Here is a 57,671-nt window from a genome sequence, read left to right on the forward strand (position 1 = left end):
TCAAAATGATTAATTACTTGATTATGCTGGACGAAGACGCACCCAATTTGGATAATGCGGTCGCCATCTGTCACACTGGTTCCGGTGGTCTCAATATCCACCACCGCATAAACCGTGTCTTTATCCATAATATGCTCACCAATTTCTGCACAATTGCGATAATAACTGGAACTTATGATACACCACTTAGCGGGCCAACGCTACGGTAAAAGCCGACCGGGCGACCGATCCATCCTCAGTCGCTTAACTGCGGCTAACAAGCCCTAAACTTTATAGAAAACGTTAATTTTTACGAGATTTTAAGATTTTAACGGGCAAAACTAGCGCAACGCTACCCAGTAGAGTATGATATTCTGGTAGATAAATTCGACAAAGAAAGTGAGCGATCGACCTTGGGGAAAACGGCAAGTGGCAGTAGTAATGCCAAAATCATTCTTATCGGGGATCATAGTGTGGTGTATGGTCAACCAGCCATCGCCCTCCCGCTCCCTTCAGTCACCACCCACGTCACTATGACGGCAACGGATCAAGAACAACTTCTCACGAGTCGTTATTATGACGGCCCTATCGCTCAAATGCATCAGAATTTAGCCGGCGTAGCCACCCTGATTAAAACTCTGCTACGTCGTTTTGACGCGGTTAACACGCCATTTCACATGACGATTACCAGTGATCTGCCGGCAGAGCGCGGCATGGGCTCTTCGGCAGCAGCGGCCGTAGCCATTACCCGAGCCATGTACGCTTTTTTTGACCGCTTTTTAAATCGTGAACAATTGTTAGCCAGTGCCGCCATTGAAGAAGCCATCACGCATGGTAAACCCAGTGGTATTGACGCGGCTACTGCCAGCTCAAATGCACCAATCTGGTTCATCCCCCATCAAGAAAGCTTGCAAATTCCATTTGCTTTAACCGGCTACTTGGTGATTGCTGACAGCGGCATCAAAGGACAAACTGGCAAGGCCGTAGCAGCGGTGGCCCGGCGAAAAACCGCTTTCCCTCAAGAAACTCAAACACAGATTAACCGATTGGGTGACTTGACATATCAGGCACGCCAGGCATTAGCAACGCCTAACATTCATCAACTCGGGCAAATCTTAACCGAAGCACAGCAGCAATTACGAGCGTTAGGTGTTAGTTCACGCGAACTTGATCACCTAACGCAGGTTGCTACCGATAATGGCGCCTTAGGGGCCAAATTAACCGGCGGCGGCATGGGCGGTTGCTTAATTGCTCTATGCTCGGACTTACCAACCACGCAACGCGTTCAACAGGCCCTCTTAGACGCTGGTGCTACGCAAACGTGGATTGAAACTTTCAACCTTGAGGAGGCACATTCATGACAGCGGTCACCGCACGGGCACACACCAACATTGCGCTGGTCAAATATTGGGGTAAAGCCGATCCAAACTTGATGCTGCCCCAAACCAGTAGCTTATCACTAACCCTTGACCAATTTTACACGGATACCACCGTTGAATTTGATTCACGTTTAACCCGCGATATGGTCCAGATCAATGACCAATTACTGGCAACTCCTGCCAGCCAAAAGGTCGTTGACTTCTTAAACATCGTGCGCGAACAAAGTGGCCAATCGGCTTTCGCACATGTAACCACCGTTAATCACGTGCCGACTGCAGCAGGTTTGGCCTCTTCGGCCTCGGCTTTTGCGGCTCTGGCTGGAGCAGCTAGTCGTGCTGCCGGGTTAGAGCTCACGCCAAGGGCGTTATCACGATTGGCTCGACGCGGCTCTGGTTCTGCCACGCGCTCCATTTACGGTGGTTTTGTTGAATGGCAAGCCGGTAGCGATGATCGCACCTCTCTGGCCATTCCCTTGCAGGAAACGGTTGACTGGCCAATCGCTGTTGTGGCCCTCGTATTGGATCCCCATCACAAGCGAATTAGCTCACGTCAAGGAATGCAATCCAGTGTCACCACATCTCCCTACTACCCAGCGTGGAAGACCGTTGTTGCTCAGGATTTAGCCACCATCAAACCAGCTATATTACATCAAGACTTCTCAACAATGGGCGAAGTTTTGGAAAGTAACGCCATGCGAATGCATGCGTTAACATTAAGTGCGCAGCCCCCTTACAGTTACTTCAATGGAGACACGTTAAGGGCCATGGACACGGTCCGAGTCTTACGGCAAGCGGGACAAGAATGTTACTATACCTTAGACGCTGGCCCTAACCTGAAAGTCTTTTGCCAGACGCCGGACCTGCCCGCCATCACGCAGAAATTTGCCGAACAATTCGGTACTGAACACGTGATCGTTGCTCATCCCGGACAAGGGTTACGCTTTCTTTCATAAATAAAGGCATTATTTAATAGTCATAATAGTTGTTACAAGAAGGGACCTGATTATTTGATTTCCGCGCAAGCACCCGGAAAATTATACATTGCTGGTGAGTACGCTGTGGTTGAACCGGGATATCCGGCCATCATTGTCGCACTTAATCAATTTGTGACCGTTACAATCGAGGCTAGTCGAGACTACGGTCGCATTGCATCGAAACAATACCAAGAAAATTCGCTCTATTGGCAACGGCAAGGAACGGAACTGGTTTTTGATAATCGCGATAACCCGTTCCACTACATTCTGTCGGCCATTCATCTGACTGAGCAGTACGCCCAAACACTGGGCAAGCCTCTCAGCATTTATCACTTGAATGTTAATAGCGAGTTAGATAGTGCTGACGGTAAGAAATACGGCTTAGGTTCCTCAGCCGCCGTCACCGTGGCAACCGTCAAGGCCCTGTGCCAATTCTACGACATCCCTATGAGTCAGGATCGTTTATTCAAGCTAGCGGCTATCGCTCACTTAGACGTCCAAGGTAACGGCTCGCTTGGAGATATTGCTGCTTCCGTATATGGCGGTTGGATTGCCTACCAAGCATTTGATCGCGATTGGTTGGCTTCGGCGCGGCGGGAACTTTCTTTAGAACAATTGCTAGACACTCAATGGCCCGGGTTACAAATCGAATTGCTCACGCCACCTGAACCCCTACGACTAATGATTGGTTGGACCGGAACACCGGCGTCCACCTCCCATCTCGTTGATAAAATCGCGCTGTTCAAGGCAACGCGTCGCAAAGACTATCACACATTTCTTCGGGAGAGTCGTGAGTGCCTACAACGCATGATCGATGGTTTCCATCATCAAGACCTCAACGCAATTCAAACCGAAATTGCGGTCAATCGGCAATTACTGAATCATTTAGCTCACCTGAGCCATGTAACCATTGAAACAACTTTGTTAAAGACCATGTGTGACATTGCTGAGCATGTCGGTGGTGCGGCCAAGTCTTCTGGTGCCGGTGGTGGTGACTGCGGGATTGTCATTATTAACGCCGCTAAGGATTTGGCTCACCTGTTAACTGAATGGGAAGCTCGCGGAATTGAACCACTAAAACTTAACGTCCATCACGTTATCGAATAAGGAGATTATCCCTATGGACCTATCACGTCATGCCCATCGCAAAGATGAACATCTATCCTTAGCAGAAAAGTTTTACACGCCAACGGCCGCTAGTCAATTTGACCAATTACGGTTTATTCACCAGAGCTTGCCTGAAATCAGCCTCACTGACGTTGATTTTTCCACTCAGCTTGGCCCGTTATCTCTAAAGGTACCACTCATGATTGAGGCCATGACGGGCGGTAGCCCACGAACGGGCGTTGTTAACGCCCAATTGGGACGAATTGCTGCAGCGACTGGCATGGCGGTCGCTAGTGGTTCACAGAGCATCGCCCTTAAAGATGAACAGGCCATTCCAACCTTTACTTCCCTGCGTGAAAACAACCCCGACGGCCTGGTTTTTGCGAACATTGGCGCTGGTCACGATGTACGGGCAGCCAAACGCGCTGTCCAGATGCTGGCGGCTAATGCTCTGGAAATCCACGTCAATACGGCGCAAGAGTTGGTCATGCCTGAGGGCGATCGCGACTTTCACTGGCTGGATAATATTGGAAACATCGTTGCGGCACTAGACGTTCCCGTTATTGTAAAGGAAGTTGGGTTCGGCATGGCGCAAGAGACTCTCCAAAAACTCCAACACATTGGCGTCAAACTAGTCGACCTGGGTGGCCGGGGCGGGACTAACTTCGTTGATATCGAAAATTTCCGCCGTCATCAAAAAGAACTCAACTACCTTGATACCTGGGGACAGTCGACGGTCGAATCTTTACTTGAAGCTCGCCAACAACCTGACTTACAGGTCATTGCTACCGGCGGCGTTCGTCAACCCCTGGATGCTGCCAAGGCGTTGGCTTTGGGGGCACGGGTTGTCGGCAGTGCTGGCCAGATTCTACACAGTCTAATCAAGACCGATGAGGCCACCACCACGGCTATGCTGTTAGACTGGCAAGTCGGTTTGCAAACGATCATGACCTTACTGGGCACTACCGACTTAACGCAGCTTCGGCAACAACGACTCCTGTTGTCACCAGAACTAATCAACTACTGCCAACAGCGTCAATTAACTTATTAAACAAAAGGCGTGTTCCCCAAGACCTGGGAGCACGCTTTTATTGATTTCATTTAATGATCGTAGACGGTGAATCGTAGCCCTTTAGGGAAAAAGTTTTTAACGGTATTACCGACAACTTTGCCAAAGCCAACTGGTTGACCCGCACAAACTAGCAAATACCAACCTTTCTCCGGTGCCGTGGTTAAAGTAAAGGTGTCACCATGGACCCATGCTCGCCACTGATCCGCCGTAATGGTTAGTGAACGACTAACGACTTGCGGATCACTCGCTAAGGCCAAAGCGTAAGCCGGCTCAAATCGATTCTTCTTGAAGACACCCAGATGCAAGCCCGGACGGAAAACATGAGCGTGTTTCAAATCCGGCAGTGTTACTGGTAAAGCAAAGAGTTGATCTTTGACTGTCACTAAGTTGGTAAACGTCGCTTGACCGAGAACCTGACCAGCGAAGTCTTGCCATAACTTTTGTTGGTCCCGCGTCAATGTTTGACCCAAGGTAGCCGACCCGCGAAGCTCATGGGCGTCACCGGTGTCACGCTCTAGTTTTGCCACAAAATGCCCCTCACCTTGCATGAGATGGGGGAACAACCGGGCGGCCTTAGCGAGTTCGGGATTGCCATCAGCCCATTCTGGTCGCGCATCAACCACGCAACCGACCTTTTGGATCGGTACCAAGTGAAATTCAGGGAAGTTTTGGAGTACCCACGCCATCATTTGCTCATCTTCTTCGGGCGCAAAAGTACAGGTGGAATAGATCAATTGTCCACCGGGCTTAACCATCTTCAACGCTTCTGTCAAAATATCACGTTGACGTGCGGCACAGTCATTCACATAATCTAATGACCAATACGTCATGGCCGCTGGATCTTTTCGAAACATGCCCTCACCAGAACAAGGTGCATCAACTAGTACCTTATCAAAATAATCCGGGAATACCGGACTCAGTTGTTCCGGCGCATCATTAAAGATGACTGCATTGGGCACACCAAACCGTTCAACATTTTCGGCCAATACCTTAACCCGTTTGCGATTAATTTCATTCGTGACGAGCAATCCGGTTCCTTGCAGATAGCTGGCTAAATGCGTCGTTTTTCCGCCAGGCGCCGCGCATAAGTCTAGCACCCGTTCACCAACTTTAGGTGCCGCCGTTGCGCCTACAAACATGGCACTTGGTTCCTGACTGTAGACTGCCCCGCTTTGATGCATCAGACTACGGCCACTTACTGAACCAAAATGACCTAAGGGCTCATAAGCAACCGTTGGTGTCTCTGTCAATGTCGTTGGTAAGTCATGGTGAGTTGGATTGACGCGATAGCCACTTAGACTGGGAGTGTCAAAGCTTGCTAAAAATGCGGCAGCCTCCGTTCCCAGTAGGCGTTGATATTTCGTAACAAAGTCATCAGGTAAATTCACCATTATTCCTCCATCTTGTTAGATACAATTATATACTTGCAATATGCATAATCCCATAAAACGTGTTTTTCTCTTTGCCTATTATACCCGTTTCTTAAAGCCGACACTAGCCCAAAATGGTAGTAACTTTTCAATACTTGTGGTACATTTAAAAGGCTAGTTTACATTTGATTCGACTTAAATACACTAAGAACTGTGAGGTGTTCTCTTTGGAACGAAAACTAATTGCGATTGATTTGGATGGCACCACATTAAACGCTGCTGCTGAGATTGCTCCCCGCACCAAAGCTGTTTTGAAAGAAGCCCGGGCGGCCGGACATATCGTCAGTATCGTCACGGGACGGCCAAATCGGATTTCCGCCAACATCTATGATGAACTGGGGCTAGACAGTCCCATGATCAATTTTAATGGCAGTTTGGGATACCTACCCCATCAGGATTGGGCCGATGAATACCAGTATACTTTCAACAAAGAAGTGGCCTTTGATCTCTTAACCCACCGTGAAGAACTGGGCATTAACATGATTGCTGCTGAAGGTAAAAACCTCTTTTTAGCTGTCCGCGATCAGCCGGTCGAAGTTGGCTTTTTCCCTTCCGTCTTGCAAGCTAACCAAATTCTTAACCAAAAGACCCTTCAGGAAAACCCAACTAGTTTGACGGTTGCCGTTGACCGTAGCCATCAAGAACACCTATTGAGTTATTTGCAGCACAACTTTGCCGACGAAATCGATGCAGCGCCGTGGGGTGGCCCTAACTCCGTGGTTGAACTCGGGGTAAAGGGGGTTCAAAAAGCAACCGGCGTTGAGTTTCTGGCAAACCATTACCACATTGCGCGTAAGGACATCATTGCTTTCGGGGATGAACATAACGATACTGCGATGATTGATTATGCCGGTTGGGGAGTTGCGATGCAAAATGCGACCCCTGCCATCAAGGCACTGGCTAATGACATTACGCCTTTGGACAATGATCATGACGGTTTGGCAACTTACCTACAGGATTATCTAAAATTAGCCGAATAAAAGGACGTCGACAGTTTCCCACTATCTGGAAAACAGTCAGCGTCCTTTTAATCCATCTAGGAGCGTGTTGCTTGTTGCAAGTAATCAATAAACAATTGCTGATACAGTTGCGTGAAATCTAAAAACATTTGCTTATTAACATATTCATCAACCTGATGAGCGGTATCGCTCCCGGGACCAAAAATAATAAATGGAAATTCGTGGCCCTTTTGTTTCAACAAGTTAGAGGCATCTGTAACAGCTGGTAAGGCTAATTTGGGAATAGCCGTCCCGGCATAGTCAGCCCCAATTTTAACAGCTAACTGGCTCAATAACGTCTCCTTGGGTTCTTCCACTGGCCACTGAGACATATACACATCCGTGGATACTTGAGCCCCTTGCTGATTTTGCTGATCGACCAATTCTTTAAGTGTGGCGACAACCTGATCATTATTAAATTCGGGAATTGTCCGCACATTCATTTCTGCCGTGGCCATCTCTGGAATTGAATTAACTTGATTTCCGCCTTGGAAAACCGTTGTATTAAAGGCTAAATCACCAAGCAGCTCATTATGGCGATCGCTATTCCGAAAGACCTGGTTCGCTTGATTCAAAATCACTAGCAAGGGGTCAATAGCGTTAACGCCCATTTCCGGCATTGAACTATGTGCCGCCTTGCCTTGAGAGGTTAATCGAATGTCCATTGACCCCTTGTGTGCGTAAAAGACGCGATAGCCGGATGGTTCACCAATCAGCAAAGCATCTACATCATCCATGGCACCTTGTTCTAGAAATGCCTGTGATCCCGTTTCGCCAACTTCTTCTGCAATAGTCGCCATCAGTCTAATTCGACCCGTCTTGGGCTGCCCCGCTGCTTGCAACTCAATCATCGCGATAACTAAGGCCGCTAATCCAGACTTCATATCACTGGCACCGCGACCATACAAGTTGCCGGATCGTTCTCTGAGCTTAAAAGGATCACTCTGCCATTGTGTGACATCGCCAGGAGATACCACATCCATGTGCCCAGAAATACCTAAAACGGGTGTGCCATGGCCAATCTCTGCGATCAGATTAGCTCGTCCAGAACTGACCGGCACAATTCTCGCATCAATATCATGATCCGTCAGTACCCGCTTAAGGTACTGCGCCACCAATTCCTCATGGTCATTCACTGATTGAATGGCGATCAAATCTGCCAACAGTTGAACTTTCTGTTCATCTGTAAAAACTGTCATCACACTGATTCCTCCTTTTTACAAAAAAAGTATACCGCAACTATCATGCAAAATCAGCTATTTTGTTATGATAAATCATTACTAACGGAGTGATTACGTGATAACCGTACAAGACTACTATGAACCAACTCAACCAACGTTACTCTTTTCCCTACATCCGGAACCCGCACAAGCGATCGAAGCCGGCACTAAACGTATCGAGTATCGGCGTCGTTTTTACCATCAAGAGCCATTTCAGGCGTTCGTTCATGTAACCGGTACTCACGGCGGTATTGGCCTATTTCTTCAAATTAGCCAGCCGCTAGTGGCAGCTCCCAACCGTTTACTAGCCAATCTGACCGCTACTGATGCTACCGCCATTCGCAACTATCTCGGCAATGTTTCCCAGGCTGTTGCACTGCCGATCCGGACTGTGATTGCCATTCCACGACTTACACTCGCTGACTTGCGTCAAGTGGATCCCCAGTTTACAGCCCCACGTGCATACCGGTTTCTCGATAAACCGGCGCAACACCCCTTGCGCCAATTTCTCTTACAACAACCAGGTATCAAAAAACCATGATCTCAAACGATCATGGTTTTTGCACTAATCATTAGCGTGCACGTCAAAGGCCCGTAATAACATATCCGCAACACCTGGTGCATCAGGATCATGTTGCCCATGCCCTTGATCTAACGCAGCTAATTGCGCCATTTCAGTTGGTGTTAAGTCAAAATCAAAAATATCTAAATTACTCTTAATTCGCGCTTCATGCACTGACTTAGGAAAGACAATAATCCCTAATTGATTTTCATACCGCAGAATCACTTGCCCAGCGTCTTTGCCGTACTTGACTGCTAGTTGTTGGATGACGGGTTCATTTAGGAGAGACTGATTTCCTTGTCCTAATGGCGCCCATGCCTCAAGCTTCACATCATGCGGTGCCAACAACTGACGCAATTCGGTCTGTTGAAAGTACGGGTTGAATTCAACCTGATTAACAGCGGGAATCGTGGTGAACTCTGGAACAAACTGTTGCCACAACTTAGGTGTCATATTTGACACCCCAATTGAGCGAATCTTTCCCGCCTTTTGAGCCGTTTCCATGGCCCGCCAAGCACCAGGAACATCACCATATGGTTGGTGAATTAAATATAAATCAAGGTAATCTAACCCCAATTTTTGGAGCGATACGTCAATTGCACGTTGGGCTGGTTCGAACCCAAAATCCTGTAACCACAGTTTACTAGTTACCCAAATCTCATCACGTGGAATGCCACTGTCCCGTACCGCCTGTCCAACCTCAGCTTCATTGAAATAAGCAACGGCTGTGTCTAAATGGCGATAGCCCGCTGCCAAAGCCGCTTTAACGGCTTGATACGTTGAGCCGTCGTTGGGAATTTGAAAAGTACCGAAACCAACTGCTGGAATTTGGTTCCCATCGTTTAATTGAATCGTTGGTGTTGTCATTGTTAATCAACATCCTTTCGTAATTGCTTAAGACTTGACCCAAAAATTTGCTCAATCGTGGCAGGATCGCGGTGGTCAAAAAATTGGCTCTCACCACGATCTAATCCCGCTAACGTTGCCATTTCTGCCGCAGTTAATTCAAAATCAAAGACTGCTAAATTTTCGGCCATCCGTTCTTGGTGAACAGACTTAGGAATGACCGTAATTCCTCGCTGTAATAACCATCGCAAAATAACTTGACCAGTTGTCTTCCCATGTGCTTGGGCAATCGTGCTAATCGTCGGATCTGTAAAAATTCCGTGCTGTCCTTCTGCAAATGGTGCCCAAGCTTCAACTCGCACATGATCGGCTTGGTTAGCGGCCACTTCTTGTGGCTGTTGATACCATGGATTAACCTCAATTTGATTAACCGCTGGTTGGACGGTCATCGTCAGCTCCAAATTTTTAAGTTGATCCGCATAGAAGTTCGACACCCCAATCGCCCGAATCTTCCCCGCATGGTAAGCTTCCTCCATTGCTCGCCAAGCGCCCATGACATCGCCATACGGCTGATGTAACAAGTAGAGGTCCAAATAGTCTAATCCTAAACGTTGCAGGGAAGCATCAATTCCCTTCTTAGCTCGTTCATAGGTGAATTCTGAAATCCACAATTTAGAGGTCACAAACAAGTCACTACGCGCCACACCACTCTGCTGAATCGCTCGGCCAACTGCCGTTTCATTTTGATAAGCCGTAGCAGTGTCAATCAACCGATACCCGGTTTGAATTGCCTGGGTAACAGCCCTTTCACACTCAGCTAAATCCGGCACTTGAAAAACGCCAAACCCCAATTGGGGCATCGTCACGCCATTATTTAACACAATTGTTGGTACGGACACATGATCAAATCCTTTCTTGTTACCTGATTGGCCCCTATGATAGAACAAACTGAGACGGTTGAAAATTACTTCTTAAACATGCTAGTATACCATTAACGCATACTACGGAGGAGTGGAACTCGGATGTTAGATAATCACTTGCTGGAGGAATTGGCAACCTTTGCTCAAACTAAGACATTGGCAGAAACCGCAACTAAACTCAATATCACGCAACCAACCGTGACTCGGGGCATGCAAAAATTAGAAGAGCAACTCGGCGTTAAGCTTTTTGAGCGCCATCCCAATCGACTCACTCTAAACGCCACGGGGAAACTCGCTGCAGCCGAAGCTACCCGATTACTGGCAGCCCAGCGTGAGGCTGTCACTCGGATTCGCAATTTTGACTCATCACACCAAACCTTTCCCATTGCTACCACCTTACCCGGTCCGTTACTTTACTTGCAACACACCCAAGGGCACTTACCAACTACAACGCACTTGCCAACCACATTGCTGGCACCGGAGCGAGTCACAACGGCTCTCACGTCACAACAAGCCATTGTGGTATTAACCAATCAGCCGCTCGACACGCCATTAATCACGAGCCAATCAATCGGTATTGAGCGTTTAGCCGTCAATCTGAATCAATTCATGTATCAGGCTAATCAGGCAACCGTTAGTTTTGCTGAGCTTCAAGGATTAAATTTTATTGTGTTACGTGATATTGGCCCGTGGCGAGACATCATTCAGCAGGCCATCCCTAACGCCCAATTCTTCTACCAGGAACAGCGAGCCGCATTACTCGCCTTGACTAAATCTGCTAATTTGCCGTTCTTCACCACAAATTTATCTATATTTGACCCCACTTTTACCACAAATCAGGTCACAGAACAACGCGTTTGCTTACCGATCAATGATGTTGCGGCCCAAATGACCGTCTATGCCACCTACTTGCGCACTGAAAAAACACGAGTCCAGCCACTGATTACCCAACTTTCAACCCATTGGCCCAACTAAGCTGTCACGGGTATGCCTGCAAAAAAATAATTATTTTTCAATTTTCACTTGCTTTCGAGTGGACTCGAAGGCGTACACTAAGGTTAAGCTGGTTGAATGTGGGCTATCACCACTTCTCAACCCAACAAGGAGGAAATACATGATGAAATCCACTATGTTTATGGAACCCGGCAAAGTTGCCATCGAAGACATCGAAAAACCGCAAGTTCAGGCACCTGATGATGTGATTATTCACGTCGTTCGCACCTGTGTTTGTGGGTCAGATCTGTGGGCTTATCGCGGCTTAGAAGATAAGCCACATCATTCTGAGAACACTGGTCACGAAGCCATCGGGATCGTCGAAGCGGTTGGGTCTGACATCACAACTGTCGTTCCTGGTGACTTTGTGATTGCGCCATTTACTCATGGTTGTGGTCACTGTGCCGCTTGTCGTGCCGGTTTTGACGGCGATTGCCAAAACCACACGGACAACTTCAGTAATGGTGTTCAAGCCGAATACATTCGTTTCCAACACGGCGAATGGGCCTTAGTCAAGATTCCTGGCCAACCATCTGACTACAGTGAAGATATGTTGGCCTCCCTGTTAACTCTCGCCGATGTTATGGCGACCGGTTATCACGCCGCTCGTGTCGCTAACGTGAAAACGGGTGATACCGTTGTCGTCGTTGGTGATGGTGCCGTGGGTCTTTGTGGGGTTATTGCCGCACAAATGCGCGGTGCTAAGCGTATTATTATTATGAGTCGGCATGAAGATCGGCAAAAGCTAGCCCGTGAATTCGGCGCAACTGATGTCATCGCCGAACGGGGCGATGACGCGATCGCCAAAGTTAAGGCCTTAACCAATGGTGCTGGCGCTGACGCCGTCTTAGAATGTGTCGGCACGGAACTATCCAATGTTACCGCCATGCAGGCTGGTCGTCCTGGCGCCATCGTTGGCCGGGTAGGCTTACCCCATGAACCCAAGATGGATATGACCGCATCATTCTACAACAACACTATCATCGCTGGGGGCCCTGCTTCTGTCACGACCTACGATAAGCAAGTCTTATTGAAGGCTGTCTTAGACGGTGATATTCACCCAGGCAAGGTCTTCACCAAGCAATTTAGCTTAGACGATATTGACGCTGGCTACCAAGCCATGACCAATCGTGAAGCAATCAAATCATTGATTGTCGTTGACTAATTAGACAGTCATTCAGATAAAAACACCAACTAAGCCTATTACCTAGTTGGTGTTTTTTGTGTTCAGATTTAGCTGTTAAATCAGCGGCATTAATCCGCTAAGCTTCCCCGCCGAATGCGGCCTTGATTTAAAAACCAATGCCGTAATGGCGATCCGTTTAAGCGGCTGTAAGGAATAGGCTGCTGTTGTTGCGCCTGTATGGCGGCGTTGAGATAATTTCGTAAGATCCACGGGTCTTCAATCCGACTAACCTGCAACTCCAATACCGCGTCCACGTAATCTGGTGTGGTTTGGAGGTCTGCCGCAACCTGGTCAACCGTTAAGCCACTTAATTTAAAGTTAGCCTGTAGTTCTTTTCGCGTTGCTTGTTCTTCTGAAATCGTTAATGACATTGTTAGGACTCCCTTGATAATCGCTGTAAGATCAGCTTCAACGTCTCAGAAAGTTGCGTCTGCTGGTCGACAGGAACTGCCTGCATCATTTGGCGATTGACCGTGGTGAATGCAGCCGCAATCTGTTGCGCCACCTGCTCACCGGCAGTCGTAACGTGCAACTGTTTTTCTCGATCATTGTCAGCTGCCACCTGGCGTACCACCAATTGCTGCGTTAACAACCGCTTAATCAGATTTGATGTACTCGCCGCTTGGCGCCCCAGGTAACTGCCAACTGCTCGCTGATTAGTCCCCGGGTGCTGATCAATATAATTCAGTGCTCGGGCCTGCTCATTGTTCAAATTTAACTGCTTTAGTTGCTGATTCAACGCCTGTGTTTCTGCTTGGGCCAGTTGGTAAATCAGCCCCATCAAGTTTTGCTGCGTTTGCACTACCACCACCTACTTCCTTAGACGTAGGTCCAGTTTATCACAAACAGTTTTAAATACAACTGTTTTGTTTAAAACTTAATTTAAAGGTGCCAAATACGGATTGGGTAAGCCATTGGCAATTTTTTCCGCTTGGGCCACCGCCTGTTCTTGGGCAACTAAAGCCGCCGCATCCGGATCATCATAAATATTGAGTTTAAAATCAATTTCCTTCAAATTATCCTGGATGAGAGCTAATCGGGCTAAAATAGCTTCACGGTGAGCGTGCAATAGACGCTGTCGTTGTGGCACACTGGTGGGGCCTTGCATCACGTAACCAATGTATTGGCGAATATCAGCAATGGTCATCCCGGTATTCTTTAAACAGGTAATCGTGTGGAGCAAATGCAAGTCGCCCTCAGTAAATGCCCGATAACCCGACTGATTACGGGCAACGAATGGCAGTAAGCCTTGCTTATCATAGAATCGAAGCGTATAGATGGATAATCCCGTCTTGTCCGCTACTTGTTTGATCGTATACGTCAAAAAAATTGACCTCCTAGCTTGCCCTAGAGTGTGGTCTAGGGTTTATGCTGTCTACATTAACTAATTTCATCGCGCCATGCAAGCGCTAAAGGAGATCACTATGTCAAATGAAAAGGTCCTAGTTACTGGGGGCAATGGCTTTCTGGCCCTCCATATTATTCAACATTTACTTATCCAAAACTATCCCGTTCGGGCGACCTTACGTCGCTTAGACAAGGCTAAAACCGTTCGCCAAGCACTCACTAATGTTCAAACGCCCCATTTGGACCGATTAGAATTCGTTCAGGCCGACTTAACTACCGACGCCGACTGGCCAGCCGCTATGACTGGTATCACGTATGTGATGAGTGTGGCTGCCCCGGTCTTCGTTAACGGCGCGACTGTCACAGATGCCGTTGCCAACACCGCCGAAGCCGGTACGCTACGAATTCTCAAGGCCGCCGCGGCCGCTGGCGTCAAGCGGCTTGTCATGACTGCTAACTTTGGTGCAGTCGGGTTTAGTAGTCTTGATCCGACCCATGTGATTACGGAGGACGACTGGACGGATCCCCAACAATCAGGACTTTCGGCTTATGAGCAATCAAAACTACTCGCGGAAAAGGCGGCTTGGAACTACGTCACCGACCACAATCACCCCTTTGAGTTGGTCACGGTCAATGCCGGCGCGATATTGGGACCCGCATTAGACGATCATGTGAGTGGGAGCTTTGGTCTCGTAAAACGCCTGCTGACGGGCCAGGCTACGCCTAATTTAACCGTTAGTGTCGTTGACGTTCGCGATGTTGCCGATATCCATATCCGGGCAATGACCACCCCAGCCGCTGCCAATCAACGTTTCTTGGCAGTAGAAGATCATCCTATTTCTATGAAAGAAATTCGGACGTTGGTTAGAACCCGTTTTCCTGAATTAGCGGACCGACTACCTAAGCACTTTTTACCCAATATTGTCATTAATGTCTTAGCCCCCTTTAGCTCTGCCATTAAAGAAGGTCATCTCATGTTGCATTTGAGCCATCACGTTAGCAATCAGAAGGCCCGAACGGTATTGGGATGGACCCCATTAAGTAGTGCAAAAACGGCTGTAACCGAAGCCGTTAAACAACTCAAACCAACGTTATAACGGCACCAGTGTTGGAAATTAAAAATCAGTCCTTTCCAAAATGTGGAAGGACTGATTTTTGTTATTTAACCGATCGTCATTATTTCTATGCTTCAATCACCACAACATACTTTCCCCAGCCCTGGCGGCTCTCAATTTCCGCGTGGGCCTGAGCCCCACCTCACGGAGAGTAAACACCTTCGTCGGGTGAATGTCGACGTGTTTTTCCGTCACGAGGTCCACTAACTCCTGCAACAATTGTGGTTCCACCTCACCAGAAGAAAACGACGTCAAATACCGATTATTGGGAATATCGCCAATCGGTTCAAATGCATCGAAAGCCCACTGACCACCCAATTCACCAGTTGAGCTGACAATGCCACCGGGCGTTAAATGTTGTAGAGAGTCCTTGGCCGTCTTAGGACCGATTAAGTCTAAAATCTTATCAAAGGTTGCTGCGGCTGGCAGATGCGTTAATTCACCCGTCAAAACTTGATCAGCCCCTTGTTCTTGTAACGTCGCCGCCTTATCAGCATGACGGGTCGTACTAGTGACGCGAATGCCGGGTTGCAACGCATGGGCCAACTTGGCAGCCATCATGCCCACGCCACTTGATCCCCCACGAATCAATACGTGATCTTGTGGCTGCAATCGTAAGCCGCGTAGTGCCCCATACGCCGTATATCCCGTTTCGGGTAATGCCGCCAATTCAGCCCAGCTGAGATCCGTCGTAATCGGATATAGCTGCTCATTAGGCAGAAGCACATACTCCGCATAACTACCGTCAAACGCCCGGCCCATCTCGCCCATAATTGAGATGACCGTTTGACCAGTGGTGAACTGATCGGGCGCTGTGGTAGCAGCTACCTCGCCAACGACTTCAATTCCCAAAATCCGAGGAAACTCGACACTCGGCGACAGGCCCTGACGCGTAAAGACTTCTGAATGATTAATCCCAAAACCGTGAACCCGAACTAAGCTCCAACCAGGCTTTAACGCTGGGCGGGGCACTTCGCGATACGATAAAACGTCCGGTGCCCCGGGATGATCAACAACCACTGCGTGCATCATCTGCATAAATATTGCCTCCCTTTTAAGTTAAGCATAGTTCATGATGTCACTATTTGGAAAGGACTAAACTTAAGCAAAATCGTCGCAATTCTTTCAAAACCAAAGTTTTTGATCATTTACACTTGATGACGAGTTGTCTGTCGTTTCGCTAAATGAACCAGCGCTGGGTCGGTCATTGGCTTGGTAAATAACGGAATCGTTTCTTCAAGCACATCGCTAAATTCCAAGCCATACCAAATCGCTGGCGACGGCGTAATGTTTTGTAAGAAGATCCGTCCACCAATTAAGAATCGATCGAATTGGTGCATTGTGGGATTTCCCGCCAAATCCATAATCTGCTGATTCTGAACAACAAATTTAAAGTCACCGACCTGTCGCGGTTGCGTAATCCCATAACTCGAATACTGAGGGTCAATACTATGATCGGCAATCAGGCTGGTTACAATTGCCCGTAAATAACGATTAATATGTTGTGACTTACGGAATCCTAGATTCAGCCGCACTTCAACCACATTGCGCGTTCCCAACATGTCAACGCTGTAGCTACAGTCGTAAGGACGATTGGTTTCATTAATCGTAATAAACCAATAGACCTTCGCGCGCTTGGGTCGTTTATCTAAAATAGAATATAGAATTGACCGCTTGACTCGATGCAACTGATCCACCTTAGCCAGGTAAACCAAGTTAGTTGCAAATAGCGGCTGGTTATCGTCTTGACTTAGTTGAATCAACTGCGACCGATAATCCAACAAACTGATCTGTTCATCGGCTTGGTTATAGCGTAGGCGCCGCCGGTTACCAAAAAACCAAACGACCATAATTAAGAAGATCATCAACGTGAGTCCTAATGTCAGATATCCACCATGAATAAACTTTGTTAAACTGGCCACCAAAAAGAGGGTTTCCAATAAACCAAATCCCACCAATAAGGCCAATGACCAGAACCGGTGGCCTTTCATTTGAACCCACTGGCTCAACAATATCGTTGTCATCAACATCGTCAAGGTGATGGCCAATCCATACGCCGCTTCCATATGCGCCGAGGTTTGAAATAGCCAAACAATGCTCAGGGTTACCAAGCACAGCAGCCAATTGATAGCACCAATATAGATTTGACTACGCACGTTGCTAGGATGTTTGATAATCATACGCGGGAGAAACTTCAGTCCCACTGCTTCATCAACCAACGTGTAGGACCCCGTAATCAAGGCTTGTGAGGCAATAATCGCCGCAATTGTGGCCAGCACAATCATGGCAACCCGACCACCACTGGGAATCATCTCATAAAACGGATTGATATTGGTCACATTTCGCCAGGCGGGTACTTGACTATGAGTTAACATCCAAGCGCCCTGCCCTAGATAGTTTAAAATCAACATCGCATAAACGAAGGGCCAAGTTGCATCTATATTGGCCTTACCCACGTGCCCCATATCGGAATACAATGCCTCTGCGCCGGTGGTTGCCAGGAAGACGCTCCCCAGAATAAAAATACCCATTTTATTCGTTGGACTAAACAGCACCTGAATCGCATAAACGGGTGAAAATGCTCGGAGAATCGCCGGTGCCTGACTAATGTTGAGCATCCCAACGCCCCCGATGATGGTAAACCAGAGTAACATCATCGGTCCGAATGAACGCCCAACGACTGCCGTTCCTAAGACTTGAATCGTAAAGAGAATGACCAATATCAGCGTAACACTAAGCGGAACCAACCATGAATACTGAGAAAAGGCCCTTAGATCCGGTAAGCCTTTAAGGCCCTCAACCGCTGAGGTCACGGTGACGGCGGGGGTCAACGTCCCATCTGCCAGTAAGGCGGCGCCACCAATCAAAGCCACGAAAATCAGCCACTTAGCACGATGGCGAACCAGCGCATAGAGGGCAAAGATACCACCTTCGTGGTGATTATCAGCCCGCAAAGCAACGAGCACGTACTTCACTGTCGTAATCAGCATAAGTGTCCAAAAGATTAAGGAAACACTGCCAATCACGTAATCCGGTGTCGCATTTTTCAATGGACCAGCATCGTTAATCAATGCATTCATAACATACAAGGGCGATGTCCCAATATCACCGTAAACCACCCCCAACGTAATCAGCATACCGAGCCATGAGCCCTTTTCTAGCCGCTCTTTACGCATAATGGTCCCCCCATTTCAGCCTAATCTGCGACTCATACTATACTAGCTTTTTTCACGATTGGGTAATTAAACGACCTTAAACTGTATTATCCACATAAGTCTTGGCTGTCGCTTTGTTATATGAAGTTACTTACCATAAGTTCCCTCTGCAAGCGTTAAACACTTCTACCGGTTTCGTTGAGACGTAAATTTCCACTGGTTATTTCTCGTTGTTTCAGCTATACTGGTTGCAACAAATCAATTCCGATAGCGAGACCATCTCGTCATGTTACTAGTTAGGACACCCTACTAGGCTGGAAGAAGCCTAAGGAGTGTCCTTTTATGTCCAAGAAATTAACGCCATTGATCCTATTACTTGCTATGAATCTGCGCTTAGCGGTCACCGCAATTCCCCCCTTATTCGGCATTATTCAACAGCACCTTCACATAACCAATACGACTACTGCTCTATTAGTTACACTACCATTAATCTGTTTTGCAATTGGTGCCCTAGCAGCGCCCAGATTAATTCACCAACTAGGCATCGGACCATTATTATTGCTCACCACTGGCATTCTCGTAATCGCCAACATTGGTCGACCAATCAACAGGTTGACTCTAATTGGTGGAACCATCCTGATTGGCGGGGCCATTGCCCTATTGAATATCCTAATCCCCACACTGATTGCAGCCACCACGCCATCCCGCGTCACCCAAATGACCAGTTATTATTCCCTGACTATGAATCTTATTGCCGCTATCGGTACCGCTATTATCTTACCGTTAGCCACTGTTTGGGGCTGGACAACTGCCATGCAATTGCTTGGACTACCGGCTGGCTTTGCATTATTGGCCAGTGTTTTTTATCGTCACGCACTGCCCACCCAATCGCGTGTTACCTCCACAACTAACGTGCACTGGAAACTCGATCGCTCAACCACCTTGCTAGCCTTATTTATGGGTTGCCAATCTCTTATTTTTTATACACTAACAACTTGGTTACCGACCATTTATCAAGCCTTTGGGGCCAGTGTCGCTGAGGCAGGTACCTTATTATCAGTCTTTCAGCTTGTCGGTATCCCTGCCGCGCTCGTTCTCACCTACCGCTGGCACTTCCAACGATTACTTCCGCTTATTTTACTGGGGTACCTGGTTGGCTTGACCTGTCTACTTTGGCGCGGTTGGGGACACTGGCTCTCAGCAATTATTCTGGGATTCACATGCTCATTGGTTTTCACGCTCGCCCTTAATCTCATCGCCACCAGCAGTCGCCGGGTCACAGTAGTCGCCCAGCGATCCGCTATTGCCCAATCCTGTGGATACTTATTAGCGGCTGTTGGGCCACTTCTACTAGGTCAACTTAATCACATTTTTGCTAGTTGGCAACCCGGACTTTTCCTCATTGGTGGGTTAATGATCTTAACCGTTAGTATTGGTTACGCCTTAGTCACGACTACGCATCAACAATAACTGATAAAAAAGCCAACGCCATGAATCACGTTGGCCAATCGATTATTAACTTAAAAACGCCTGTTGGTTTTGAATGTAGCCTGTTTCATCAAACACAATTTCTTGTTGGAGCTGTTGCGCCAGCGTCGCCGGTATCTGGCCCTTTTTAAAAGCAGCTTGTACTAATTCATACTGGACGTGAAAAGCTTGTAAAAATAGCTCGTACACGATATCCGAATCAGCAGGAGCTAAATTCATCTGGCGATGACGTTCGTGATAATAACGACGCACCACATCCACGGCTGCACGATTATCCACCGTACGCTCTGCCGTCAATTGCTGCATGGCTGCGTGATAGCCGCTCTTTTCCAGTGGTCGAATTGACCGCCCCTTAGCCGTAAACTGATCAGCCCAATACTGTTGCTCCATCACTAATGGCGACGTCATAAAGGTCTCCTGCGCTGTCTGAATATCGTGGGAAACATGCCCCATATGCAGACCAAACCACAGCCGTAATCCTAGATTGCGCCACCAAATCTGATCAACCGTAAAGCGACTATAGGTCAAGAATTTTAGGTAGTCTCGCTGTTCATCCGCTGTTATTTTACCTTGAACCCGTAACGTCGTAATCTCTTGCTGCTCTGCCAAATCCGCCTGGCGGAATAAGGCTCGTTGTTGTTGCTTTTTAAAACCATGCTGTTGTTGTAATTGCTGCCGTAATGCATCAATAACAATCTGGGCTTCACTAGATGTTGTAACTTGCTGTTCTAGCTGCGTAATTGCCGCTAATTTTAGGCGCTTGCTCCAACTTGCTAGATCATCAACTTTGTCTTCTTCTGAACCAACAATCCGGGGCAAGACAACGGTCGGAACCAATAAACTTAATAAGATGACAACCGCCGCCATAAAGATCAACGATCCCCGTAAATTAATGGTGAGTGGTAGTGAAAAGGCTAATGCTAACGTTATGGTTCCATTGGCACCGCTCAATGCCATTAACCAACTATCAAGCCACCGATGTTGGCTCGGCTTATGCATCCAAACCAAATAACGGGACCAGATTAACCGTAATCCCAATTTGATCACGTAGATAAGTCCCCCAGCCAGAACTAATTGCCACCAAGGAACCAACGTATTCTGTAAAGCTGACTGCCAAACCAAAGGCAGTGAAATGCCGAGCAACACAAAGACCAAACTCGATAACATTCCGTCAATCATTTCCCAAACATTAGCACTCACCAACTGCATCCGACTTGCAGTCAATCGCAGTTTTTCTCGTTCAACCCCTTGAATAATCCCGGCCGCCACCACGGCTAAAATTCCAGAAACACCCATGATGGTCGCTAAGTAATACAGTAAAAACGGCATTGCCACTTCGATGGTAACCAAGATCAGTGGCGTGTCATCCCTCTGACGGATTAACCATAAGCGTACCTGTGCAATGACCAAGCCCAGGATTGCCCCAACCAATAATCCCCCTAAGAACTCTCGCCCAAAGTCAACCACTGCAGTGCCTAATGAGAATTGACCTGACAAATACGTGGCCAAGGCTAAGTCAAACGCCACAATCCCAGAAGCATCATTAAACAGCGATTCATTTTGTAAGATAATCTGTGGAATCGTGAACTCGTCTGATGCCGGAACAATCGCACTCACTGCTGCCGCGTCGGTTGGCGTCACAATAGCGCAGAGGGCCAAGGCCAAGCTCAGTGGTAGGAACGCAAATAATTGATGTAAGATGATCCCCACGAATAACACTGTTACGATGACCAAGACAATTGCCAGCGAAAAAATATTCACAATTCCCCGTCCAACCCAATAACGTGAGACATTTTCGGCCTCGTTATACATGAGTGGCGCAATGATGGCAAAAGTAAACACATCCGGGCTGAATTGAAAACCGTGATAGAGTGGCAGAAAAGAAAATATCAGTCCGAGGCCTATCAAGAAGAAGGGCAACGGCAACCGCTGATAATGCCGCCCCAAAACATTTCCCACAACAACGGCCACTAATAATAGCAGCACCAAAAACACAATTTTCATCCAATTCCTCCATTAATCAAAGAAAAGCAAGGCCCGTTAGTCTTCGCCACGGAGACAACGGTCCTTGCTTTTAGATTACACGTTATGCGACGCATCTACAATCTCAACGTTATCATCAATCATTTCATTACCCGATAATTGAATCGTTCCGTAAGTTGTATTCAACGTTAGCCGCATACGCTCATCCAATAAACTGGTTGAATACCCTTTAACGTACCACGTTCCTAAGTTCGTTGTCAGTGACGCTTCATAATCGGTCATCGGCATGTCAGCCGCAATAATGACAATTTGAAAGTCCACCTGTAAGGCAATTAAACCGTGATGCGAGTATGGCCCTACCCCATCGTTGTAACTGAGTAAAACCCGTTTATCCGGCCCAAGCTTTGGCAGCAATTTAGCTTGAACCGCAGCATCGATCTCTAATTCCACACCAATCGCCTGCTTTCTATTTCAGATTAGGCCTAATGGCGCAGTAACTTCGCCTGCTTAACGTCTTCAATGGTTTTCGTTCCCGCCAACTGCATATCAATTAGGAGTTCGTCGTTTAAGTGATTAATCACTGAAGTCACGCCTTGAGCACCACCCAAAGCTAAACCATAAATTACTGGTCGGGCCAAGGCCACCAAATCAGCACCATTGGCTAGTGCCTTAAAGACATGTGAACCCCGGCGAACGCCACTATCAAAAATGATGGGTACCCGGTGATTAACTGCTAAGGCAATATCGTGTAACACATCAAATGATGCTGGACCACCGTTTAACTGTCGACCACCATGATTGGATACATAAATTCCGGCTGCACCAGCGCCAATCGCGGTCATGGCATCTTCCACGGATTGGATACCCTTAACAATCACCGGCAAATGTGTATATTCTGCAATCCGCCGAACGTCATCCGCATTAATCTTCTGCGCAGCGGCCGCGTAAATTTCTTGAATTCCCTTGCCCTTACCATCGCCTTCACTGAACTTTGTCAGATTAGCCATTGGAATTGGGAATTGGAACTTATTAACGATATCGGATTCACGATAGCCATCCACAGTCGCATCAACTGTCAGGATAATCGCCTTCACATTTGCCTTAATGGCCTCATCTAACAGACTTTCGTTGAAGTGCCAATCCTTGCTCATATATAGCTGGAAGAATTGCGGTGCTCCCTGACCTGCCGCCGCCGTATCAGCAATTGAGGTAGAAGAATACGTACTCTGCGCCATCAAAGCACCGGCTGCGGCAATTCCTTGTGCCGTTGCCATTTCACCCCGTGAATGCGCCAAACCTTGGGCAGCTGCCGGTGCCATCATAATCGGCGTTTGTAGATCTACCCCAAAAATCTGGGTCTGCGTGCTGGGATGTTCAATATTGGTCAAGGCACGGGGGATAATCTGAACATGATTAAAGGCCTCTGTGTTTTCCTTTAACGTCCATTCATCTTCGGAACCACCACTGATATAACCAAATCCTCCAGCTGGAATAATTTGCTTGGCTCGTGCTTCCAGGGACGGTAAATTCAAAATATCTAAAGATTCTTCGCGATCACTTTGTTCATAACCATTAATCATTGTCATCAGATCATCACTCCTCAATCATTGATGTGTTTTTTATAAGCACAGGTAGATAATAACACCTGGAATTATTTTGTCAACACTTACTAAAAATAAGTGTCAACTTTTGACCTTTTTACCAGCTCAATTTTATCGTGCACAGCAAAAAGGCCACAATTACTCGTGGCCTTTGACTTATTTATGAATAAGTCGAATCAGTTGTTCCGTAATTCGTTGTAAATCAGCGGTCTCGTTGGTATCACTCACTGGCATGTAGGTTGTTTGAATGCCATAGCCGACAATTTGACCGATAAACGACCGAATTAAATCGGCCGCTTGAATATCGTCACGCAATTCTCCGGTCTGGCGGAAAGTCGTAATAATTTTATTGAAGGTCGCAAAATTACCAACCCCAACAATTTTAATGAATGACTGGCGAATTTCAGCATTAGTCATCATCTCAACGGCAAATATTTTCACAGCCTCACGATTAGCTTTAAAGAAGGCGTACCGATCTAATACGACGAAATGGACCTTTTCCGCCAATGTTTGTGGTCGTTGAATTCCCGCCACAAACTCATCCCGGTAAACCGGAAAGAAGTTGTCCATTACTGGCTGAAGAATCGCCAATAACAAATCCTGTTTCGTTTTAAAATACTTAAAAATCGTTGCTTGACTGATACCAGCACGATCAGCAACGGCTTGCGTCGAGGTGCCATCAAATCCTTGATCGGCAAAGAGTTCCAGCGCGGCTAATAGTGCAACTCGTTTGCCCCGTGGCATTTTTTGCTGGTCCAACCAGTCACGATAATTTCGAAACATATCCGTTGCCAAGCTTGTCACTCCTTTTTAACAATCCATTCACCTATTCTACCTGACTTTTAAACTTTCCGGTAGCGCCGTAGTCCCACGATGTTTAAAACCGTTAGGACAATCAGAAATCCCAGTAAAACAGCAATATCACCACCGAGCTTAAAGATTGAGGTACCCCGCATAATAATCTCGTTAACGGCGTCCCCCGAGTATTTAAGCGGAATAATGTAGGAAATGTCTTTGACCCAATCAGCCATTGAATCTAAGGGAATGATTCCGGAGAAAAAGACCTGGGGAACCACCACCAACGGGATGAACTGCATCATTTGAAATTCGGAGTTGGCAAATGTTGATAATAAAATCCCAAAAGCTAAAGCGACTAATGCCAACAAGAGGTTGATTAACACCACGCTCACCAAGCTGCCGACGACTTCAATCCCCAGCAACCAAACCGTTACCAGCACAATCAGTACCGTTTGCAGAATAGCTAGAATACCGTAACTCAGCATATACCCAAAGACAATCGATGATCGTTTCACGGGAGTTGCCAGCAGTCGATCGAGCGTCCCTGTCGTTCGTTCTTTTAACAGCGCCATTCCCGAAATTAGGAAAACAAAGAAGAAAACGAAGAAGCCCATCAAAATTGGCAGCATTTTAGCAAAATACCCGGTATCCTGATCACCATAAACGTAGTGGTTCGTTACCTTTGGTGCATTATTGGACTGACTGGTTTTCGGCGTCACCGCGTTCACGTGGTTGGTGGCTGACGTTGTCGGACCATTAGCTGCTTTTTGAGCTAGTGCCAGTTGTGCTTGCAGTTTTGCCACCGCCGTTGTGCTTTGCTTAAGCGCCGATTTCAATTGTGAAATACTGGTTGCCGTTAAGGCATTTTTGAATGCCAGCTTAACAGCAGTCGTCTTACTTGAATCGGTATTGGCATAGGTCAGATCATAGTTCTTTCCAGACTTTTGAACGATAGCATCCACCGTTTCTTGGTTCAACGCGTGCTTCGCGTCTGCTTTAGTATCATAGCTCTTAACGGTAACGTGCTTCAGGCTTCCCAGTTCTTCATTGAGCTTCGATGAGACAGAAACGGTAGCTACATTAACATCAGTGGTCGAATTGGTATTAAAGATCACGCTCATCAACAACATAATTAGGATGGGTGCCACAAACATTAACGCCAGCGTTCGTTTATCCCGAAATAATTCTTTTAGCACCCGGTTCATAATCGCAATGGTTCTCATGCTTCCACCCCCTCTGCCTTTAAGAAGACATCCTCAATCGTGGCAACACCGTACTGTTCTTTTAAGGCAGCCGGTCGATCAAAGGCCATCACTTTGCCATCAAGCAACAGAGCTACGCGATCAGCTAACTCGGCTTCATCCATCACGTGGGTCGTAATCAAGATACTACGTCCCACATCCCGTAGCCGTCCAAGTTCGGCCCAGATTTGTCGCCGGAGTGCTGGATCAATCCCCACGGTTGGCTCATCTAAAATTAAGAGTTCCGGATCACCTAATAAGGCAATGGCTAATGATAAACGGCGTTTCATCCCACCGGAGTACCCGGCCACGCGTTTGTTCAGGTCTGGTGTTAAATCAACCACCTGGGCCACGTGACTGATGGCCTGGTTCATATCTGCTGTTTTAATGCCCTTCATCAGTCCAAAAAACTTTAAATTCTCTTGTGCCGTTAACGTCTCATATAAGGCATCTGTCTGGGCCATGTAACCAATTTGACCTAACAATTCTCGATTAGGCATCGTGGTCCCTAACACCGCGGCATTGCCACCACTAGCGACTTCCATCCCCAATGCGACCTTAATAACGGTTGATTTACCAGCACCGGATGGGCCAATTAGACCAACAATTTCACCGCCGTTAACTGTCAAATTAATATCCTTTAGCACTGTTTGCTCACCAAACTGCTTAGCTAAATGACTTAATGCAATCATAGTCGTTGACATATGAACACTCCCTTAATTAAAGTGAGTAATTACTCACCTAAATGATCTAAATAATAGCTATTTTTAGCCTCAAGTAGGTAAAAATAGCTAGGTGAGTATTTACTCACCTTTGGTGCTTCTAATATACCACGTCTCTGGCGTAAGTCAATATAAGTCCACAAAAAAATACTGCGGATTCAGATTTGATCTAATGATCCAATCTTGAATCAGCAGTATTTTACGCTAGCTAGTTCGTGATTATATAACTTGATTACAGCCAGCTTGAAACCCTCAGCCTGTGATGGGGTAAAACTCTTGCTAACTCAAAATTTTACATAAATTGTTCACTACACTTAAAACAGCACTCTTAGTTGAGTATCGTTTCCGGCAGGAAAACAATTATCCGTATTGTTTTGAATTACCAACAGTCTCTACTATCACTATACACAACCTACTTGGTCACATAAAACTTTTCCGACCCGCAAAACTGGTTGTTCTTTCACAGGTTACTTTCTAACCTGTTTGTCGGTTGTGTTGCAAATAATTCCGCACGGTCCGTTCAGCCAAATCATACTTTTGACTCAGCTGATGGATCGAGCAACCTTGCTGGTAATCAAACTGAACGTGTTGAACCGTAACATCATGCCGTACCAAATTCAACGGAAAGTTGGCCGTGCTCCCCCGAAAATTCATAAAAACTTTCAAAGTTGCTTCTTCACCAATAACATCCGCTAACTCCTGATAAATAACTTGCCAATCGCTATGAGCCATTCACTCCACCTCATCGTTCTAAATATTTACGCAAAAAGGGTGTCGAGAAATCCCCCTGATTTCTCGACACCCCCAATTATAATTAACCTCACCGAATATTTTCATGTGTAATCGCTTCAATATCTGCCTTCGCAATTTTACCAATATTTTTACGAATATGAGCCATATCCGTCCGATTCGTAATGAACCCCGTCTCAATTAAACTATAGTCAATCCCACGTTTTCGCAAAACATTACAGTTTTTCAGGTCTGTTCGATAACTATAGCCATGATAGGCCCGATTCAAGCCAACATACTTTTTAATCACCTGCGCCAGTCGTTTATCACGTGCCGTTGGCCGCCGCTTGTGAATAGTCACATGACCACCATGACCACCGGCTGCATCCAAATGAAACATAACGACGGTGGCATGGCGGTTTAGCTTGTAGGACCCTTTATGGTAGGTCAATGTATCCTTCACAATATCCTGTTTAGGATTATAAAACGTCACCTGACTATGTTTGACTTTTCTGGCATACTTTCTCAGCTGAGGCAATAAATGTTGCCGCAAAAACATTGCCTCCGTGGTGCCATTGCCTCGCGCACCACTATCACCAGCTCCGTGACCCATCACTAAGATATATTGGTGCTTAGTTGGTGCCTTGACCGTCCGATTGACCCTGGGTTTTACTGCCTTAGTGGCAGCCGTCGCCGTTAAGGCCTGTCCGGTTACTACCACCATCGTCAACACAATCATGCTACACCAAGTGGCCTTCCACCACCGTTTCACACCCGTCACTCCTCATTTACTCGACTGATTAATTTTATCCATAACTATTTTAACACCTATTGATTCACAATTACGGAACCAGTTACTTTAGCTACTGATCCGTTTTTGCCTGTTTTAACTCTTGTTTCACCCAACGTTGCGTATAACCATACGTATCGGCAAGTTCTTTAACCGTCATTTCCGGATAATGTCGACGAACCGCCTTGGCCGCGCCTTCTCGATCATAAAGCTTCATCGGCAAGCTCAACTGAGTCCCCCGGAATTCTTGGTAAAACTTCATCATCAGATCATCGCCCAACAAGTCAGCCAGTTTTTTATAAGTTGCTTGTAATGCATCATTATCTACTTCCACAAAATTCCACCACCTAAATGTTTTCTTGATATCATCATAGTAGCAAATCTTTATGGCAGATAAAAATTCGTTCGACATTACACTTTGCAAGTCAAATTGATTGTATGATTACTTCACTTTTTCCCGTAAATAATTACGGACTGTCCGATCGGCTAGTTGATACTTATGTGCCAACTCGTGAATCGTCATCCCCACCGTGTAGTCTTGCTGAACACGCGTTACCAGCGCTTGGTGCGTCAGCAAACGTAACGGAAAGCTCACACTGCTCCCTCGAAAATGCTGATAAACTTTACGCGTAGCCGTCTCCCCAATAATATCCGCCAATTCCTGATAAACTGTTTGCCAGTCGTCTCGTTTCACATCCCCAACCTACCTTTTCCACAACTCTCACAATCCTGATCGCCAATTTCTAACAATCGTATCTACTATATTCTTGTCGATACCATTAAAATTTGCAACTGACAACCCGCCATAACTTTTTTGACAGTTAAACGTTTATCAGATAACCGTTATAGAAAAAAATCCCCGTCTTTGTGCAAGGCAACTGTCAGGGATTCTTATTAACGGCATACTAAATTTCTTTAATATGCCTAGCAATTTCATCACGAACCTGCCGAAAAATTAATAAACGTTCGGCCACACTTCCTGTAGCCTGAGCTGGATCAGCTAGTGGCCAGTGAATTCGCTTAACCGTGGCCGGGGTCACGGGACATCTATCTCGCGCATCGCCACACAACGTCACGACCAAATCACACTGTCTTAAATAACCCAGATCAATGACCGTTGACGTCTGCTGCGAAATATCAATGCCAATCTCGGCCATCACCTGAACGGCTAGTGGATTTAGTCCATGCGCTTCTATTCCGGCGCTCGCTACGTGCCAACTGGGATCTAGTATGTTACGGGCTAACCCCTCTGCCATCTGACTGCGACAGGAATTTCCCGTACACAAAAAATAAAGCCGTTTCATTGCGCCCCATGCTCCCTTCCCGCCAAACCGTACAGGCACAAATCCTCTAGCTGAACCATCATCGTCTCAGACAAAGGCCCCTCCGCGATAGCTTGGGCCTCCATCATTTGAATAAAGAGTCGCGCCGCCTGATCACTAATTTCGGCGCGCACTAGTCCACTTCGTCGCCCATCGGCAATGACCAACTGCCAGAATTCATCTTGCCATTGGTTGACTTGCGTTCTTAGCTCCGGGTGGCGATGGGCAAATTCAAAAAATTCGTGTCCCACGTGTGAAGAAAACTCATCACGTAAATTGGCTGCATATCGCAAAAACGCGTGTAATCGTTCTTGAAAACTCAAGCTCTGATCCTTGGCGAGGGCCATCATGGCCGTCATATGTTTTTCAAACAAGCGTTGTACCACAGCCATTACGAGGTCATCCTTCGTGGGAAAATACTTATACATCGTCACAAAAGAAATCCCAGCAGCCTCACTCACCGCTTTAACACTGGTCTCTTGAATACCTTGTGTACTCATTAACTCAAAGGCCGCATCCACTAACTTTTGTCGATTTATTTTTTTCTTCGTTTCTCGTTTCATGACTGACCACCTCCCACAGCAACTTAAAGTCGTCTTAGTGTACCACATTTCACCAAAACATTAAATATTTCAATTTTATGTTAAAGTAATTTGACTTTCAAATCCGTCAAGCGTAACCTAGGCTTCACAAAAGTTAAACAGAAAAATATGATGTTAAACCTTAATACATTCAGAGGAGCGAGCGAATGGCGATTTTACAGTTAAAGGATATCCACAAGTCCTATTATTTAGGTAAAGAAGAATTTCCCGTCTTAAAGGGAATTGACTTAGATTTCAATCTAGGTGAATTTGTTTCTATCTTAGGTGAATCTGGTGGTGGTAAATCCACATTAATGAATATTATTGGCGGCTTGGACCGGGAATTCCAAGGTGAAGTCAAGCTAAATGGTAAGCCTATCGATCACCGCAATGAAAAATCATTGGATCGGTTCCGGCGGGAAACGATTGGCTACATCTACCAAGCTTACAATTTAGTCAACCACTTAACAGTCCTCGACAACGTCTTAATTTCATTAGACATGACAACTTTGACTAAGGAACAGCGGGTTGACCGGGCAAACCATCTGTTGGAACGCGTCGGATTGGCCGAGCAGGCTAAGAAATATCCTAACCAATTATCTGGTGGACAAAAGCAACGGGTCGCCATTGCGCGGGCCTTGGCAAGCGATCCCCAGATCATCATTGCCGATGAACCGACTGGTGCGTTGGATTCACAAAATACGGCTGAAGTTCTCGACATTTTAAATGATATTGCCAAAGAAGGTCGACTGGTCATTACCGTGACCCACTCACAAGCCGTGGCGGATGCTGGGACCCGGATTGTACAGCTGGTCGACGGCAAGATCGACAGTGATACCTCAATCCGCCAGCCTTATCCAGTTACTGGAGATGCTGAGCGCTTAACGGCCCGTAAGCTTCCGGCTCGGGTCAGTTACCAAACCGCCTTCAAACATTTTAAGTTCACTTTTGGTCAAAATTTCTTAATCATGCTGGGAACTGCTATTGGTCTGTTTGCGGTCATTCTCTTCTCGGGATTAGGCAACGGCTTGAGTGGCTATATCAACGAACAGATCACTAATGTGGCGAACCCCCAAGTCGTTTCCGTTTCTCGCCATACAAAGTCAACCAGTAATGCCAACAAGCAGCAGGCACAGGCTGAAAGTCAACGGGCAGCAATGGGGATGGGAACCACCACAACCAAGCCCAAAACCTTTAGTCAGACACAAATCAGTCAAATCAAACAGCTCAAACATGTGACTAAAGTCGAAAAAAGCTACTCACTGACTGACGTTAAGATCAAGCATGGTAAGAAGTCAGTCACCACTAGTACCGCATCCAACTGGACCAGTTCTGCAACGACGTCTTCCATCAAAGTCGGTCACAAACCTCAGGCTGGCGAGATTGTCCTTGATAAAACTGCGGTTGCTAAACAGCTCAATAAAAAGGATTGGAAATCACTAATTGGTAAAACCGTCACGGTTAGCTATTCCACCGCTAACGCGAATAATCGACCTACCAAAGTGACCTTTAAAGCCAAAGTAGCGGGTATCGCTGAAAGTTCCACTGGGGCGATGTCAATTACAGCGGTTAACACCAACACCTTGGTCAAGGCTCTCAACAAGGCCAACGTTAGTACTAAGCCGGCCGCTCTAGCCGTTTCTATTGATAAGCTGGGGAGTGTCAACGGTGTGGTTAAGCAAATTAATAAACTCAAAAATGACGGCACCAGATTATATGCCGCCACATCAATTACTAGTTTGATTAGCACCGTTCAGACGTATGTTCACTTAGCTTCTTCCATTCTAGCAGCCATTGCAGCCATTTCCCTGATTGTCTCTGCACTGATGATCATTGTCACCATGTACATGTCCGTTAGTGCGCGGACCAAGGAGATTGGGATTTTACGTGCTTTAGGTGAAAGCAAGGCTGATATTCGACGCCTGTTCATCAGTGAATCCCTCATTATTGGTGTTCTGAGTGCCGTACTGGCAACGGTGATTGCATTAGGCTTAGGTGCATTAGCTAATACGATGTTATCTAAGATTGCGTCATATGCCTTCATTCAGATTACCCTTGGCAATATCATCACAACTTTTGTGATTGCCATCGTGATTGCCCTCATCGCGGCTTACTTACCAGCCCGCCATGCAGCAAGTCTGAATCCGATTGACGCGCTAAGCGCCGATTAGGCTATGCCGGATAAAACCCAAAAAAGGAGTCTGAGACAAAAGTCTCAAACTCCTTTTTTGGGTTGCCAAATATCTGGTGCCAGCTTACCTTCACATACTCTCTTCGTCAGCAGCTATTGCCGCGGCTAACTTTTCAGTATACCAACCCCACAGTTGTCGCACATTAGCCACCGCTCGGTCGAACGAAAAGGCTGCTAGTAGTAACAGACACGGTAAATATTGAATTAAGTATCGACTACGACCACCTTCGAACAACAGTAAAAATAAGAAGCCGCCAACCATCGATAATCGTAGAATTTGAATGACGTGTCGCTGTGGCCCAAATCCCAATGCAATGATGCTTAACAGAATAATCCACCAGAATTGCGCGATAAACCGAAAATCAGCGATATGCCGCCCATATAGATAGAGAAAATTCTTTAACTTGTTACTGATCCCCCGGTTATTTGGCCGCTGGTTATCATGAAAGAAGTGTCCTTCTTTCAGCCAACCAAAGGTACCATCGGCCGTATTATTTCGTTGTTTCTTAACCAAAAAGGTCAAGTAGCCGATCGGTCCCAGCTTCTTTAATCGCTTCGTCAACATGGTAACAGAGTAGTCCGTTTTTTGCTTAGATGTTGGTAATACTGCCATCTGAACAGCTTGTTTGGCACTATAGCCGCCCGAGCCATAGACCCCCATCGCCATAAAATGAATGGCTGGAATTGCCCGAGCTTTGTTCAACTGAATATAAGTCTGACTCTGGACTTTCTGGTTAGCATACTGATACGTATGCCAAGCGCTTCCACCGACCATGACTAGCAGTGCTACCGCCATAAACCATACCTGATCTGATACTGGTTTACGCCGAATGAACCACTCCAGCAACTCAATAATGACAATCGCAATGACCGGGATAATGGCAGAAGGCTTGATAAAGTATGTCAACGTCACGCTAATACCAAAGCCGTTCGCTGCCAGCACGCGCACTAACGCGGGTAACGTGGACTTACGCATCGCAAAATAGCAAAGCAGATAAATTGAGACCAGTGGTAATCCCCAAGCATCGGTGTACGGCATAATAATGCTGGGAAAAACCGCTAACCAGCCAACATGCAGATAGATGGCTGCCCCCAATGCTCGCGGTCGCACTAACCACACACTAATCAAGTTGCAGATTGCCGACAGATCCACAAAGAATAGCGTTACAAAATCAAAAAACAGCCACGAGGTTTGACCCGTTAGTTCGGTTAGCCAATGCATAAACAACATGATTGGCAGGTTGTTTTGGTTCAAACTGTAATAAGCCATAACATTGACTTCTTGGACATGTTTGGCACTGGTTGCCGCATAATGAAGCATCCCGGCATCAAAACCACTGGCCGGATGAACAAAGATGATTAAGAAAATTTGCCCAGCAAGCACCACCCCGAGCATGATGCTGCCAGTTAATAGCCGTTTTTTAATGAACACAGCAACCAACCACGCGTGAATCTCTGGATAAGCATAATTCATGACTAACACGGCCACTAATCCCAACACCAGTCCGGTCGTCACCATGGTCGTACTGGTCCCAAACGTTGGATTATCCCCTAAAATAATATTGGGTGATGTAATGGCAAAGAATAACATCAGAAAAAACAAAATTCGCCACGCCCAATTAATAACGGCTTGGCTGAATTGATAAAATCTATGCATCTATATCATCCTGTGACGCCGACTGATCTGGCAAAACTTCCGCCTCGGTTGGGAACTGGCGCTCAGTTATGTCGATACAATAAGATCGGGTTGGCGAGTCACTGACTTCAATTCGTAACAGAACAGCATTGTTTTGCCGCAAGATCGAATCAATCTCATTAAATAAATACTCAGTGACATTTTCCACCGTAGGATTAATCACCTGAAACTCGGGCAGATCATTGAGATATTGTCCCGACAAAGCATTAATAGCCTTATTTAAGGATTTTTCAATTTCAAAGAATGAAACCATCCCTTCAAACACATGAAGTTCACAGACGATTTCCCAAGTATGGTTATGCTTTTTACCCGTCCCCGATTCCCATCGAACCGCATGACTGGCATTAACATAGGATTTGATTTTATAAGAGCGTTGTTTCATTGCTAATCTCGCTTTCCTTTCCGTGCTTGCCGCCATCGTTGCCGGATTGTCTGGACATCATCACGAATAACGGCGGTTAATCGGTTCTTTTCCTCCGATAAGCCCCGCATCTTCCATGAAGCCTTCGTCGTCATCGCGTTAATAATCCCAATTAAACGAATCCAAGAACAAATGAACATATATACAGGTAACGTCAACGTTACCCACCACAACCGTAAATAAAAACGTTGCTCCGTCGGGTACGGTTGTAACAGGATGCTCACACTCACAAAGTTGACCACCGCAACGACAACGTATAGGGCATAAATCAACAGGTATGACAACAGCAGAATCAGTGATGAATAACCAAAGGCAATTAAAACGACTGTGGCAAATGTCCAGATCATTCTGGGAAATGTAAACGTATGGTCAATCATCATTCGTCGAACTAAGAAGTTTTTAAAAAATCGTTTTAAACTAGCCGTTTGCTTCATATAGTTTTCGGTAACTTCCAACTCACCGCGCTGCCAGCGCTGGCGTTGTGTATACAGTTCAGAAAAACCAGAGATCGGCTCAACATAAAAGATGGCATCGGCACAAATAACCACTTTTTTACCTAACCGGGTACGAATCTGAAACGTCATATCCGTGTCCTCACCGATGGTATCAATATCATACAAGAACGTCTCCATTAAGACTTCCCGTCGGAATGCTGAAAACGCACCGGACATGGTAAATAACTGATCGCGTGACGCTTCAATCGTTCGTCCCGATAAGAAGGCCTGCGCGTACTCATAGTATTCGTTCTTGGCCAATAGCCGGTGACCGAACCCCTTGACCTTTTGAACCAGTTCCTCTTTTGGTAGGATCGCGCCAGTCATAGCCGCAATACTTAAATCATTTTCAAAACGCAATACCATATTCTTAACAGCATTCTTTTCTAACAACCCATCGCTGTCAATATTAATCACGTAAATACCAATACTTTCGTAAATCGCCGTATTTAACGCCCGGGCTTTCCCCTTATCAGTATTCACATAACGTAAAATCAATTCAGGAAAGGTGTTTTGTGCCCGGGCATACGCTCCAAAGCTGCCATCGGTACTCTGATTGTCAGCTAGAATAATTTGCATGGCCTCTTTAGGATAGGTTTGCTCATTAATTGATTGAATACACTCAAACAGCGTGTCCTCCGAGTTATAAACGGGAACAATGATCGTCACCCACGGCCACTTACCAGGCGGCGTTAATTTCGGCTCATGACGATGCAAGTGCATCAGCTTAGCCGTTGAGATCAAAGCCGGGATAATTTCAACCACAATGGGGATCAGCGCCCAAGTAATCCAGAAGCCCATCCGCGTCAAGGCTAAATTGATCCAGTACATCACGACTTTTCTTGCCTCCAATCAATGAATTCCCGATAGATACCTCGTGCCAATTGCGAATACGTGAAGACATTGTAATACAGCGCAATCACCAAAACATAAAATAGTAACCGACCAATCACGGAGTGGGCTAGGAAAAAGGTCTCACCGCCGCCAAAGTGCACGATGATAATCACAACCACCAGCCGTAAAACATTGATTGCGTAGATATACAGCACACCGAAGACCGCGTAGAAGACTTTTTCCTTTCGCTGATACATCGGGAAAAAGACCACCAAGGCTACGAAGGCACACGTCTCAATAATGCCTGAGCACTCGTAATCAATTGACATCACTACGGGATTGCCCGTATTAGTAATATAAACCAATCCCATTTTGAACATAATCGTACACCAATGTGACAAGGTGCCAAAGAAAGCCACACCGTGAATCACGGCATGCGTAAAGAACCATACCCAATATGGCCGGCTAATCGCGGTTAAAATGAAAAAAAGCCCGGCACTCCCCACAATAAAATAGAAGGCAGATAACCGCGCTCGCTTGAGCACTGAAAGTCCATATAGCCATATCACAATGCCCAATAGGATTTTGATATTCATACGTATCCGTCCTAATTAATCAACTTATCAAACGTTCTCGTTAGCCAATTACCGTCAGCTCACCACTTTGATCGTGGCAATCACTAACTATCAATCACAAACCATTATCATACCACACTATTTACCGGAAGTGGATGTTTTTGATCGACCAAGCCTACCGGATTTACGTAACCGCCAGTAACCTAGTCCCGCAATAACCACACCGATTCCAGCAATGACATACGGCCCAGTTGAACCACCGGCCACCGTCACTTTTTCATTACCAATATTTGGATTATACATCGTAATCGTTTGTCCAGTCATTGTCGATAGATTGAACTTTCTTAGATCCACTTTAAATTCAGCAATATTATGACCATCTTCGGAAGAGACATAACCATCACCAACGGTGCCGTATTGGCCGCCTTCGTTCCATTTACCACCAGTAAAGCTGACAGCCTTAGCATCGCCCGCACTCACCGGACTAGTTGGCATTTCCTTAGACCAAACGTAGTACTTCTGACCACCAATATCAAAGTTATAGTCACCATAGCCCGGAACTAAGCCATACTTCATTTTGACATAAACGTAGACGTAATTGCCATCACTAACCATGGCGGTATAGCCATTGTACCCTTCAGTTAAGGTAACATGCTTCCAGTCAGCAAACTTACCGTCAATCACAATATTTAAGTTATCATTATCGTTATTGGCATTACCGTCCGTGGTAGTCGTTGCCTTAGACGATTGGTCTTCTTTACCCGCAACCACACCAGTTGCACTTGATGAGCTCGCACTATCGCTAGTCGCCGCGTTCGTCAGATCGTCAACCGTTGTTGAAGCCGAGTCACTACCAATGTTGGGGTTGGCCATCGTGACGGATTTGCCATTAGCCGCTTTCGTCAAGCCCAAAGCCGTCAAATCCACTCGAAATTCCGCAAGGTTGTGCGTGCCATCATTTGATACATAGCCAGTTCCCACAGCACCATACTGCGTGCCTTCATTGGTCTTACCACCAGTAAACGTCACCTTTTTAGTTTCCCCTTTACTGACGTTACTTGGAATATTATCTGACCAAATGTAGTATTTTTGCCCGTCAATCGTGAAATTATAATCCCCATAACCAGGTACGGGACCATTTTTCATCTTCACGTAAACCTCAACGTATTTCCCGGAACTCACAAGTGCCGTGTCCCCATTATAGCCTTCGGTTAAATTAGCATCTTGCCAATCAGAAAAATTGCCATCAATGGCCACTGATGAACTAGCCGCTGCCGCCAACGTTGGTTCCGTGACGATTGCCGTTCCTGCAAGTCCTAACGCTACTGCTCCAGCTAAAATAATCTTTTGTAATTTCATAAAGTCCCTGCTCCCAAAAAAAGTTCACGACCCAGCTTTCCCGCCAGTCGTTTTATCTTCATTTACGTTATATAATGATTGAAATATATTGCTCACAATCATATTATATCATCAGCATTAATTAAGCAACATAACTAACGCTACCAGATACGCGAATCTGGGCGATTTTTACGCGTTGGCGAGCCCCCATCGAAAGAGAGTGGGACCTGGCTGACGAGATTAAGCCGGAACTAGTTGCCTTTTAGCGCACGTTTTGGTACCCAATACTCGGCAACGCAAAAGAGGTCGAGACTTTTGTCCCTGACCCCTCACTTACTCTTCAACGTATTGTAGAATATCACCTGGCTGACAATCCAGTGCCTGACAAATCTTCTCTAATGTACTGAACCGGATTGCCTTAGCCTTGCCCGTTTTCAAAATTGATAAATTGGCAGGTGTAATGCCGACCAACTGGGCCAATTCTTGGCTACTGATGTTATGTTCTGCCATCACAACGTTTAGCGTTAATTTAATCACACCGTCACCTTCCCATCATTCAAACGGTCAAGTCATTCTCAGCCTTGATGGCCATCGCATGCTGGTACGTCACATAGATGGCTCCCAAGGCAATCGCGACAAATAAATCATCGAAACAAGTCGGCCACGTTGCCGAAGCAACACCGTTGTTAATGCGGAAGAACCAACTACTAGACAGCTGGTTCCCACTAGCCATAAATACATCGGCTACCACCATCACCAATTGGGCCATCACCATTGTTTTTAACGAGCCAACATTCTCTGTAGAAAAATAGTGTTGTTGATCAATATTTTCCAAAATTTCCAATAACGCTCGCAAGAACTTAATACCAGCCCATACATTGATGGCAATCCCAATGGCCATCAAAATAGCATATGGCCAACTGGGAAAACTCTGCATCACGGCCGCAGAAATGACATGCCTTCCTGGCGTCAATAAAAAATCATCCCCGGTTAAAATACTATTAACGATACGGCCGGAAATTGCTTCGTATAGGTAATAAAACGGTACGATAAAGCAAAGATACATGAAGAACACTGCAATATTACCAAAAATCATAATCGCGTTTAGTCCCGCACTCAACCACTTTGACATGATTAGCATCTCCCTTTTACTCATTTTCGATAATAGCATATCGATAAACGATAATCAATAATTGTTTCTCAATAATTTTAACGTTTAACTAACCATAGCATTTATATCCCATGCCTATTTTCTGAGGGCACAAAAAAAGCCGGCCAACGCCGACTTTTTGCTATCTGCTCCATTATTCTTGATGGAAAGCTTGCGTTGCCTTAATGGCTGCCTGCCAACCGCTATAACATTTTTGCCGTTTATCTTCCGCCATCAGTGGCGTAAATTCTTCACCCGTTTGATGCATATCACGAATAGCTGCTAAGTTAGGCCAGAAACCAACCGCTAAGCCAGCCAAGTAGGCAGCACCAAGCGCAGTTGTTTCATTAATTGCTGCCCGTTTGATTGGGGTATTTAAAATATCCGCTTGAAACTGCATTAAGAAATCGTTATTCGACGCGCCACCATCTACACTTAACGATTGTAGATTCAAACCGGCCTCTTGGACCATCGTGTCCACAACGTCTCGAGTTTGATAAGCGATAGCTTCGACCGTCGCCCGCACGAATTGTTCGCGCGTGGTTCCCCGCGTCAAACCAAATACAGCCCCGCGAGTTTCTTGATTCCAGTAAGGGGCACCCAGACCTGTAAAGGCCGGCACAACATAAACATCACCCGCCGTTTGCGCATCCACCGCCATTTTTTCGGACTCGCTAGCGTGATCGAAGAACCGCATCCCATCACGCAGCCACTGAACCGCAGATCCCGCTACGAAGATGGACCCTTCTAGCGCATACGTGACCTTGCCATTGATCCCGTAGGCAATCGTGGTTAGCAAGCCATTGTGTGAAAGCGTAGGTTCTTCCCCCGTATTCATCACGATGAAGGCCCCAGTTCCGTAAGTGTTTTTGATCATTCCTTTGTCAAAGGCCGTTTGCCCAAATAAGGCGGCCTGTTGGTCCCCAGCAATCCCCGCAATGGGTACTTGGACACCGCTAAAGGTATAGCCAGCGGTATAGCCATAAATTTCAGAGGACGACCGAACTTCTGGTAACATTGCTGCTGGGATATTTAACCAATCTAGGATTTCGTGATCCCACGTCAAATCATGAATATTATACAACATGGTCCGACTCGCATTAGTGTAATCCGTCGCATGCACGCGACCGCCCGTTAATTTCCACAAAATCCACGTATCAATCGTTCCAAATAACAGTTCACCCCGTTCAGCCCGCTCCTGCGCGCCATCGACGTGATCCAAAATCCAGCGAATCTTCGTCGCCGAGAAATAGGAATCAATAACTAATCCCGTTTTTTCATGGATGGCTTCTTGATAGCCATCTGCTTTTAGTTGATCGGCAATTTCGTTAGTTTGCTTAGACTGCCACACAACTGCATGGTAGATTGGCTCGCCTGTCCGTTTATCCCAAATAATCGTTGTTTCCCGCTGATTCGTAATCCCAATTCCCCGGACCTTATACGGTTGAACATCAGAATCAATTAGGGCATCAGAAATGACTGATTGGACTGCGTTCCAAATTTCATTGGCGTCATGTTCGACCCAACCGGGCTTGGGGAAGTATTGATGAAACTCCCGCTGTGCCTGTCCCGCGATTTGGCCGTGCCGGTCGAATAAAATAGCCCGGGTACTCGTCGTCCCTTCGTCAATTGCCATCATGTATTGTTGATCATTCATTGTTCGACTCTCCATTCATTCGTTGTTAGCAACGGCCTTATTTTGCCGTGATGTCGCACATGCTTCTAGTATACCGAAAAGTCACGGCTACGCCAATTACTTTTCCAAATGAAACCGCCACCAAGCTGAATTTGTCGGCGTTGGTGGCGGTTTATAAGTTTTCACAAATGTTTTTTTACTTTTCGTCGCTCTTTAAAACGCCGGCCACGCCGTAACGGTTAGGTTGCATTTCACGTAAAATAACGTGGACGTGTTCAGCAGGAGCCCCCGTGTTTTTAGTCACAGCGGTCGTCACGTCTTGAACTAAAGCCTTGAGTTGGTCTTGTGAACGACCAGCAATTAAGTCGATGTTTACGATTGGCATTGAGTTTCGTTCCCTTCTCTTCTTAGATACCCATCATTATACCGGTTCTGGTAGCTCGGAGCAATTTTATTATAACCACTCGTTATTTTTGATGCTGCCGTAATTTTAATTGGGCCGTTTCATCATAAAAATTCCCTTCGATGTCGACCGTGTTCACTAAGTTAACAAACGCATGGGGATCAACGTCTTTAACCGCATGTTCCAATTCGTACAGCTCATAACGAGAAATCACGGTCATCAACACGGCACTTTCTTTACGGGTGTAGGCCCCAAACGATGGCATCACAGTGATGCCTCGAATTAAACGTTGATTCAACTCGGCAATAACGGCATCTTGCTGAGTTGTCACAATAAACGCTGTCAGTTTTTGATGCCGCGTGTGAATGCTATCAACTACCCGTGACATGGCATAAATCGAAATAATCGTATACAGTGCACTTTCCCAGCCAAAGAGAAATCCTGCCACAATCACAATACCAAAATTAATGATCATCATCAGCGTCCCAATTGTCCGCCCGGTCGTCTTCTCCAAAACCACGGCAACAATATCCATACCACCAGTGGAAAACCCATTCTTCAACGGATAAGCCACGCCGACACCCGTTAAGATACCACCAAACAGTGCCGCTAATAACGAGTTGTTGGAAATATTTGAGACGGGCACCACAATGGCTAACACCGAAGTCAAAACCGCGACCATAATTGAATAGACTGTGAAGCCACGGCCAACCTTGAACCATCCCAATAATCCAATTGGAATGTTAAACAGCAAAATAAACCACCCAGTACTCACATGAATACCGCCCATTTGTAGCAAAGTTGCGATAATTTGTGAGACCCCGTTAATCCCGGCACTGAAAATCTTACCCGGTACCAGAAATTCATTTAGCGCAATGGCCGTAATCAATGCCGAGCCAATCATAATTAAAAGGTGTTTGCCCACCTCACGGCGACTCTTTTCTAACATAATTCTCATTATTCGCCCCTTCCACAGGATAGTCGTTTTCATTATTTAACCACATCCCCTAGCACTTGACCAGTGAAACTATGCGTCTGGTTGGGCCACTTGGAAAACCTAGACGGCGATTTACCCGGTACTTCGGTTTTCACACCGACTGTATAAATATTTGCTTTTATGAGAATAATAAACAAAATAATTAAAATGCCCCCGAAATTAAGCGACAATAATCTAATCATGCTAAAATAGGAATGTAATTTTATTCAAAATTTTGAAAGGAGCGCTCCCATGAATTATTCCGCTTGTACCAGTATCTTAGTTGGCCCGCAGGCAACAATGGACGGGTCCGTTTTGATCGGTCGTAATGAAGATGCTAAAGCCGCTTGGCCCAAGCATTTCATCGTACATCCCGCCACAACCGTTGCTACCCCACCACAGTTTGTCAGCACAGACAATGGCTTCACTATGCCACTGCCAACACAGGCCGCCAAATACACAGCCACACCTGAATGGACTGACAAGTACGGTCTATTCGAAGAGGACGGTATTAATGAATACGGTGTCGCCATGAGTGCCACTGAAAGCACCTATTCTAATGAACGCGTCTTGGGCGCTGATCCGCTAGTTAAGGACGGCCTGGGTGAAGAGGCTATGGTTACTGTCGTCTTACCCTACGTGAAGACGGCCCGAGAAGGTGTTGCACGACTCGGTCAACTGATCGAACAATACGGAACAAATGAATCTAATGGGATTTTGTTTGCTGACCAACAAGAAGCCTGGTACCTAGAGACCGGTGCTGGTCATTACTGGGTAGCTCAACGTATCCCAGCTAACGCCTATGCAGTCGTAGCTAACCAGATGGCTATCCAGGCCGTCGATTTTGCCGATGCGGATAACTTCATGTTTGCTAAAAATCTGCAAGCATTTGTGACCGATAATCACTTGAATCCCCATCCAGACCGTTTTATTTGGCGTGAAATCTTTGGGACCCAAGATCAATCCGATTTGTACTACAATACCCCACGGGTTTGGTACGGTCAGAAACGCTTCACACCCCAAGTCTCACAGGAACCGCAATCATTTGATTTGCCTTTTATTCAATACGCCGATCGACTCTTGTCGGTTGATGACGCCCAGCAATACCTGAGTAGCCACTTTGAGGAGACACCTTACGATCCTGTGGGATCAGGGACCGCTGAACAAAAACATCGCTTCCGACCCGTTAGTCTCGCCAAAACGCAAGAATCGCACGTCTTACAGCTGCGACCAAATATGACTCCCGGCTTGGCCGGCATTCAGTGGTTGGCCATGGGCGTCGGTGCCCAAAGTGTTTACGTGCCCTTCTACGCTGGCATCGATAGTACTCCGTCAGCCTATCACTTGGGCACCGAAACTTACGATTCAAAGTCTGCCTACTGGACTTACAAGTTAGTGAGTGTGTTGCTAGATGCCCACTACCACACCGCTTTGCCTACAGTCAGTGAGACGCAAAAGGCCTTGCGAATTGCCTTCAAACAGGCAGTCCAAGAAACGGACCGTGGGGCACAGACTCTCAGTGGCACTGAACTTAGTCGCTACCTGACCCAACGCTCTAACGAAGTCGCTGAACTGGGATTGAAGCGTTATCGCGAGCTAGCTGCAACGTTAATTACACAAGCGACCGATCTTGGGCCGTTGAACTATCACCAAGATTTAAACTTATAATCGAAGCTGAGACAATCCTCACTTCAAATGGGAGATAATTTAAACATGGAAAAGCAAAAAAAGATTGGCGTCTTTAGTCTGATCTTAATGATCTTTTCGTCAATTTATGGTTTTGCCAACACAACTGTGGCCTTTGATCAAATGGGCTACGCTAGTATCATTTGGTACATCTTAGCTGCATTACTGTTCTTCTTACCGAGTGCACTAATGCTAGCCGAATACGGTTCCGCCTTCAAGGAAGCCAAGGGGGGAATCTACTCGTGGCTGGCTGGATCAATTGGAGAAAAATGGGCCTTTATCGGCACATTTATCTGGTTATCCTCTTGGATTATTTGGATGTTATCCACGGCGACTAAAGTCTGGATCCCCTTATCAACGTTAATTTCCGGGAGTGATCAAACGCAAACGTGGTCATTTCTAGGATTGTCCTCCACGCAAACAGTGGGGCTCCTCGGGATTATCTGGATTCTAGCGGTTACCTTCTTCGCCTCTCGGGGGGTTAAGTCAATCGCCCGTATCTCCTCTATCGGCGGCATGTTCGTGATGTTTCTCACCGCTCTCTTCTTTGTTGCTAGCATCGTCATTCTTTTCTTAAATGGTGGTCAGCTAGCTGAGCCGATCGATGGCTTTCACAGTTTTGCCGCCTCACCAAATCCCCAATTCTCATCACCAATGGCCCTCGTTTCTTTCATTACTTATGCGGTCTTTGCCTACGCCGGTATGGAATCAATGGGTGGGATTACGGATAGTATGGATAAGCCTGAAAAGACGTTCCCCCGTGGCTTAATTATCTCCACCATCGCCATTACCATTATGTACTCGCTATCTATCTTCCTCTGGGGGATCAGTACTAACTGGACGGCTGTGCTTGGTAAGAATCAAGTCAACTTGGGAAACATTACTTACGTCTTGATGAACAACCTAGGCCTTGAATTGGGTAAAGCGATGGGCTTATCTGGGGCAACAGCCATCACATTAGGCCATCTATTAGCTCGTTTGACTGGATTAAGTATGTTTATGGCTTACTTAGGGTCCTTCTTTGTCCTTATCTACTCACCACTGAAATCATTTATCTTAGGATCATCGCCTAAGCTATGGCCTAAGAAGATGACTAAGCTCAATAAAGCCGGCATGCCGGCTTTCTCCATGTGGATTCAAGCAATTGTAGTGGCTGTCTTCATCTTCCTAGTCGCCTTTGGGGGCTCCGCAGCTAATCAATTTTACTTGATTCTAACGGACATGGGGAATGTCTCCACCTCCTTCCCTTACCTCTTCTTGATTGGTGCCTTTCCTTTCTTTAAACGCCGTCAAGATTTGGAACGACCATTTGTTATTTTTAAGAGTCGTTTCTGGACAGATGCCATCGTCACGGTCGTGATGATTGTCTTAATCGGAGGGATTGGCTTTACTTGTCTCCAACCCATTATGGAGCATGATTATATGACGGCTTTCTGGACCATCATCGGTCCAATCTTCTTCGGGGCTGTCGCTTGGATCTTCTATCGTGGCGCACAAAAGCGTTCTACTTCAGTCGACTCAGCTAACGAAAACTAAATCAATTTATCTTTCAAGAGTCCGGGACAGCAGTTCCGGACTCTTTGTATTTTTAAATATCGGGAACTGAAACGGCGGCGTTGTTTACCAGGGGGAAGTCATTCTATGGTCATATCGTGCTAACCTTTGCTATTATTGAGACTAAACGAGAGGAGCTGAGGAGAATGCCTTCACAATTAGGGATTACCCTAAAACAAGTCCGATTGCAGCAACACCTATCACAAGCTACCGTGGCAACCGGCATTTGCGCCCAGTCCATGCTATCGGCCATTGAAAACGGCAAATACACCCCTAACGCGACTCTGTTAATGCGCCTGTGTCAGCGGCTGAAAATTAGCCTTGACCAATTAAGTCTCGCTGAGAATTTTACCATCAGTGATCTTGAGCAGATAAACGACCGACTCGCCAAATTATGTGATCACCATCGTTATACCGATCTACGAGAATTCTTACTGACCGACGCCGTTCAAGCACGCTTGACAACAAATGTCCAACTTGCAGCCTATTACTATTATCTAGGCATCACCGATTTTCAACTCGGTCACCTAACCGATGCACAGCAGCAATTTCAGCTCGCCCTCGCCAGTGCCCCAGCACAACACCGGACCACCCTTAGTCGGTTATGTTGGATGTCCTTGGCGCTGATTCATGCGAGTCGCCAACAGGCTAACGCCAGTGAGGAAGCCATGACACAGGCAGTCACGCAACTCAAAACGGCCCCCTATGAAGCTAACTTAAACAGTCTCTTCTACTTAGCGGCGGTTAGCCACTTAAAGTTAAACCAACTAACGATCGCAGCTCAGTGGCTCGAACGGGGAATTGACTTTGCGACTGACCATGACTCACATTACATGCTAGCCAATGATTATCATTTACTGGCGGTTATTGCCAGTCGAAGCGAACAAATAGACCAGCAACGGACCGCCCAAGCAACTGAACACGTCCTAACCACTTTGTTTCACGAGTCCATTTACGATCGACTAGACTAAGACGTTCAACTTAAAAAGCGACTGCAGAATTCTGACAATTCCGCAGTCGCTTTTTAAGTAATGAACCGTAACATCTTATACCATTTATCGACCTAATTGCTGCATGGCCGGTAAGATGAGATCATCTACCAATCGTGTGATTTCAATTTCTCCAGGGATTGCCCCACCGATCATTGTCACATACCGAATCTGATTAAACATGGCCAATAACGTAGCCTGGGGTGGCGTGCGTAAAAGCTCATGACGGCGTCTGGCGTTTTCTACGACTTGCTGCATTAAGGCCAGATTAGCCGTTGTTGATAACGATAAGATTTTAGCTAATTGCCGTTGATCCTGCTCATCAACAGCTAAGCTAAAGAGTTGCCGAAAGTATTGGGAAACACCCGCCGTTGCCGCTTGTGCAAATGACGTTCCCACATAAATTAAATCTGCTCGTAGGCTGCCCTGATCGATATGTTCCAGTTGCATCGACTGTGGATCTTGCTGCCGATAATGAGTCAGAGTCGCCAATACCAAGTCAAACGGCGACTCCCAATAACGGTACAAGACCGTTCGACTTGTGTGGGCGGCCTTCGCCACTTGACTAAAGGTCAACGCTGTCCCATTATTCGTGGCCAATAATTGATACGTCACTTGATAAATGGCCGTTTCTAATTCATCACCCCGTCGTCGTGTTCCCATAAGCATCCCTCCAAGATACAGTATAAGCGAAGTTGTGCTTTAAATAAATAAGAAACACCATGAACCCTATTGATTCACTAAGATACGAGGCGTATCTTGTACTCATCACTTAATTAAAGGAAGTCCTCTTCATGAAACTTTTAGTTGTCGGATCATCACACGGCGGCCGGGCTGCAATAACCGCTGCCCTTGCCCAAGACGCAACCATTGAAATCGATCTTATCGAAGCCGGACCCGTAACAACGGTCTATCCAACACAGGTCAAGGTTCACGCCAATACGCGTGCCATTCAGTTATTAGCCACTCAACATCAGTTACTGATTTCCCATGCTGGCCAGAAACAACGTCTCTCTTACGATAAATTGATTCTGGCTCCTGGCGCTCAGGCAACAATCCCGGCCGTTCTCAGTACGACCAGCCAAAATGTCTTGCCTATGCGAACTCGAGCACAAATCAATCACTTAAAGGCCGCAGCAACGGACGCGACCATCCATCACGTCATCGTCATTGGTGGTGGCTATATTGGCGTAGGTGCTGCCGATCTATTCAGTCAGCATGGTAAACAGGTGACTTTAATCGAACACGGTCCCCAATTGCTCGGGTCTTACCTAGACAATGACTTCTCGATGCCAATTCAACAGGCCTTACAACAGCAAGGCGTAACCGTGCACGTTAACGAGCTGGTTACTGGGCTAACTGGTGCACCGGACGTGACAGGCGTGACCACTAATCAGACAACCTTATCGGCCGATTTGGTAGTCGTGGCTACCGGAACTACCCCTAACACGGACTGGCTAAAAGGCACCCTCGATTGTCTACCCAATGGTCTCATTAAAACTGATGCTTATTTGCAGACCAGCGCGACTGACGTATTCGCTGTTGGGGATGCAATTGCCGTCACTTATTTGCCTCAGCATCAGTCACGAAGTATTGCTTTAGCCAGCAACGCCCAACGGCAAGGTGAACTGGCTGCTTTGAATTTACAGACGCCGGTTTTACCTTATACCGGTGTCGTTGGAACATCACAGTGGCAAGCCGGCCATCTGCAATTCGGTGTAACGGGACTGACGGACACAGCAGCACAACGAGCAAACATTTCCCATACAAGCGTCACCCTTACGCAGGACCAACGGCAATCACCCAACCCTGCTATCCCTACAAAACACGTTCAGCTCAGACTCACCTACGATCCACAAACTAAACAGCTCCTGGGCGCCCAAGTTCTAGCAGATGGCAATATTGACGAACTAATCAACCTATTGGCACTAGCATTGCAAGCCCAGCAAACACTCGCGGATTTAGCCGTCGCCGATTTTTATATGTCACCAGGTAAAAATGATCTCCCCCATCTGATAAATGCCGCCGCTATGACCGCCTACCGTCAGGAAAAATAACACTTATCAGGATACTGATTTTCTTCGTGCGTTTCAGTCAGCTAGAATGACCTCATCATCTAAAGGAGGTAACCGCTTATGACTGACCAAAAACTTTTTACCAATACCGTTCTCATCCCTGCTGATGCTACTCGGGTTCATGCCACACTGACTAACCCACAAAATCTACTGAAATGGGTACCAGAAATCACGGCCGTTGACCCCGAAACCAATGTATTTGTCATCACCCGAACCCGGGCGGCCATTAATCAACATGAAGTCCTGACCGTCACTAGTAACGCGACCACTGTCACTTATACGAGCCGTGAGGGCCGCTTGCCTTATCAACTTGTCTTCACAATCGTTGGTCAAGCCAGTCAAACCCTGCTGCAGGAAACCTTGTTCGTGCCCCGTAATACTGGCCTACCCTTGACATTACTGTCACCAATCGCTAAACACGCGTTGAAACAAAACCTAGAAATGCTCGCCATACTGTTGCGCCGACCAGCCATGCCAGACTAACTAATAGCGGATTGACAGACAATTAAAATGACCCGAGATTATCAATTTGGCAATCTCGGGTCATTTTTGTGCGACTGCGCGCGTCAACTGATAGTTAACTTGTCAAAACCTCCCGATATGCTATATTAGATATACACGCTTAATCATAAATTCATTTTCTCATTAAATGTTCATTTTATAACCACTTGAATCGAGCTGAATTCTATGGAAAATCTACATCTAACTGACCATCTGGCGCTAGTTGCTCCTATTTCACCGCTAGCAGCGGACCTGTATGCGCTAATTGCCGCCGACAGAGTCAATTTAAGTCGCTGGTTACCTTGGGCCAACACCATGCATGAGGTCGCCGATGAAGCGGCATTTCTTACCTACGCGCAAGGGCAAATAGCAGCTCATCAGCTGTGGCTAGCTATCATCACCGTCAACGGGAAGCCGGCCGGCATGATTGACTTGCACGACAAAAAGGATGGTCATGCTGATGTCGGTTACTGGTTGGGACGCCCGTATCAGGGACATGGTTACATCAGTCAAAGTCTCCAAGCACTGGAAAAGTTAGCTTTCAACGATTGGCAACTAAACAAGCTTCAGATTCTCACGGTTCCTGACAATATCGCCAGCCAAGCTGTGGCTAAAAGTAATCATTACCACCGCGACGCTCGACTGCCCAAACATATCCCCACGTTAGCTGGTAACTATCAAGACGCTATTATCTTTTCCAAATTACGTCAAGACTGGTTAACACAAATTTAGTCCGCAGCCACTAAAATAAACCGGTATTTCAGCACTTAACTGAAAATACCGGTTTATTTTTAATGACTGACCTAATCAGCCCAGTTATCTGATCTAGTGCGTTGTATCAAATGGGTAGTCCTTAATTTCATCTAATTTTAGGCCCAGCCCTTTGGCAACTGCCAACCCATAATCATGATCTGCTTCATAGAACTGAGCCGTCTCTAATCGCTTAACGTCATGGCTCTTAACTTGTCCCAGGTTCATGACAATGGTTTCAATTAACCGTTGTCGTTCATCGGCTGGTAACAAACGGTAAAGTTTTCCAGCGGCCCGACCATAATCTGTTTGATAGGCATAGTTACCGGCCTTTCCAGAAACAGTGTATGGTGTCAGCCGACCAGCAGGGTCTTCTTGCGGGCCACCCTGACCATTCGGTTCATAGTTAACTTGATCCCCGTGATTATCCGTTTGCATGAACCCATCGCGCTCATAATTATTCGGATGGTTAAGTGGTCGATTAGCTGGCAACTGCTCGTAGTTAACCCCTAACCGATAGCGTGCTGCATCCTTATAAGCAAACAGCCGACCCTGCAATAACTTATCGGGGGAAGGTTCAATTCCGGGTACCAAATTAGCCGGTGAAAAGGCAGCTTCCTCAACACCTTCAAAGTAATTATCAGGATTTTTATTTAGTGTGAACTCACCAATCTCAATCAACGGATAATCTTTTTGAGAAACGACTTGCGTCACATCAAAAATGTCAGCTGGATAATCGAGACCTGCCTGTTCAGGAATCACCTGTACACAAACTTTCCAGGTTGGAAAATCGCCGGCTTCAATCGCGTGATATAAATCAGCTTGCAGGTAATCGGGGTTCTCTCCGGCTAGACGCTGAGCGACGTCGTTGGATAAGTTCTGAATGCCTTGGGCCGTCCGGAAATGATACTTCACCCAAAAGACTTCACCCGCTTCATTCACCCATTTGAATGTGTGAGACCCATAACCATGCATCTTACGGTAGGAAGCCGGAATCCCCCGATCACTCATCAGAATCGTGACTTGGTGAACCGATTCGGGTGAGTGGGCCCAGAAGTCCCATTGCATATCTTGTGAACGCTCGTGTGTTCGTGGATCACGCTTTTGTGAATGAATAAAATCTGGAAACTTCAATGGGTCATTGACAAAGAATACCGGTGTATTGTTTCCCACGATGTCGTAATTCCCATCATCTGTGTAAAACCGGAGTGCAAACCCCCGGACATCTCTAACTGTATCTGCTGAACCCATTTCTCCGGCCACTTGAGAAAAGCGAATCCGCATGGGAACTGATTTCCCCATCTCAGTAAAAATATTGGCTTTGGTATATTGATGCATATCTTTAGTTAGTCGAAAAGTACCTTCCGCACCGGCACCTTTGGCATGAACCACCCGTTCTGGAATCCGTTCGCGGTTAAAGTGCGCCAACTTTTCCAATAAATTATAATCTTGTATGAGAACAGGCCCGCGTTGTCCGGCCGTTAGAGAGTGTTCATTATCTCCCCACGGTTGGCCCGCTGAGTTTTTTAAATCTTCACGCATTAGAAATTCCCCCTAAAGTGATTTTGGTACAAACCTAGTTTATTCATTTGGTAAATCCATGTAAACAAAAGACACCTTGTGAACTTATACCAGGGTGCTATTAATCACTCTATCGCTTATTTGCTAGGGGTTAACTGATACTTACTTCAATAAACAAACTAACTAGCATTAATCTTTTCTCCCCACTAACTAGTAATAGCCGTCAACTTGCTTTAATCAAGTTAACGGCCATTACTAGTTTTCACGTACAATGCTGAACACTCTATGCGGTAAGCTATCAGCTAATCAAGCACCCACTTACGGCCACTTGACATTTTCATTTTAACACTTCATACAAATGACGGGCTATTAAATTAAGCCCTAAATCAATATAGCGGTTTAACCAAATTAAACCAAACTTCACCAGCATGAGTTGAGTTAGCAACACCATGATTTTCAAATCCATTTTTAAGGTAAAAAAGCACGTTTCGTTCTAAGCTAGTTAAAGACAACGTTTCACGGTGAGCATTTTGTGCCCGTTCCTGCAATGCCACTAATAACCTACTTCCAAGGCCATGTCCTCGATACGCAGGATCAATGGCAATGGTATAGATTAGCTGGTGTCCACCCGTCGGTAAGTTTGTCGGCGTATGCTCGAACATCCAATCGGCCACGTACGGTTCTTGTGTAGCTGCTCCGACGACAAATCCCACTAACTTATGCTTTTCCTTTGCAACTAAGAAGGTACCAGCTAACCGAGCCAATCGATCTTGATATTGTTCAGCAGTTCCCGCTTCTTCAGCCGTAAAACCTAACTGTTCGATTCGTAGGATTTCAGGTAAATCTGCCAATGTTGCATCCGTAATTTTCATCTTGCTCACACTCTCAATCGTCTTAAAATTCTTACACGATTTTAGCATAGCCAATCGCATTATCTGGTTACCATTCTAACATTCAGAGTTAGTGCTGGATATGCAAAATTTGTTGTGTGGCAACGCGATCCGTTCGAAACTGATTGAGCACTTTATCAGGCTTTTCATAGCCCAAGGCAATTCCCATAGCAATCGTTCGATCCGTTGGGACGGCTAATTCCTGACGCAAAATATCAGGATATTTAACCAATTCGTACGACGAAAGTGATTGCACACCCCGTGCGGTTGCCGCCAGAGATAGTGTTTGGGAGAAGGCCCCTAGATCATAAATCGACCAACTATTTGGATTCTGTCCCAAAACCAAGTAGGCAATTGCCGGTGCCCGGTACAAGTTTTCTCGACTATCCCAGTAGGTTGTCTGGTCAGCTTCGATGATTGGCCGAAACGTCCCGACCCAATGCCCCATATTTTGATTAGCCATAGTAGAAAAGTCGCCACGATGGGCCTTGGCTAAATCGGCCGCCTCGGTAACCCCAGCTTGAGCGGCAGCTGCATACCGAGACTTAATCTGTTCTAAGGATTTCCCTGTCGCAATGTAAACCTCCCACGGTTGAGAGTTCCCCCACGATGGCGTGCGTTGGGCATCCGTCACAATAGCTGTCAAGTTTTGATCGTCAATTGCTTTATCATCAAAGGCACGAGTTGCATGCCGGTCTTTAATCGCTTCTAATACATCCATTTGTTATCAGCTCCTTAAACGCTGATATCTACACTTAGCTTTCATCAGCATAGAATCATTATAAAAGATAGCTCTATCTTTTTCAAGGGCTAATTTTAAAAACGACTAGTCTTTCGATTAAACCATCTCGGAACTACTTTTTCTGGTCAATCAAAATCGTCCCGGCCGCTGGGTTATGGTCAAGAGCCCCGACAATTGGGTGTGGCCTGTATAAGTCTTCCAAGTAATCAATGTCGGCTGTGGTTAGTTTCACCGATAATGCGGCAACTGCTTCGTCTAAATGGCTAGTCTTGGTTGAACCGACAATCGGTGCGGCGACGCCCTTAGCCCACTGCCAGGCCAAGGCAATCTGCGTCATCGACACCTGATACTTGTGGGCTAATTCAGCGACTCGCGCCACGATCCGCTGGTCTTCCGTTTCAGTACGATCGTATTTTCCCATAGCTACCCGATCCGTTTGACTGCGCAAGGTATCCACTTGCCAAGCAGAATGGCTAAGATGACCAGCCGCTAGTGGGCTGTAAGGCATCAACGAGACCCCCTGCTGTTGACAAATCGGAATCAATTCTCGCTCATCTTCTCGGTACAATAAATTATAATGATTCTCCATCGTCTGAAATTGCGCCCAACCGCGATCCTTAGCAACCTGTTGCATATTGTTGAACTGATACCCGTACATAGCTGACGCGCCAATAGCCCGAACTTTTCCGGCCGTCACCAGTTCATTCAAAGCCGCCATGGTTTCCTCAATTGGGGTGTCATAATCAAAGCGATGGATGATATACAAGTCCAAATAATCAGTTCCCAAACGCTTCAGCGTGCCATCAATTTCATGGTGAATAGCTTTAGCCGACAATCGTCCGGGATTGAAATAAACTTTAGAGGCCAAGACTACTTGATCCCGAGCAACTCGTTGCGCCTTGAGTGCCCGACCCAAATACGTTTCACTAGTTCCAGCCGAATAGCCATTGGCCGTGTCAAAAAAATTAATGCCTAAGGACAACGCATGGCCAATGACCCGTTCACTAGCCGGATAATCTAACGTCCAATCATGCATCGTGCCCGGCTGACCGAAACTCATCGCGCCAACGCAAATCTTAGACGCCATAATCTCTGTGTGCCCTAACTTCGTGTATTGCATAGATGTCTGTGTCATTTTATCCTCCTAGAATCATTATCAGTTCTCAACTATCTAGCTGATTTACCCGTTGTTGAAAACCTTACCACTTAAAGTATACTTTAAGTCAAGAAGGTGATCATTTTTAAAAATCGAAACTGTGGCTCAGCGTTACCACATCTCAACATCGGCCATTCGTTACTACGAACAACAGGGACTTATCGGCCCCATTAACCGCATCAACGGTATCCGGGACTTCAACACTACTGATTTGGAAAGAATGGACTTCATTCTCTGCGTCAAACAATGTGGAATGACGATCAAGCAAATGAAGCAGTTCATCGCTACCTACGAACAAGGTGATAGTACGCTGCGTGAACGCTTGGCTATTCTCCAGGCCCAGTTAAGCACATCGGAAGAACAACGCACAACACTAACCCGATCCATTAACCATCTAAAACAAAAGATTGGCGATATTCGCATTCGTCTTGCTGAGTAAACTAAAAATAACAGCGTACCCATGATTGAGGTACGCTGTTATTTATTATATTCAGCAATCTATGATTGTTGTTCCAGCCTGCTTAAAATTGATGATTGTCGAAATACCGTTGAATCTGTTTAATCAATGGCTGGTGATTATTGTGGTGATAAATGAGTTTAAATTCAGAATGGGCAGTCGTCACACCATCCAACGATAGATAAGTAATGTGGTCATACGGTGTTGCCATATATTTAATAAGTTCAGTCGGATAAAAAGAGATCGCTTTTCCCATGCCCACCAGCAGCTGCATTTGTTCATAAGAATTCACTCGACGAGCGCTAAATGTGTCGGCGAACTGACCAATACTACTCTTGAAAACCTCTTCTAAGTAGGTCGACTCCTCACTGCTGTAGTAAATCACCGGGAATTTAGCTAAATAATCTGCCGGCGAATCGGTTTGATCGGTTATTAAATCAGGGCTGATCCCCAGTGTCATATGATCCGTTACCAACGTGACACTATCCAAATTGGTTTGATCGATCTTCGCATTAAACAACGGATTGTCAATAATGACTGCACAATCTATTTTCTTTAAGAGCACATCTGAAATTAGATGTTCAATACCCGCCTCTTCAATTAAAAAGTTCGTTGTTGTTGGCAAGTCCAATAAGGCCATTCGTAACAACGCCCCTTCGAATGGTGAGAAATAACCCACACTAAATTGCTCTTTAGCTTGTTGCGTGATTTGCTGAACTTCATAAGTTGTCATGCGCATCGTATTCAGTAATTCCGTAGCCCGCGTTAAAAAATGCTTTCCAGCAGCTGTTAAGTTAATCTTATTTTTTTGCCGATCAAATAAGGTTGCCCCTATTTCAGTTTCTAACGCGCTTATTCGTTTTGACACTGCACGCTGCGACATTAAATTTAACTCGGCTGTTTTTTGAAAACTACCAAGTTGTACGGTTTCTACGAATAAGATTAATTGTCGTTCCTCCATATTTACCTCCAGACGAACTTTTGGTTCGGGTCCCGATTGATTTTAACAGAATACAGATCAGATTGCCATGACTATACTGTAATTGTGAATATTATATCAAGACAGGGTGGTTATGTTTATGCAAATCAAAACAGCTTTTTCTGACGGTACTAGTGGACAACTTAAAATTATTGATGCAACGTTAGACGAGCCAAAAGCTAATGAGGTACTCATCAAAATGGTGGCTACTGGTGTCTGCCACACAGATACTGCTGGACGTGATGGTCTTACAACCCCACTACCAGTCTCCTTGGGTCACGAAGGTGCCGGTATTGTTGAACAGGTCGGTTCTAGCGTCATGGATTTACAACCGGGTGACCATGTTGTTTTATCTTTTGCATACTGTGGTCGCTGTCAGCATTGTTTAACGGGTCACCCAGGTATGTGTGAGCATTTTAACGAACTTAACTTTGCTGGACACAACTTTGACGGTAGCCACCGAATCCACACTTTAGACGGTCAACCTATTTCTACATTTTTTGGTCAATCCTCATTCTCAACTCATGCGGTGGTTGACCAACACAACGTGATCAAGGTTGACCCAACGGTTGACTTACGTCTTCTAGGACCACTTGGTTGTGGTATTCAAACTGGAGCCGGAACCGTTTTAAATTATCTTCAACCGAAATTTGGTGAGTCACTGGTTATTTTTGGTACGGGTGCTGTCGGACTCTCCGCTATCATGGCGGCTAAAATTACGGGGGCTAATCACATTATTGCCATTGATATTTTTGATAATCGACTAGCCCTAGCCAAAGAACTAGGGGCTACCGAAGTCATCAATAGTCATCAGGCCGATGTCGAAGCGACACTTAAAGAAATTTTACCAACGGGGGCCGACTATACCATTGATACAACGGGTGTATCGCCAGTTGTCATGAATGCTCTGCATGCGTTAAAACCAGGTGGCGAATGCGCTGTCGTTGGAATGGGTCGTGACTTAACATTTAATCTCATGAATGACCTGATGGCTGAAGGTAAGAAAATCTCGGGCGTTATCGAAGGCGATGCCATTCCCCAACTGTTTATCCCTAAGTTGGTCGATTATTATAAAAAAGGCCGCTTCCCGTTTGATAAGCTAATTAAATTTTATGACTTTGACCAGATCAATGATGGCTTTGCAGCTTCAAAAGATGGTTCTGTTTTAAAGCCCGTAGTCACGTTCTAGTCTAAAATGAATCGGCTCAAAAAGTCGAGTCTCCGCAACGTTTTCCATCGTGGAGACCCGACTTTTATTTGTCATCATTAGGTACCGCCACAGTACCTATTACCCACTGACCAACGTGTAACTGTGTTCTAGCAATCGGTAACTTTCTTCTGTACTAATCTGGTCCAACCGTGCGCTAACCCAATGGCTCTTATTCATGTGGTACGCTGGCAAAAAAGCTGGATCAGCTTGTAACGACTCAACCGCTTCTGGCTCTAACTTGATAACCATAATCGGTACGGATTGCTCTGTCAGTAACCCTAACTTGTCAGCTGAAACATCCATTAAGATTGCAAACCATTTATGGTTTTGGGGCTGTCTTAAGATCGCATAGCTCGGATACTTGGACCATAAGTACTCCGGCTGGATGCCGTATTGATCTTCAACATGTTGAAAAATTACTGTTCGCTCCATAATCTGTCTCCTTTACGGTTTGAACGGATCACCGTATTGCCGCGTATACTCGTAATAGCCCAGTTGCTGCAAGTCTAAAGCCTGTTTTGCCGCTGTAGTTAGTTGTCCACTGGCCTTCAGGACGGCCGAGGTAAAGGCTAATGCCGCCGTGCCATTAGCAGTCACTAGTTGACGATCAACGACCACTTGCTGCGGTTCAAAATCAGTTGGATTTTGATATCTTGGAAATGATTGCCATAAAAACTGTGCATTTCCAGTATGATTATATCCCGTTAGTAAACCGTTACGGGCCAAGTAATCAACTGCACCACAGATGGCTCCGACAATAACTTTTCGTTGAAGGCACTGCTGAACTAAAGCAGTTAACCTAGGATCGTCATGTTGCCAAGCGTTACCGCCAATGAGTACCAACAGCGTCATCTCAGGTTTAAGCTCACTAATCTGGTAGTCCACTAGTGTTGTCCAACCACCAATTGAAGTAACCTCTGACTGATTAGATGCTGTCTTAACTACCCAGTCGGCCATTTGGTTCAGTTGACTGGATAGGTAAGCCCCTTCCCAGTCGGCGTAATGATCCATCATGATAAATATTGCCTGTTTCATTAGCGATAACCCTCTCTCCAATTAACTTAAGTTCAGTATATAGAATGATGTAAGTAATGTAAAGAACGTCCGTTCGATTTGACTATGTCATTAGTAAGTACTGTCAATTTTGGCTTGGGTATTGCTGCAATACACTTACGAATTTTTGGACAATCGTCAAAAGTGGGATCGTCCGGCAACTCGTAACCAGTCTTACATCGAGTACACCGTCAATAAGGCATTGAGCTACGCTCTCGAAAATATAAAAGATTAGTCCCTGCGGGTGTCATTGGCACCCGTTTTGTTTTGCGAATACGGTCAGAAAGGAGTCGTAATATGTTTAACTTTTTAAAGTCTTTTGGAAACGCTATTATTGTTCTTAGTGCAATTGGTGCCTTTGAGGTCATTCGCTTCGTAATTACCGTAGTGACTACCATCGCCGGGCTATTTTAATAAGATTCTATGAAAGGAAGTGATTCAAATGGAATGTCCCTACTGCGGTCAACCCGTCAGTGCCTCAGACACGCAATGTCCCTATTGCCATCGCGATCTTTAGCATTCAGTAGCATGCACGTAAAATAGGTTTTGTAATCGCTGATACAAGATGATGGCCTACAAATTCTGTCGCGCCGTTATCCAAATTAATCTAAAATTGGAGGAATATTATTATGAATATTGAAGCAGCACATAACTCTGTCGTTCTTTGGGAAAACAAAACGGCTGATCTACAAGAACACATTGATGGATTTTGCACTATTCTTGAGTCTCACGATGATCCTGAGATCAAAGAAATGGTTCAACAAGCAATAAATGAAAAGGCACGCTACAACAAGGAACTACAGAAAGCCCAAAGCGACCTAGATGCTGCGATTGGTTCTATTTTGTCCAGTGTCCA

The 57,671-nt window shown here is 46.0% G+C and carries 60 protein-coding genes and 1 pseudogene (1 of these 61 only partly in view); 21 read left to right on the top strand and 40 right to left on the bottom strand.

All coding sequences use genetic code 11. The annotated features are described in order from the left end of the window. On the bottom strand, positions 1–128 hold a 128-nt coding region (locus FC61_RS12595), incomplete at its 3' end, for an exonuclease domain-containing protein (RefSeq protein WP_420890108.1). A gap of 264 nt (positions 129–392) precedes the next feature. On the opposite strand from FC61_RS12595, the gene mvk reads away from it, so the two are divergent. The 4 genes from mvk to fni are packed head-to-tail and all read left to right on the top strand — an operon-like array spanning position 393 to position 4,490. Then, positions 393–1,340, top strand: a complete 948-nt coding sequence (gene mvk / locus FC61_RS02310; RefSeq protein ID WP_021742337.1) for a mevalonate kinase — start codon at positions 393–395, stop codon at positions 1,338–1,340. After that, positions 1,337–2,311 (top strand): diphosphomevalonate decarboxylase, encoded by a 975-nt coding sequence (mvaD, locus tag FC61_RS02315; RefSeq protein ID WP_042516732.1) that lies wholly within the window; start codon positions 1,337–1,339, stop codon positions 2,309–2,311. Before mvk ends, mvaD begins: the two co-directional genes overlap by 4 nt. Before the next feature lie 54 nt (positions 2,312–2,365). Beyond that, positions 2,366–3,439 carry a phosphomevalonate kinase gene (locus FC61_RS02320; protein ID WP_021742517.1) on the top strand — a complete coding sequence of 358 codons (1,074 nt, stop codon included), beginning with the start codon at positions 2,366–2,368 and terminating at the stop codon, positions 3,437–3,439. A gap of 13 nt (positions 3,440–3,452) precedes the next feature. Continuing rightward, complete coding sequence (gene fni, locus FC61_RS02325) at positions 3,453–4,490, top strand: type 2 isopentenyl-diphosphate Delta-isomerase (protein WP_021742518.1); 1,038 nt, start codon at positions 3,453–3,455, stop codon at positions 4,488–4,490. A gap of 50 nt (positions 4,491–4,540) precedes the next feature. On the opposite strand, the gene FC61_RS02330 is transcribed toward fni, so the two are convergent. Beyond that, the gene (locus tag FC61_RS02330; RefSeq protein ID WP_035464963.1) at positions 4,541–5,899 is read right to left on the bottom strand and encodes an RsmF rRNA methyltransferase first C-terminal domain-containing protein; all 1,359 of its coding nucleotides are present in this window, start codon (positions 5,897–5,899) and stop codon (positions 4,541–4,543) included. 209 nt (positions 5,900–6,108) lie between these two features. On the opposite strand from FC61_RS02330, the gene FC61_RS02335 reads away from it, so the two are divergent. After that, complete coding sequence (locus FC61_RS02335; RefSeq protein ID WP_035464964.1) at positions 6,109–6,921, top strand: Cof-type HAD-IIB family hydrolase; 813 nt, start codon at positions 6,109–6,111, stop codon at positions 6,919–6,921. Between the two features lie 56 nt (positions 6,922–6,977). Here FC61_RS02335 and FC61_RS02340 read toward each other — a convergent pair whose 3' ends face one another. Beyond that, positions 6,978–8,138, bottom strand: coding sequence for an ArgE/DapE family deacylase (locus tag FC61_RS02340; protein ID WP_021742521.1), 1,161 nt, complete (start codon positions 8,136–8,138; stop codon positions 6,978–6,980). A gap of 97 nt (positions 8,139–8,235) precedes the next feature. On the opposite strand from FC61_RS02340, the gene FC61_RS02345 reads away from it, so the two are divergent. Further along, positions 8,236–8,700 (top strand): hypothetical protein, encoded by a 465-nt coding sequence (locus FC61_RS02345; RefSeq protein WP_039104676.1) that lies wholly within the window; start codon positions 8,236–8,238, stop codon positions 8,698–8,700. Positions 8,701–8,724: 24 nt separating this feature from the next. On the opposite strand, the gene FC61_RS02350 is transcribed toward FC61_RS02345, so the two are convergent. After that, positions 8,725–9,588, bottom strand: a complete 864-nt coding sequence (locus tag FC61_RS02350; RefSeq protein WP_021742910.1) for an aldo/keto reductase — start codon at positions 9,586–9,588, stop codon at positions 8,725–8,727. Between the two features lie 2 nt (positions 9,589–9,590). After that, positions 9,591–10,466 (bottom strand): aldo/keto reductase, encoded by an 876-nt coding sequence (locus FC61_RS02355; RefSeq protein ID WP_035465128.1) that lies wholly within the window; start codon positions 10,464–10,466, stop codon positions 9,591–9,593. Between the two features lie 123 nt (positions 10,467–10,589). On the opposite strand from FC61_RS02355, the gene FC61_RS02360 reads away from it, so the two are divergent. Together FC61_RS02360 and FC61_RS02365 are read left to right on the top strand one after the other, a co-directional pair. Then, a complete protein-coding gene (locus tag FC61_RS02360; RefSeq protein WP_021742908.1) occupies positions 10,590–11,462 on the top strand; it encodes a LysR family transcriptional regulator in 873 nt (290 codons plus the stop codon). 142 nt (positions 11,463–11,604) lie between these two features. Then, positions 11,605–12,645, top strand: a complete 1,041-nt coding sequence (locus FC61_RS02365; protein ID WP_024525279.1) for a zinc-binding dehydrogenase — start codon at positions 11,605–11,607, stop codon at positions 12,643–12,645. 89 nt (positions 12,646–12,734) lie between these two features. Here FC61_RS02365 and FC61_RS02370 read toward each other — a convergent pair whose 3' ends face one another. The 3 genes from FC61_RS02370 to FC61_RS02380 form a co-directional block, all read right to left on the bottom strand. Beyond that, positions 12,735–13,037 (bottom strand): DUF2316 family protein, encoded by a 303-nt coding sequence (locus FC61_RS02370; protein WP_021742906.1) that lies wholly within the window; start codon positions 13,035–13,037, stop codon positions 12,735–12,737. 2 nt (positions 13,038–13,039) lie between these two features. Beyond that, positions 13,040–13,474: a MarR family winged helix-turn-helix transcriptional regulator gene (locus FC61_RS02375; RefSeq protein WP_099963041.1), complete on the bottom strand. Its 435-nt coding sequence runs from the start codon at positions 13,472–13,474 to the stop codon at positions 13,040–13,042. Positions 13,475–13,543: 69 nt separating this feature from the next. Further along, the gene (locus tag FC61_RS02380) at positions 13,544–13,990 is read right to left on the bottom strand and encodes a MerR family transcriptional regulator (protein ID WP_011667604.1); all 447 of its coding nucleotides are present in this window, start codon (positions 13,988–13,990) and stop codon (positions 13,544–13,546) included. A gap of 100 nt (positions 13,991–14,090) precedes the next feature. On the opposite strand from FC61_RS02380, the gene FC61_RS02385 reads away from it, so the two are divergent. Beyond that, on the top strand, positions 14,091–15,110 hold the full coding sequence (locus FC61_RS02385) for an NAD-dependent epimerase/dehydratase family protein (protein ID WP_042516731.1): 1,020 nt from the start codon (positions 14,091–14,093) through the stop codon (positions 15,108–15,110). A gap of 85 nt (positions 15,111–15,195) precedes the next feature. Here FC61_RS02385 and FC61_RS02390 read toward each other — a convergent pair. Beyond that, a pseudogene (locus FC61_RS02390) lies at positions 15,196–16,166 on the bottom strand (zinc-binding alcohol dehydrogenase family protein). A gap of 110 nt (positions 16,167–16,276) precedes the next feature. Then, positions 16,277–18,304 (bottom strand): KUP/HAK/KT family potassium transporter, encoded by a 2,028-nt coding sequence (locus FC61_RS02395; protein ID WP_021742645.1) that lies wholly within the window; start codon positions 18,302–18,304, stop codon positions 16,277–16,279. 321 nt (positions 18,305–18,625) lie between these two features. On the opposite strand from FC61_RS02395, the gene FC61_RS02400 reads away from it, so the two are divergent. Continuing rightward, positions 18,626–19,753: an MFS transporter gene (locus FC61_RS02400; RefSeq protein ID WP_021742644.1), complete on the top strand. Its 1,128-nt coding sequence runs from the start codon at positions 18,626–18,628 to the stop codon at positions 19,751–19,753. Positions 19,754–19,798: 45 nt separating this feature from the next. Here the strand turns inward: FC61_RS02400 and FC61_RS02405 are convergent, their stop codons facing one another. The 12 genes from FC61_RS02405 to FC61_RS02460 form a co-directional block, all read right to left on the bottom strand. Beyond that, positions 19,799–21,775 (bottom strand): cation:proton antiporter, encoded by a 1,977-nt coding sequence (locus FC61_RS02405; protein WP_021742643.1) that lies wholly within the window; start codon positions 21,773–21,775, stop codon positions 19,799–19,801. Between the two features lie 75 nt (positions 21,776–21,850). Next, positions 21,851–22,204 carry an iron-sulfur cluster biosynthesis family protein gene (locus tag FC61_RS02410; RefSeq protein ID WP_021742642.1) on the bottom strand — a complete coding sequence of 118 codons (354 nt, stop codon included), beginning with the start codon at positions 22,202–22,204 and terminating at the stop codon, positions 21,851–21,853. A gap of 32 nt (positions 22,205–22,236) precedes the next feature. After that, on the bottom strand, positions 22,237–23,340 hold the full coding sequence (locus tag FC61_RS02415; RefSeq protein WP_021742641.1) for a lactate oxidase: 1,104 nt from the start codon (positions 23,338–23,340) through the stop codon (positions 22,237–22,239). Positions 23,341–23,511: 171 nt separating this feature from the next. Further along, complete coding sequence (locus tag FC61_RS02420; protein ID WP_052256008.1) at positions 23,512–24,159, bottom strand: TetR/AcrR family transcriptional regulator; 648 nt, start codon at positions 24,157–24,159, stop codon at positions 23,512–23,514. 38 nt (positions 24,160–24,197) lie between these two features. Beyond that, on the bottom strand, positions 24,198–25,376 hold the full coding sequence (locus FC61_RS02425; RefSeq protein WP_021742639.1) for an ABC transporter permease: 1,179 nt from the start codon (positions 25,374–25,376) through the stop codon (positions 24,198–24,200). Then, on the bottom strand, positions 25,373–26,098 hold the full coding sequence (locus tag FC61_RS02430; RefSeq protein WP_035464986.1) for an ABC transporter ATP-binding protein: 726 nt from the start codon (positions 26,096–26,098) through the stop codon (positions 25,373–25,375). Before FC61_RS02430 ends, FC61_RS02425 begins: the two co-directional genes overlap by 4 nt. A gap of 492 nt (positions 26,099–26,590) precedes the next feature. Beyond that, the gene (locus FC61_RS02435; protein ID WP_021742637.1) at positions 26,591–26,848 is read right to left on the bottom strand and encodes a hypothetical protein; all 258 of its coding nucleotides are present in this window, start codon (positions 26,846–26,848) and stop codon (positions 26,591–26,593) included. 88 nt (positions 26,849–26,936) lie between these two features. Then, positions 26,937–27,617: an N-acetylmuramoyl-L-alanine amidase gene (locus tag FC61_RS02440; RefSeq protein ID WP_035464985.1), complete on the bottom strand. Its 681-nt coding sequence runs from the start codon at positions 27,615–27,617 to the stop codon at positions 26,937–26,939. Between the two features lie 91 nt (positions 27,618–27,708). Beyond that, complete coding sequence (locus FC61_RS02445) at positions 27,709–27,969, bottom strand: Mor transcription activator family protein (protein WP_011667613.1); 261 nt, start codon at positions 27,967–27,969, stop codon at positions 27,709–27,711. 108 nt (positions 27,970–28,077) lie between these two features. Beyond that, positions 28,078–28,329 (bottom strand): Mor transcription activator family protein, encoded by a 252-nt coding sequence (locus FC61_RS02450; RefSeq protein WP_021742634.1) that lies wholly within the window; start codon positions 28,327–28,329, stop codon positions 28,078–28,080. A gap of 211 nt (positions 28,330–28,540) precedes the next feature. Beyond that, positions 28,541–28,939 (bottom strand): arsenate reductase (thioredoxin), encoded by a 399-nt coding sequence (gene arsC / locus FC61_RS02455; protein ID WP_024525290.1) that lies wholly within the window; start codon positions 28,937–28,939, stop codon positions 28,541–28,543. Continuing rightward, complete coding sequence (locus FC61_RS02460) at positions 28,936–29,520, bottom strand: TetR/AcrR family transcriptional regulator (RefSeq protein ID WP_021742632.1); 585 nt, start codon at positions 29,518–29,520, stop codon at positions 28,936–28,938. The genes arsC and FC61_RS02460 overlap by 4 nt, the downstream gene beginning before the upstream one ends. Before the next feature lie 185 nt (positions 29,521–29,705). Here FC61_RS02460 and FC61_RS02465 point away from each other — a divergent pair, with 185 nt between their 5' ends. Then, on the top strand, positions 29,706–31,709 hold the full coding sequence (locus tag FC61_RS02465) for an ABC transporter ATP-binding protein/permease (protein ID WP_021742631.1): 2,004 nt from the start codon (positions 29,706–29,708) through the stop codon (positions 31,707–31,709). Between the two features lie 90 nt (positions 31,710–31,799). On the opposite strand, the gene FC61_RS02470 is transcribed toward FC61_RS02465, so the two are convergent. The 10 genes from FC61_RS02470 to FC61_RS02515 form a co-directional block, all read right to left on the bottom strand. Next, positions 31,800–33,386, bottom strand: a complete 1,587-nt coding sequence (locus FC61_RS02470; RefSeq protein WP_021742630.1) for a TIGR03766 family XrtG-associated glycosyltransferase — start codon at positions 33,384–33,386, stop codon at positions 31,800–31,802. Then, positions 33,379–33,807: a 6-carboxytetrahydropterin synthase gene (locus tag FC61_RS02475; protein WP_021742629.1), complete on the bottom strand. Its 429-nt coding sequence runs from the start codon at positions 33,805–33,807 to the stop codon at positions 33,379–33,381. The genes FC61_RS02470 and FC61_RS02475 overlap by 8 nt, the downstream gene beginning before the upstream one ends. A 2-nt stretch (positions 33,808–33,809) precedes the next feature. Beyond that, entirely contained in the window at positions 33,810–35,171 is a 1,362-nt protein-coding gene (locus FC61_RS02480) for a TIGR03111 family XrtG-associated glycosyltransferase (protein ID WP_021742628.1), read from the bottom strand. After that, complete coding sequence (gene xrtG, locus FC61_RS02485) at positions 35,171–35,770, bottom strand: exosortase family protein XrtG (RefSeq protein WP_021742627.1); 600 nt, start codon at positions 35,768–35,770, stop codon at positions 35,171–35,173. Before xrtG ends, FC61_RS02480 begins: the two co-directional genes overlap by 1 nt. A 117-nt stretch (positions 35,771–35,887) precedes the next feature. Beyond that, on the bottom strand, positions 35,888–37,108 hold the full coding sequence (locus FC61_RS02490; RefSeq protein WP_021742626.1) for a Firmicu-CTERM sorting domain-containing protein: 1,221 nt from the start codon (positions 37,106–37,108) through the stop codon (positions 35,888–35,890). 312 nt (positions 37,109–37,420) lie between these two features. Then, positions 37,421–37,624, bottom strand: coding sequence for a helix-turn-helix domain-containing protein (locus FC61_RS02495; protein WP_011667621.1), 204 nt, complete (start codon positions 37,622–37,624; stop codon positions 37,421–37,423). A gap of 19 nt (positions 37,625–37,643) precedes the next feature. Further along, on the bottom strand, positions 37,644–38,219 hold the full coding sequence (locus FC61_RS02500) for a DUF2975 domain-containing protein (RefSeq protein WP_024525292.1): 576 nt from the start codon (positions 38,217–38,219) through the stop codon (positions 37,644–37,646). Between the two features lie 172 nt (positions 38,220–38,391). After that, the gene (glpK, locus tag FC61_RS02505; RefSeq protein WP_024525293.1) at positions 38,392–39,894 is read right to left on the bottom strand and encodes a glycerol kinase GlpK; all 1,503 of its coding nucleotides are present in this window, start codon (positions 39,892–39,894) and stop codon (positions 38,392–38,394) included. Positions 39,895–40,069: 175 nt separating this feature from the next. Next, a complete protein-coding gene (locus FC61_RS02510) occupies positions 40,070–40,258 on the bottom strand; it encodes a 2-hydroxymuconate tautomerase (protein ID WP_011667624.1) in 189 nt (62 codons plus the stop codon). 82 nt (positions 40,259–40,340) lie between these two features. Continuing rightward, positions 40,341–41,225 carry a YitT family protein gene (locus FC61_RS02515; protein WP_011667625.1) on the bottom strand — a complete coding sequence of 295 codons (885 nt, stop codon included), beginning with the start codon at positions 41,223–41,225 and terminating at the stop codon, positions 40,341–40,343. Between the two features lie 279 nt (positions 41,226–41,504). On the opposite strand from FC61_RS02515, the gene FC61_RS02520 reads away from it, so the two are divergent. The 3 genes from FC61_RS02520 to FC61_RS02530 all read left to right on the top strand — a co-directional run bounded on the left by FC61_RS02520 (position 41,505) and on the right by FC61_RS02530 (position 45,463). Then, the gene (locus FC61_RS02520) at positions 41,505–42,920 is read left to right on the top strand and encodes a C69 family dipeptidase (protein ID WP_035464982.1); all 1,416 of its coding nucleotides are present in this window, start codon (positions 41,505–41,507) and stop codon (positions 42,918–42,920) included. A 45-nt stretch (positions 42,921–42,965) separates the two neighbouring features. After that, positions 42,966–44,474, top strand: a complete 1,509-nt coding sequence (yjeM, locus tag FC61_RS02525; RefSeq protein WP_035464981.1) for a glutamate/gamma-aminobutyrate family transporter YjeM — start codon at positions 42,966–42,968, stop codon at positions 44,472–44,474. A 164-nt stretch (positions 44,475–44,638) separates the two neighbouring features. Then, positions 44,639–45,463: a helix-turn-helix domain-containing protein gene (locus tag FC61_RS02530; RefSeq protein ID WP_035464980.1), complete on the top strand. Its 825-nt coding sequence runs from the start codon at positions 44,639–44,641 to the stop codon at positions 45,461–45,463. An 84-nt stretch (positions 45,464–45,547) separates the two neighbouring features. On the opposite strand, the gene FC61_RS02535 is transcribed toward FC61_RS02530, so the two are convergent. Beyond that, positions 45,548–46,144 (bottom strand): TetR/AcrR family transcriptional regulator, encoded by a 597-nt coding sequence (locus tag FC61_RS02535; protein ID WP_052471878.1) that lies wholly within the window; start codon positions 46,142–46,144, stop codon positions 45,548–45,550. Positions 46,145–46,275: 131 nt separating this feature from the next. Here FC61_RS02535 and FC61_RS02540 point away from each other — a divergent pair, with 131 nt between their 5' ends. The 3 genes from FC61_RS02540 (at position 46,276) to FC61_RS02550 (ending at position 48,789) form a co-directional block, all read left to right on the top strand. Further along, positions 46,276–47,538 (top strand): NAD(P)/FAD-dependent oxidoreductase, encoded by a 1,263-nt coding sequence (locus tag FC61_RS02540; RefSeq protein ID WP_021742616.1) that lies wholly within the window; start codon positions 46,276–46,278, stop codon positions 47,536–47,538. 78 nt (positions 47,539–47,616) lie between these two features. Then, the gene (locus FC61_RS02545) at positions 47,617–48,039 is read left to right on the top strand and encodes an SRPBCC family protein (RefSeq protein WP_021742615.1); all 423 of its coding nucleotides are present in this window, start codon (positions 47,617–47,619) and stop codon (positions 48,037–48,039) included. 204 nt (positions 48,040–48,243) lie between these two features. After that, complete coding sequence (locus FC61_RS02550) at positions 48,244–48,789, top strand: GNAT family N-acetyltransferase (protein ID WP_021742614.1); 546 nt, start codon at positions 48,244–48,246, stop codon at positions 48,787–48,789. 93 nt (positions 48,790–48,882) lie between these two features. On the opposite strand, the gene FC61_RS02555 is transcribed toward FC61_RS02550, so the two are convergent. The 4 genes from FC61_RS02555 to FC61_RS02570 all read right to left on the bottom strand — a co-directional run bounded on the left by FC61_RS02555 (position 48,883) and on the right by FC61_RS02570 (position 53,080). Beyond that, positions 48,883–50,349 carry a catalase gene (locus FC61_RS02555; RefSeq protein ID WP_021742613.1) on the bottom strand — a complete coding sequence of 489 codons (1,467 nt, stop codon included), beginning with the start codon at positions 50,347–50,349 and terminating at the stop codon, positions 48,883–48,885. 365 nt (positions 50,350–50,714) lie between these two features. Further along, positions 50,715–51,200, bottom strand: a complete 486-nt coding sequence (locus tag FC61_RS02560) for a GNAT family N-acetyltransferase (protein WP_035464979.1) — start codon at positions 51,198–51,200, stop codon at positions 50,715–50,717. Between the two features lie 88 nt (positions 51,201–51,288). Further along, positions 51,289–51,939: a nitroreductase gene (locus FC61_RS02565; RefSeq protein ID WP_021742611.1), complete on the bottom strand. Its 651-nt coding sequence runs from the start codon at positions 51,937–51,939 to the stop codon at positions 51,289–51,291. Between the two features lie 133 nt (positions 51,940–52,072). Beyond that, positions 52,073–53,080, bottom strand: coding sequence for an aldo/keto reductase (locus FC61_RS02570; protein ID WP_021742610.1), 1,008 nt, complete (start codon positions 53,078–53,080; stop codon positions 52,073–52,075). A gap of 136 nt (positions 53,081–53,216) precedes the next feature. Between FC61_RS02570 and FC61_RS02575 the strand changes: the two genes are divergently transcribed. Next, a complete protein-coding gene (locus FC61_RS02575) occupies positions 53,217–53,555 on the top strand; it encodes a MerR family transcriptional regulator (protein ID WP_021742609.1) in 339 nt (112 codons plus the stop codon). Between the two features lie 82 nt (positions 53,556–53,637). Here FC61_RS02575 and FC61_RS02580 read toward each other — a convergent pair whose 3' ends face one another. After that, positions 53,638–54,534, bottom strand: a complete 897-nt coding sequence (locus tag FC61_RS02580) for a LysR family transcriptional regulator (RefSeq protein ID WP_021742608.1) — start codon at positions 54,532–54,534, stop codon at positions 53,638–53,640. Between the two features lie 118 nt (positions 54,535–54,652). On the opposite strand from FC61_RS02580, the gene FC61_RS02585 reads away from it, so the two are divergent. After that, positions 54,653–55,741 carry an NAD(P)-dependent alcohol dehydrogenase gene (locus tag FC61_RS02585; protein WP_035464977.1) on the top strand — a complete coding sequence of 363 codons (1,089 nt, stop codon included), beginning with the start codon at positions 54,653–54,655 and terminating at the stop codon, positions 55,739–55,741. 99 nt (positions 55,742–55,840) lie between these two features. Here FC61_RS02585 and FC61_RS02590 read toward each other — a convergent pair whose 3' ends face one another. Both FC61_RS02590 and FC61_RS02595 read right to left on the bottom strand, forming a co-directional pair. Next, positions 55,841–56,194, bottom strand: a complete 354-nt coding sequence (locus tag FC61_RS02590; protein WP_021742606.1) for an MmcQ/YjbR family DNA-binding protein — start codon at positions 56,192–56,194, stop codon at positions 55,841–55,843. 12 nt (positions 56,195–56,206) lie between these two features. Further along, positions 56,207–56,797: a DJ-1/PfpI family protein gene (locus tag FC61_RS02595; protein ID WP_021742605.1), complete on the bottom strand. Its 591-nt coding sequence runs from the start codon at positions 56,795–56,797 to the stop codon at positions 56,207–56,209. Positions 56,798–57,257: 460 nt separating this feature from the next. Between FC61_RS02595 and FC61_RS12600 the strand changes: the two genes are divergently transcribed. Together FC61_RS12600 and FC61_RS02600 are read left to right on the top strand one after the other, a co-directional pair. Continuing rightward, the gene (locus FC61_RS12600) at positions 57,258–57,332 is read left to right on the top strand and encodes a zinc ribbon domain-containing protein (RefSeq protein WP_139961388.1); all 75 of its coding nucleotides are present in this window, start codon (positions 57,258–57,260) and stop codon (positions 57,330–57,332) included. Positions 57,333–57,444: 112 nt separating this feature from the next. Continuing rightward, positions 57,445–57,671: the 5' portion of a hypothetical protein gene (locus tag FC61_RS02600; protein ID WP_021742604.1), read on the top strand. It continues 4 nt past the right edge of the window; only the first 227 of its 231 coding nucleotides appear in the window; its start codon is at positions 57,445–57,447; its stop codon lies beyond the right edge, outside the window.

Source organism: Levilactobacillus brevis ATCC 14869 = DSM 20054 (assembly GCF_001433855.1).
Lineage (GTDB): Bacteria > Bacillota > Bacilli > Lactobacillales > Lactobacillaceae > Levilactobacillus > Levilactobacillus brevis.

Coding starts and splice junctions, on each gene's coding strand:
- FC61_RS02565 (WP_021742611.1), bottom strand. CDS start 51,939: ATGGATGTATTAGAAGCGATTAAAGACCGGCATGCAACTCGTGCCTTT.
- FC61_RS02400 (WP_021742644.1), top strand. CDS start 18,626: ATGTCCAAGAAATTAACGCCATTGATCCTATTACTTGCTATGAATCTG.
- FC61_RS02460 (WP_021742632.1), bottom strand. CDS start 29,520: ATGAAACGAGAAACGAAGAAAAAAATAAATCGACAAAAGTTAGTGGAT.
- FC61_RS02520 (WP_035464982.1), top strand. CDS start 41,505: ATGAATTATTCCGCTTGTACCAGTATCTTAGTTGGCCCGCAGGCAACA.
- mvaD (WP_042516732.1), top strand. CDS start 1,337: ATGACAGCGGTCACCGCACGGGCACACACCAACATTGCGCTGGTCAAA.
- FC61_RS02535 (WP_052471878.1), bottom strand. CDS start 46,144: ATGGGAACACGACGACGGGGTGATGAATTAGAAACGGCCATTTATCAA.
- xrtG (WP_021742627.1), bottom strand. CDS start 35,770: ATGAATATCAAAATCCTATTGGGCATTGTGATATGGCTATATGGACTT.
- arsC (WP_024525290.1), bottom strand. CDS start 28,939: ATGAAACGGCTTTATTTTTTGTGTACGGGAAATTCCTGTCGCAGTCAG.
- FC61_RS02370 (WP_021742906.1), bottom strand. CDS start 13,037: ATGTCATTAACGATTTCAGAAGAACAAGCAACGCGAAAAGAACTACAG.
- yjeM (WP_035464981.1), top strand. CDS start 42,966: ATGGAAAAGCAAAAAAAGATTGGCGTCTTTAGTCTGATCTTAATGATC.
- FC61_RS02415 (WP_021742641.1), bottom strand. CDS start 23,340: ATGACAATGATTAATGGTTATGAACAAAGTGATCGCGAAGAATCTTTA.
- FC61_RS02480 (WP_021742628.1), bottom strand. CDS start 35,171: ATGTACTGGATCAATTTAGCCTTGACGCGGATGGGCTTCTGGATTACT.
- FC61_RS02365 (WP_024525279.1), top strand. CDS start 11,605: ATGAAATCCACTATGTTTATGGAACCCGGCAAAGTTGCCATCGAAGAC.
- FC61_RS02510 (WP_011667624.1), bottom strand. CDS start 40,258: ATGCCAATCGTAAACATCGACTTAATTGCTGGTCGTTCACAAGACCAA.
- FC61_RS02580 (WP_021742608.1), bottom strand. CDS start 54,534: ATGGAGGAACGACAATTAATCTTATTCGTAGAAACCGTACAACTTGGT.
- FC61_RS02475 (WP_021742629.1), bottom strand. CDS start 33,807: ATGAAACAACGCTCTTATAAAATCAAATCCTATGTTAATGCCAGTCAT.
- FC61_RS02550 (WP_021742614.1), top strand. CDS start 48,244: ATGGAAAATCTACATCTAACTGACCATCTGGCGCTAGTTGCTCCTATT.
- FC61_RS02590 (WP_021742606.1), bottom strand. CDS start 56,194: ATGGAGCGAACAGTAATTTTTCAACATGTTGAAGATCAATACGGCATC.
- FC61_RS02530 (WP_035464980.1), top strand. CDS start 44,639: ATGCCTTCACAATTAGGGATTACCCTAAAACAAGTCCGATTGCAGCAA.
- FC61_RS02500 (WP_024525292.1), bottom strand. CDS start 38,219: ATGTCAAAGTGGTTGAGTGCGGGACTAAACGCGATTATGATTTTTGGT.
- FC61_RS02340 (WP_021742521.1), bottom strand. CDS start 8,138: ATGACAGTTTTTACAGATGAACAGAAAGTTCAACTGTTGGCAGATTTG.
- FC61_RS02360 (WP_021742908.1), top strand. CDS start 10,590: ATGTTAGATAATCACTTGCTGGAGGAATTGGCAACCTTTGCTCAAACT.
- FC61_RS02490 (WP_021742626.1), bottom strand. CDS start 37,108: ATGAAATTACAAAAGATTATTTTAGCTGGAGCAGTAGCGTTAGGACTT.
- FC61_RS02435 (WP_021742637.1), bottom strand. CDS start 26,848: ATGGCTCATAGCGATTGGCAAGTTATTTATCAGGAGTTAGCGGATGTT.
- FC61_RS02545 (WP_021742615.1), top strand. CDS start 47,617: ATGACTGACCAAAAACTTTTTACCAATACCGTTCTCATCCCTGCTGAT.
- FC61_RS02350 (WP_021742910.1), bottom strand. CDS start 9,588: ATGACAACACCAACGATTCAATTAAACGATGGGAACCAAATTCCAGCA.
- FC61_RS02570 (WP_021742610.1), bottom strand. CDS start 53,080: ATGCAATACACGAAGTTAGGGCACACAGAGATTATGGCGTCTAAGATT.
- FC61_RS02395 (WP_021742645.1), bottom strand. CDS start 18,304: ATGCGTAAAGAGCGGCTAGAAAAGGGCTCATGGCTCGGTATGCTGATT.
- FC61_RS02470 (WP_021742630.1), bottom strand. CDS start 33,386: ATGCATAGATTTTATCAATTCAGCCAAGCCGTTATTAATTGGGCGTGG.
- FC61_RS02555 (WP_021742613.1), bottom strand. CDS start 50,349: ATGCGTGAAGATTTAAAAAACTCAGCGGGCCAACCGTGGGGAGATAAT.
- FC61_RS02540 (WP_021742616.1), top strand. CDS start 46,276: ATGAAACTTTTAGTTGTCGGATCATCACACGGCGGCCGGGCTGCAATA.
- FC61_RS02585 (WP_035464977.1), top strand. CDS start 54,653: ATGCAAATCAAAACAGCTTTTTCTGACGGTACTAGTGGACAACTTAAA.
- FC61_RS02385 (WP_042516731.1), top strand. CDS start 14,091: ATGTCAAATGAAAAGGTCCTAGTTACTGGGGGCAATGGCTTTCTGGCC.
- fni (WP_021742518.1), top strand. CDS start 3,453: ATGGACCTATCACGTCATGCCCATCGCAAAGATGAACATCTATCCTTA.
- glpK (WP_024525293.1), bottom strand. CDS start 39,894: ATGAATGATCAACAATACATGATGGCAATTGACGAAGGGACGACGAGT.
- FC61_RS02405 (WP_021742643.1), bottom strand. CDS start 21,775: ATGAAAATTGTGTTTTTGGTGCTGCTATTATTAGTGGCCGTTGTTGTG.
- FC61_RS02560 (WP_035464979.1), bottom strand. CDS start 51,200: ATGAAAATTACGGATGCAACATTGGCAGATTTACCTGAAATCCTACGA.
- FC61_RS02465 (WP_021742631.1), top strand. CDS start 29,706: ATGGCGATTTTACAGTTAAAGGATATCCACAAGTCCTATTATTTAGGT.
- FC61_RS02425 (WP_021742639.1), bottom strand. CDS start 25,376: ATGAGAACCATTGCGATTATGAACCGGGTGCTAAAAGAATTATTTCGG.
- FC61_RS02515 (WP_011667625.1), bottom strand. CDS start 41,225: ATGTTAGAAAAGAGTCGCCGTGAGGTGGGCAAACACCTTTTAATTATG.
- FC61_RS02595 (WP_021742605.1), bottom strand. CDS start 56,797: ATGAAACAGGCAATATTTATCATGATGGATCATTACGCCGACTGGGAA.
- FC61_RS02430 (WP_035464986.1), bottom strand. CDS start 26,098: ATGTCAACGACTATGATTGCATTAAGTCATTTAGCTAAGCAGTTTGGT.